Consider the following 57,671-nt stretch of genomic DNA (forward strand, 5'->3'; position numbering starts at 1 on the left):
TCCGCTCCGCCAACACACGAAACCCGATGCGAAAGCGTCGGGTTTTTTGTATCTGGCGTTTGATGAAAAGTGCTGCGCACTTTGGTCGCGGGCCGGATTGCCGGACTATCGAGTTTTGCCCGCCCGGCGAACATAGGATGCTTCAGCCGAATTTCTGGAGCTTTTTGCTGAGACAGAGAATGATATCTGCCCTCCGGCTGGAAAATTCGCGGCTGTGTTCTGTAGACAAATAAAAAAGCCCCGGCTTGCTGGCCGGGGCTTTTTTGTCAGAGAGCACGTGATCATCTGCTCACGTGCTGCAAGCTGTATCTAGAGGCATTAAAGTTTGAATCGTCTTACCAGCTTATCCATCTGATCAGAGAGTTCTTGTAACTGATCACTGGAAACATTGAGCTGGTTCGCGATATCAGCCGTTTCAGCAGTTAAATGGTTGATATCTTCAATATTGCGGTTGATTTCCTGCACGACAGATGACTGCTCTTCAGTCGCAGTAGCGACCTGAATGTTCTGAGAGCTGATCTGGTCAATATACGACACAATCTGAATCAGAGACTCGGTTGCAAGGTTGGCTTTGTCAGCGACGGTCGCACCCTGTTCACGTCCCTGAGAGATGGCGTCAACTGCTTTGGTTGATTCGCTTTGCAGGCGGTTGATAACATCCTGAATTTCTTCTGTCGAGTTTGCTGAACGAGATGCCAGATTTCTGACCTCATCGGCAACAACAGCAAAACCACGACCCTGTTCACCGGCACGAGCCGCTTCAATGGCAGCATTCAGAGCCAGCAGGTTGGTTTGTTCTGAGATGCTGCGGATGGTATCCAGAATGACACTGATATCTGTCACCTGTCTTGCCAGCGCTTCAATCACACCGGTTGTGTCACCCAAGTCATTGCTGAGCTCATGCATTTTTTCTCTGGCATGCTCGACAACATTGGTACCATCCTGAGCCTGTGTAGTGGCTTCTTTTGCAATATGTGCAGCTTGCGCAGCGTTATTCGCAATTTCATTCACAGTTGCGCCAAGTTCGTTGATGGCGGTTGCAACCTGAATGGTTCTGTCACGTTGTGTCACGCAGTTGTTCTGAGTGGTTTGTGCCGTGGTGGCAACGGACTGAGCTGTCAGTGCCAGGTTTCGGGAGCTCTGCGCGACTTCTTCAACAGAATGATGAATCTTGGCAAAGAAGTTATTCAGTGTATCGCTGATCGCCGTTAATTCATCTTTGCCGCCGAGATCAATACGAGTATTGAGCGACATATTCTTTTCTGCCGTTTGAATCGTCTTCTGCAAAGTCGATACTCGGGTTCTCAGATTCTGAATGATGATGAAAGAAATGAAAAATGAGATCGTGAGCGCAATAATAATTAATAAAACCAGATTGCGTTGCCCATCTTCAAAACTTTGCTGTGCTTCTTCATTTAAGTTTTGAGCCTGAACAAGCAGCGTATCCAGAATTTCATGTGCCTGTTTGCGCATCACGCCGTAAGAAACGGCATATTTACGGTAATAGCGATAAGCTTCTGATGTATTTCCAACTTCGAGCGCATTCAGCATCGGGTTTAATTCCGTCTGAATCATGGTTTCGAAGTTTCGTTGCAGCGATTCGGCTGCTTTTTTCAGTTCTGGCTTCACCTGTGCAGCAACAGACTGTTCCATCGCGGCACGCATCTCCGGGATATCTTCATCACGGGTTTCTTTAATGCGCTTGAGAACACCTTTCTGATCCTTTAAACCGTCAATTTCCTGGAACAGCATCATGTCGATGCCTACCCGCATGCGAGGGATTCGTGAGGCGGCTTCTGCCATGGCTCGCATAGGCGTGGCAGTGTTCAAATATAGGCGTTCTGAACGTTCACCAATCTGAGACATACTCAGGTGACTTAAAATACCTACAAGCAATAAAATGATGCAGGGGAGTAATACCGACAGAATTAATTTGGTTCTTAATGTTAATGTGTTGATAAACATAACTTTCTCTTTTTAATATTTATGGGGCCGCTGCAATCATCAGTATTGAATGTTCAATGAATAAGCATACCTTTTGAGCTGGTTGTTATACCCTCATCCTTCCCAGCCCGGCGAAGTAAAACATTTTCCTGTTTAGATGATGCGTCTGCTTTGTCCTGTATGAGTAAATCTGATGATAGTATTTATCATTTTTTATATTTTAATTATCTGGAATTGTTTTAAAAGATCAGTTGATTGTTACAAATAAGTAAAACATGCCGTGTTGCCAATGAATGATTTAATATTTTTATCATTTCTTCATTTCACTTGATATGCTCCAAATGTTTTATTACTCGGGGATAGATTATTTTTTATTTAAAAATAATGAAAAGTTGGCTGAAGATAACAAATTAAGATGTGTGCCGGTTTGGCTTGTCCCAGAGATGACTTGTACTCAGATTCGCGACTGCGTCTGTCAGGGATGAAAAAGTTGAGCCCGACAGGAATGTTTGTATCGACTGTTTACTTACCAATGAATGCCTGTTTTTCACTGGTGTATCCGAGACGCCAAACACGGTGTGTGCATACAACTTTCCCTTGTGGTTGCTTCCAACCTGAGAGACGCATTCGCGTTGAATGTCTGAGAATTCAACAGACATTGGACGACAGGGCCCACCTTGCGGCAGCATTCAACATTCCGATACAAAAAAGCCGTCCTTCTCAGGACGGCAAAGAACGTGCTGACAACAATTGCGATGTCGGGGTCTCCAGCAGAGTGGACAGCTGGGGGCTAGGTTATCCCGGCAAAGCCTGGAATCGGACAACAGCCGCATCCTAATGCGATGACGACTCGGCAAAACCTCATCAACACTAAAGTTTAAATTCTGTTTGCGCTGCCGCAGACTCGAATTTTGTCTTCTACGATGGCCCGCATTGCATCCATACCCGGGACGAGATACTGTCGCGGATCGTTAGCATCCGGATGCTGGTTCAGGTATTGCTTCATCGCGTCAGAGAAGGCAATTTTCAGTTCTGTCGCCACATTAACTTTACAAACCCCTAATTCGATACATTTCCGGACATCGGAATCGGGGATGCCGGATGCGCCATGCAACACCAGCGGAATATCGACACATTCCCGGATGGCAGCCAGACGAGCAAAATCCAGTTTTGGCTCAGATTTGTATAAGCCGTGGGCCGTACCAATCGCGACGGCCAGAGAGTCAATCCCTGTGCGTATTGCAAATTCTCTTGCAGAGGCAGGATCGGTGAGTTGAGCGTCGGCTTCATCAATAATCAAGTCGTCTTCCTGGCCGCCCAAGAGTCCCAGTTCTGCTTCTACACTCACGCCAAGTTTGTGGCAGAAATCCACCACAGATTTCACTCGTGCAATATTTTCTTCGAACGGGTAGTGTGAGGCATCAATCATGGCAGAGCGGATTCCTGCCTCAACTTTGGTGCGGATATCTGCGTTATCTTCGTGATGATCCAGATGCATCACCAAGGGCAGCAGATGCTTTTTCGCAGCAGACTTGCAGATAGAGATCAGGTACTCCACTCCGGCATGTTTATATGTACCGGGGGTTCCTGCCAGAATGACAGGCGAGCGAAATTGGGCTGCGGTTTCGACGACCACCTGAACGGTTTCCAGGTTATGGATATTAAATGCGGGCACAGCGTAGCCATGGCGTTGGGCATCTTGCAGCATTTCATGAGAAGAAATCAGGTACATAAAGCAAGCTCCTTGCGGCAGGGCTGACTACCGCGTGATTTGAAAAAGAAAGACCAGTTGAAATTCATTTATTGAGTGCGCGGTGATTGCGGCGATGCCGTCCAGACCTGACGGCCATTGACCCAGGTTGACATCACCTGATAGTTACTGCTGAGGGCGACAAAACTGGCAGATTTGCCGGTTGCGATACTGCCGAGACGTTTGTCGATGCCCAGCAGACGGGCCGGAATCAGGGAAGCCATTTCGATGGCTTTTTCCAGAGGTTGCCCCACTTCATTCACCATGGTTTTGATGGCCCCGATAAGAGATAAAGTACTGCCGGCCAGACCACCAGCGGCAGTCCGGACCACCCCGTTCTCCATGGTGACTTGCATCTCGCCCAGTTGATATTTTCCGTCCGGCATGCCCGCGGCTCGCATGGCGTCACTGATTAACACCAGGCGATCCGGGGCGCATCGGCAGCAAATGTTCATCACGGCCGGGTGTACATGGTGGCCGTCGGCGATCAGTTCGATGGCTGCTGTGTCATGGCTCAGCCCGGCTCCGGCAGTTCCGGGTTCGCGGTGATGTACTCCTTTCATACCGTTGAAGCAGTGCACCAGACCATCGGCACCGGCATCGAGTGCCGCGCGGGTGGTGTCGTAATCTGCATTTGTATGGCCAAGCATCACGTTGATACCTCTGGCTTTCAGGTAACGAATCGCTGACAGTGCACCAGGATTTTCCGGAGCCAGTGCAACCACTCTTAAACTGCCTTTGCTCAGGGTAATCAGGTGATCTAATTCATCCGGCGTTGGATCACGGAACAGTGATTCCGGATGTGCCCCTTTGTTTTCGGGGGTGAAATATGGCCCTTCCAGATAACTGCCCAGTAATTCGGCACCACCGACACCTTGTGCCTGAGACCGTACAACCTGACGAAGTGCTGCTTCAATGTCTGTCATGGGGGCTGTGATTGTCGTTGCCAGAAAAGCGCCGATCCCCTGACTGGCCAGATACTGTGAAAGCGTGTCCAGTGCCTCGTGGCTGGCATCCATCACATCCACGCCGGCACCACCATGAACGTGAGTGTCGATCAGGGCGGGGATCAGGATTTCCGCATCCCATTCAATAGAATCTTCCGCTGAAGCGATTGGCTCGATCGCTGTAATTCGGCCTTGTGCAACATAAACCGCGGTATGTTCCAGCCAGCCTGATTCAGTCAGCAGGCGGCGTGCGCGGATTGGCTGTGCGGTTATCATCTTAAATGCCCTCATTGGCACATTCGGCGCGAGACCTGTTCGCCAGCTCATCTGCCAGACTGGTCATGCCGCGATGGCCGCATTCCAGTGCCTGAACTCTGAATTCTGCCGGAGTAAGTTCATCCCGTTCCAACATCATTTCGAGGATCATCTGTAGGTTCGCGCCTGTAACGACTTCAGCATCGTTTCGCGCCATGACCAGTGTGGATGCGATCCGAAAAGGACTGCCACCCAGCAGATCAGTGATAAACACAATGCCGTCACCGGTATCCACCTGCTCCAGTGCCGCTTTAAATTGTTGTTCCAGTAATTGGGTGGTGGACTCTGGCGGAAAATCGATAGCGATCACTTGCTCCTGTTCGCCTAAAACCTGCAGCATGGCGGCTTCCATACCGCTGGCAAATGCCCCGTGGCCACTCATAATCACACCTAACATAACGACTTCTCTCCGTTGCAAAGGGATGGGCCGCTCAGGCGGCCCTGTTTTTACTCGGGTTTACAGAAATCCGGCAAATTTTCCGGTAATACCCAGGACGACAGTGATGATGATCAGACGGATCGGACTCCAGCCGCGTTTCACCAGTGCGTACATTGCCAGGGTGTACATCAGTGGCAGGAATGCTGGCATCAGCTTGTCAATCACGCCTTCCTGAACCTTAACCACCGCATCACCGGCAGTAATTTCAAGCGTGGTGCCCAGACGGACATAAGTTGCGACCAGCGCACCAATTACGGTCATCCCCACGATGGATGCGGCGTGGCTGACTTTTTTGGTGTTGGCTTTAATCAGCGGAATTGCAGCAACCCCCATGCGATAGGCATAATGCGCCAAGCCGAATCTCAGGCCGAAGTGGACGATGTTAAACAGCAGGAAGAAGACCACTGCGCCCAATATTGATCCTTGCAGGGCGAGGTCGGCACCAATCCCACCGCAGATAGGCAGCAGAGTGAGCCAGAACATGGCATCTCCGATCCCGCCCAGCGGTGCACCAACGGCAATTTTGGTGTTCTGGATACTGCTGACGTTCTGCTTGGAACGCTCCATCGCCAGCACAATTCCCATGACAAAAGTCACCAGAAATGGGTGAGTATTGAAAAATCCCATGTGACCTTTCATCGATTTGGCCAGATCGGCTTTATTGGTGTGGATCTTTTTCAGTCCCGGAAGCAAACCGTAGAGCCAGCCGGAGGCTTGCATGCGTTCAAAGTTAAAAGATGCCTGCAAGAGCAGTGAACGCCATGCCATTTTGTTAATGTCAGATTTCGTCAGTTCAGCACCGATGGTTTTGTCCTGATATTCATCTGCCACGGCTTCCTGTATTTGGTTCAGGTCAATATTTTTGTTAGATCCCATCTTCCAGTTCCTCTTGTTGTCCCTGTGCAGGCTCGCTTTTACGCATAAAATCAATCAGTGCCATCGCCAGTGCCGCAGCGGCAATCGCCAGAACCGGCAGTTCAAGCCAGGCTGCGCCGACAAATCCAAGAATGAAGTAAGGAATGTAGGCATTTTTCATCATGATTTTCATCAGAACCGCAAAACCGATGGCTGGCATGATGCCCCCAGCAACCCCTAAGCCATCAATCAGAGTTTTCGGCAGGGCTTCAACAGCAACCTTTGCGTGTTCTGCGCCTAAATAGATAGGCAGAAATGCCCACAGGAAGTAAAAGGTTCCCAGCACGGCCAGTGCAAAGTAGTTCACCCTTTCGATGCCCTGCGTATCTGCGTTCTCGGCCATTTGGTCGCATTTGGACATCACTGGTGACATGGCTGAGAACAGGAAGGTGATTCCCATTTGCACCGCAACCGCAAATGGCACTGCGACTCCGACAGCCACTTCGGCTTCCACACCAGAGGAGATGGCAAATGCCGCACCAACAATGGTGCCGATGATGACGTTTGGTGGCTGAGCACCAGCCAGCGGAGCCAGTCCCATCCAGACCAGTTCAAGGGTACCGCCCACCAGAATACCGGTTTGCAGATCTCCGAGAATCAGGCCTACCAGCGGCCCCAGGACCACAGGCCGGTGAAAATGGGTTAACCCATTGAAGAGATCCAGTCCGGCGAAAAATGCCAGGATCCCCAGCATCAACGCTTGTATCAATCCTATTTCCATCTTTCAGTTCCTTTTTATTTCTGCAGGGTCTTGCTAAAGCAGGGTGAAAATGTCAGTGGCTGGCTCTGTCGGAACCCCCTGTACTGTGCAGGTCACCCCGAGGTTTTTCAGTGCGTAAAAGCTTTGAATGTCTTTGTCATCGACAGAGACCGTTTTGTGGATCTGATTCTTTCCCTCGATGAAGTGCATATTGCCAACATTCAATTGGCTGATAGGTACGCCGCCTTCGACCAATGTGAGAAAGTCGGTTGGATTTTTCGCCACAATCAGAATCTTTTGCCGGTCAGCTGCTTTGTGAATGGTGTCGATCACTTTTTGCAGCGTCCAAAAGCGGATGCCGATTCCGTCTGCAATGACCATCTCCATGAGACTTTGCTGGAGTTCATTCCCGGCAACATCATCATTCGCAACAATGATCAGGTTGGCGTCGGTAAATCCGGCCCATTGCACACCGACCTGACCGTGTACCAGGCGCTCATCAATTCGGCTCAACACAATATTTGGCATCTTTAGTTCCTTCTAAATGAGTTTTGATATGGATAGATAGTGACTCCCTGAACCACACGGTTCACTTCACCGCTCGGACACGGGTTGTCCGGGCTGATCGTCATGTTGACCGCGCGGCTGAATGCATAGATTTGAGCCACCAGCAGATAGGGAAAGCACAGGGCTGCATCATTCGCATGGAGTGTGGCGGGGAGAAACAGGTGTTCACCCTGGCTGATCACGGGGTCGGGCTGGTCGGCGATGGCGATGACCCGACGCGCCTGTCCGTCGTTACGCAATTCTGTGAGCAAATCTAAATCGTAGCGGCGGGTGTACGGGTCATTGGAGATGAACACCATCACCAGACTGGAATCGTCGATGACCGATTTTGGCCCGTGGCGAAAACCGACTGGGGAATCGAAACTGACCAGAAGCTTTCCTGCCGTCAGTTCCAGCAATTTCAAAGCAGATTCCTGAGCGATACCCTGTAAACTCCCGCTGCCCAGATAAATCACACGCTGGCAAGGGTCATCGGCCAGCCCGCAGATAAAGTCCAATTGCTCCGTCAGCATGCGATCGCAAACATCAGCCACAGGCGCAAAGGATTCGGGAGTGAACTGATCCGGATGAAACACCGCCAGTGAAGCCAGCATCATGTTGGTCAGGCTGCTGGTCATCGCAAAACTGCGGTCATTGGTTTCCTCTGGCATCAGCAGTGCCAGCGTGTGGTCATCGGTCAGGCTGCGCTGATACAGAGCGCCTTCCTGATTACAGGTAATTACCAAGTGAAAGCAGTGGGGGAGTAACTGACTGGCGAGCTCGACTGCCGCCACGCTCTCCGGGCTGCAACCCGAGCGAGCAAAAGATACCAGCAGAGTCGGACAAGGCTCTGCAAAATACTCATTGGGATCCGTTACGATGTCGGTAGTTGCAATGGCTTCAAAACGGCGGCGGGTCTGACCTGACAGATAAGGGGCCAGAGCGCGACCGGCAAAAGCAGAGGTACCGGCCCCTGTCATGACGATACGCAGATCGGGCTGTCTCAGCAAAGGGGTCAGAAACGCGTTGATCTGCTCCCGCTGCCCGCTGACACTGGCCAGCGTTTTTTGCCAGCTTTGAGGCTGTTGGCTGATTTCGCGCGCGGTTGCTTCACCGCCAGCGGCTTGTAGTGCTTGTATTGAATGACCTAGATACATCGTTCTCTTCTCTTTAAGCAGCATACTGTTGGGGAGAACAGGCTGCGGCGTAGACCTCAGTGACCTGCATAATTTTGTCGAGGATCAGCTCGCGCGCCTGATTTGTCAGATGTCCTTCACGAATGCGTTGATACTGGACCGGGAAATACTGACTCAGCAGGGGCAGCGGTATCGGCATTTCGTTGAGATTGCTGAGTAATTTGTCCAAACCTTCGCCGACTTTTTCATCCGGCCAGTAATAACGGATCCGATCGGAATAGCTGTAGCTGCGCGCCAGGCGCTGAATGGCGGCATCACCCTGGTAGTAACCCTGCCAGTATTCCGGTTGAGCATGCATTGCCTGTTCCAGAACCTGACGCAAGCCAGAGCAATGGCGTGCCGCAACCAGCTCTTCTTCAACACAGGCCAGAGCAAACAAGGCTTCACGCAGAGCGAAGGTCAGTGCCGGACCGACTTTGAGAATGGCGAAGTGATCACGCACTAACTGGCGGTAAGCGTGTTCAGTCTGGTAATCCGTTGAATGTGCTTCAAAAATTAAATGGTCGTATTGTTCAACCATGTGACTGAGGGGCGCTGCTTTCTCTGGCTGATAGTCGATCACGCCTACGTGGTCGAATTCGACGCCGGGCTGTACGACCAGACCAATCACCCTGGACTGAACATGAGATAATCCGACGTTGGCAAAAGCTTCCCAATGTGCCTGAATGGTCCGCCGGGCAGCTTCGGGGGTTGTGACTGCCAGCTCATCCAGTGTTTCATGAGCTCCGCCGGGCACAGGAACTTCGGTGCCAATGACGTAAACGAGGTCGCTGTGGCCGAAGGTAGCGATACAGGTTTGTTCTGCGATGACTGCCAGCCGGGCGGCTCTGGCAGCAACCGTCTCATCAGTGAGTGGCACCGGATCATCTGCGCAGGACATACTGCAATCAAGGTGGATTTTTTTAAATCCTGCTGCGACGTATGCTGCTATCTGCGCTTCTGCTTTGATCATGGCGCTGCTGCTATCTTCTTTCTGCCAGCGGTTTGGTCCGAGATGATCCCCCCCTAAGATCAGTTGGTGCCTGGGGAAATTGAGCCTTTGGGCGATCGAAAAAACAAACTCTTGAAAGTCTTCAGGTGTCATGCCGGTATAGCCGCCCGTTTGATCGACCTGGTTGGACGTTGCTTCAATCAGCAATACGGAGTTGTCTTTCAGGGCCTGACGAATAGCCGCTTCGATGACAAACGGGTGCGCCGAACAAACGGAATAGATACCGACGGCTTCACCACGCTTATGCTTTTTAATCAGATCCAGCAAAATATCCATGAGCCCGCTCCATCACGAGATTGATTGAAATTGATGTATCAATGAACCTTTCGATTCGTTTCGCAATAACCTACCCCTAAACAAAACGAAAGGAAATAAAAAGAAAATGAAATTATGATCTCACGCAAATTCAACATGAAACAGAATGAGAAAGGAATGGAAATAGCTTTTCTTTACTTTTGTTTCGATTGTTCGTGCGTTTTAACTTTGCATGCTGCATACCTGATAGACTTAATGAAAAGGAAACGAAAGAAAACAAAAGGTGCAATGCTTTCTTTTTAACCACTGAAGCCGTATACTCAAGCGCAATACTTGAACTAGTCGAGAAGACCATCACCATGAAAAGCACGAGCGAAAGGCGTGAACAGACTTTGGGTATGCTCAGGAAGCAAGGAAGTGTCCAGGTTGCTGAGCTTGCTGAACAGTTCAATGTGTCAACCGTTACGATTCGCAATGATCTTGCCTTTCTGGAAAAACAGGGAATGGCAACCCGCTCTTACGGCGGCGCTTTCCTGAATGAAAGTGAAGCTCCGTTACCAGAACATTCAATTGAAGACAAAAGGCAGCTCTATCGCAGTGTCAAAGATCTGATTGGTCAGGCAGCCGCTGCGATGGTGAATGATGGGGATACGATTATTCTCGATTCCGGAACTACAACGAACTGTATCGCTGCCCATCTGATACATCATGACAAAGTTATCGCCCTGACTAATGGCCTGAATGTTGCGAATACACTGGTGGATGCAGAGGGCGTGGAAGTGATTGTGCTGGGCGGGCATTTACGCCGTAAATCTATGTCTTTTTATGGCAGCCAGGCTGAGCATGCGCTGGATAACTACCATTTCAACAAGTTGTTTCTCGCGGTGGATGGGTTTGACCTGAATAAAGGCATTACAACTCACAATGAAAACGAAGCCCGGCTGAATCGCCGGATGTGCGAAGTTGCCGATGAAATTATTGTTGTGACGGATGCCAGTAAATTTGGTTGTATCAGCCTGCACAAAATTCTTGAACCCGGAAAAGTACACAAAGTCATCACCGATAAAGCGATTCCAGAGCGTTACCTCGACGGGTTGCGTAAAGCCGGAATCGAGGTGGTTCTGGTGGATGCCTGAAAACTGCTGACTGCAAGTCATTGAAATTGGTTTTCAATGCTGAATAACCCGGTGAAATGCAGAGCCGGAGACACTGCATTCAGAACGATGATATATATTTATCCTGTCCCCCTGAGCTACGGAAGTTACGGGGGATTGTTTTGATTGTCTCATTCGCGGTAACAATCCTTTTGATTTTTCAGGACTAATCATGCGGTTTGTTCTGTCATACCTTATTTCTCACAGGTTTTGATTGATAAACACGGAGAAGCAAATGAAAAACATCAAGGGTCTTACAGTATTCACGACACTGGTTCTTTTCGGTGGCGGAGCCGCAATTTCACCCCAAGCGGTCGCTGCTGAAACTTCAGTACGGATTCAGGCAACCAAAGGCAGCATTGCCCGTTATCAGGTTGGTGACGCACAAGTGATTGCGCTCAGCGATGGCAGTCTGCCATTGGATGTGCACCAATTGCTGAATGGTGCTTCTGAAGCGGAAATCAACTCCCGGCTGGCATATGCATTTCGCACAAACCCGCATGAAACTTCAATCAATGCCTATTTGGTCCTGACAGATGACCGGGTTGTGCTGATTGACACCGGTGCCGGTGAGCTGATGGGTGAATTTGGCGGCCGGTTGACCGACAGCCTTGCCCTTGCCGGATATACCCCGGATCAGGTGACGGATATTTTGATTACGCATCTTCATCTTGATCATGCGGGCGGCTTATCTGCCAAGGGGCACAGAGTATTTCAGAATGCTACAGTGCATGTCAGTCAGTCGGATATGGATCGGTTTCTGAACCCGGCCAATCTCAGCAAAGGTCTGGATAAAATTGATCTTGAGCGAAGCCAGAAGACTGTCGGGCTGTATGATTCGCAGGGCAAAGTCCGGCCTTTCTTGGGAGATTCCGTATTGTTTAACGGTATGGAAGCGGTGTCGACGGCCGGTCATACGCCTGGTCACAGCTTGTATCGATTTACCAGCGGTGGTGAAAGCATCGTGTTTATTGGCGATATGATTCACGTCGGGGCTGTACAGCTTCCCAAACCGGCAGTCACGATTCATTTCGATGTTGATCAGAATCAGGCCAGAGCACAACGACAAAAGCACTTTGTGCAACTGGCGAAAACACGTCAGCTGATTGCTGCCTCGCACTTAAATTTCCCGGGGGTAGGCTACTTAAGAACTGCATCTGAAGGGTATGAGTGGGTACCCGCCGCTTATAAAAACCGGGACTAAACCGATCAACTGTGAGCAAGTGATACTTGGGTATCCTTGCTCATCGCATTCGGAAGCCGGGTGATCAGGAAATCCAAAAATAGTCTGACTTTTGGCGGCAGCATGCGGGTATGGGGCAGCAAAGCATACAGAGAAAAGTCCGGGCCGGTCCAGTCGGGCAATACACGCTGAATCTGCCCGCTTTGGATGAATGGTTGCATGCGCATCGCAGAAAACAGACCGATTCCCTGACCGGACGTCAAATGATGGACGAGTAACTCCGGATCAGACGCAACCAGGTGCGGCTGAATAGGCGCCGCATACGTGGTGTCACCATTGGTCAGTGGCCATGCAAAGCCATCAGCGGATTTCATCAGGCTGGTTGCCAGCGCGCGATGCCGTATCAGATCTTCCGGATGTACCGGTTCACCAGCCTGCCCGAGATAACCGGGACTCGCATAAAGATGCATGGGTAAAGGGCAGCATTTTCTGGCAATCAACTGTGAATCCGGAAGTGGCCCACGCCAGATGCGAAAGGCGATATCCAGATCATCGGCCACCAGATCTTTGATGTCGTGGCTCATCACCACTTCCACCTGAATGTCCGGGTAGTGCTGCTGAAATTCACTGATAATCGGCGACAGCACATGGTGGCTGAGCCAGTAAGTCGCTGTCACCCGAAGCCACCCTTTGGGGGCCGATTGCATCAGTGTCACCGCTTCTTCAGCAGCCACCAGCCCTTTGGCGAGGTGTGCGCAGTGTTCAAAGTACAGCTTTCCGGCTTCTGTTAAGCCGAGCTTGCGCGTTGTGCGTTTCAGCAGTTGTGTACCGAGACGTTCTTCTAATTCTTTCACCTTCCGGCTGACCCGGGCTTTAGGGACATTCAGCGCCTTTGCCGCCGCAGTAAAACTGCCTTGTTGTACCACTTTGACAAATGCAAATGTATCGCTGAAATCCGGTAGCATCTTCTTTCCTTGTATAACGTCATGATTGGATTGAATTTATTGAATGTACTGATTATGAAGGAAAAACGATAGCTTTTACCTGCGATTGAACCGCAAAAGATGGATGTGAATACAGCTCTGGGAAAGCGGTGAATTGTTGTGATTGCCAATCCCGGTACATCACAGCTGATATTGCCACTAGGCAATAATGAAACCATCCAGCGTATCTTTGGCTGTGCTGCTCAATGAGCAAAAGCGGCGGACGCATCTGCGCTGATGGCTTCAGTAAGCCCTCACTTGGATGAGGGCTTTTTCTTTCCGGCATGATTCAGAGAACGGCGATGCACTGGTTCACGATAGGCTAAGCCTTGCCTTTCTGATTGTTTTCATTTTCAAGCGCTTTCCTGGTGATCTCCTGGTACAGGTGAATCATGCCCGCGGCCAGGGTTTGCCATTCGGGGTGGCGTTCCACAAGAGGCCTGATGCGCTGAGCATCATCCAGGACTTCTTTGAGAAACTGAATATCAAGCTCATTGAGGGTTTCGCCATCATCGACCCGCTTTTTCATGGCTAATGCTCTGGGTAAACGCTGGGATTCCATACGTTCAGCCAGTGCCTGTATAATCCCGGCCTCTTTCTCATTGTTATCCATAGAAGTACCTGTAAATCGACAGAACAGATGAGATGAGTGTAGTCACTGTTTTTGAGAAAGTGCATGCCGGACGAAGAAATGGCCGGTGGCAGATGGACGTTGAGATAATGACAGACGCTGAGTCGCTTTTATTTGGTAAGCTCTCTGTCAGTAAAGAAACGGGGATATATCATGAGTGAGCACGCTTTATCGCTGGTACTGGCATTGAATATTGAGTTGCCGGATCGTGATGCACAGATTAACGCGGCGGTGAAGGCGGCGGAGAAGCAGTTCCAGCCGTTGTTTTATGAACTGGCCTGGACAGATGATCCCCACATGACGATAGTGCCTGACTCGATGATGATCAAAGTCATTGCGATCGAGGGTGTAAAGGTCACTGTGACCGTGGACTTTCGCTGGTCTGTTTTTCAGGCTTGTTTGCTCACCGAGCATCTGACTGAAAACGAAGCGAAACTTCAGTTTGAACTGGTGGGGGATTCACTGGTGATGAATCAGGCTTTTCCACCGCGCTGGCGTTACGATATCTGATCGCAGACCCAATTTGCTCAGAACAGGCATCTTAAAAACAGACATCTTAAAAAACACGCCTCACAAGATGAATGACTTGCGGGGCGTGTTTGCTGTTGGGTGGGCCTTTATTCCATTACGGTTTCCGTTCCCGCTTTCTCGGTCTGCGGTTGTTTTTTCGGGGTGCGGAGCAGAAACACCAGCGGCACGGCAGCCAGAGTGACCCACATCATCAGCCGGAAATCCTGCAAGTAAGCCAGTAACGCTGCCTGCTTCGTCACTTCACCATTGATGGACATCAGTCCCTGTGGTGTCGACAGATTGTATATCCCGGCATCAACGGCCTGATTCAGGGCAAAGTTGAATGGTGTGATGTAATCGGCGAAGGCGGCATGATTGGCTTGTGTCTGCTGGGACAGGTAAGTGATCACCACCGAGATGCCAATACTACTGCCGATATTTCGCATCAGGCTGAAGAGGGCGGTCCCCTCACTACGGTATTTGGGCGCCAATGTTGCAAAAGTAATGGTCGAGAGAGGCACGAAAATAAAGCCCAGCCCCAGCCCCTGAATCACACCTGTGCGGACAATGTCCCAGCCACTGATATTGAGATCAAACAGCGTGGTTTCCCACAGCGACAGGGTGGTCAGCATCAGGCCAAGGAAAATTTTGTACCTGGGATCAACCCTGCCGGCAAGCTTGCCGACCGTGATCATCGCAATCATGGTGCCGACACCGCGCGGGGCCAGCAGATAGCCGACATCCAGGACCGGATAACCCAGTAAACTCTGCATGAAGGGCGGCAGCAGGGCCATGGTCGCAAGAAGAATGATGCCGATGATAAAGATAAACAGCAGTCCAATCCGGAAGTTACTGTCGCTGAATAATCCCGGTTCGATAAAGGGCGCTTTATGGGTGAACATATGCGCGATGAACAGGTAGAAACAGCTTCCGGTCAGAATGGCTTCGATGATCACTTCCGGACTGTCGAACCAGCCCTGTGATTCACCGCGGTCGAGCATCATCTGTAAGGCACCAATCGCCAGACTGAGAATGGCGAAGCCGAACAGGTCAAATTTCCGGGATTTGTCGATAGCCGTTTCTTTCACGTAAGCGGCAATCCCGAACCAGGCCAGCAGACCAAAGGGCAGATTGATGTAAAACACCCAGCGCCAGTTGTAGTATTCGGTCAGCCAGCCTCCCAGCGACGGACCGAGGATCGGCCCCACCATGACGCCAACGCCCCACATGGCCATTGCTGAACCATGCTGTTCGGTCGGATACGTATCCAGCAACACAGCTTGCGACAATGGGACCAGGCTGGCCCCGAACACGCCCTGGAGCAGACGGAACAGCACCAGTTGCTCCAGCGACTGTGCGGCACCGCAGAGCATTGAGCTGATGGTAAAACCGACGACCGACCACAGAAAAATACGCTTCTGACCCAGCTGGGCGCTCAGAAAACCGGTTAATGGCATACAGATGGCGGCAGCCACAATGTAGGAGGTCAGGACCCAGGAGATCTGATCCTGCGTTGCCCCCATTGCCCCCTGCATGTGCGGCAGGGCAACGTTGGCAATTGTGGTATCCAGCGCCTGCATAATGGTTGCCAGCATCACTGCAAGCGTGATGAACCCCCGGTTGGCAGGCTCAGCAGATGCTGTCTGGATGTGCTGACTCATAGAGACAGTCCGAGGAATTTACGGTGGTACTCGGTATCAATTTCAACCACTGTGCTCAGACCGGCACGCAGTGCAGGGGTGTCTGCATCCGGCGTGATGGAAATACGCACCGGAACGCGCTGGGCGATCTTGACCCAGTTCCCCGTCGCATTCTGTGCCGGGATCACCGAGAACTCTGCGCCAGTGGCTGGGCTGAGGCTGTCGACGGTACCGGTCCAGCGGGTGTCCGGGTAGGTATCTACATGGATGGTGACTTGCTGACCGGGTCTGACATGTGTCAGATCGGTTTCTGTAAAGTTGGCTTCAATCCAGGGAGAAGTACTGGCAACCAGCGACATGACGGTAACGCCAGGGTTCAGGTATTGCCCCGGTTTCGGCGGCTGGCCGACAATTCCGTCAACTGAAGCTTTGACCGTTGTACGCGCCAGATCCAGTGTGGCACGGTTTAACTGGGCGAGGGCTGCCATGTATTTCGGATGAGACTCGATCGGCGTCTCGAGACTGCCGCCCATGGTCTCTGCAATGCGCTTCAGATCCAGTGACAGGGTATTGATTTCCTGATTCGCGAGGTCAACTGACTGTTGTGCCAGATCGAAGTTGGACGTCGAAACATAGTTTTTCACCGCCAGATTTTTCTGCCGCTTCAGTTCTTTTTCAGCAAAAGCCAGCTTGGTTCGGGCCAGAGCAATTTCTGCCTGCTTTTCTTTGTAGCTGGCTTTCAGAGCAGCCAGATCCGTTCGGACCTGTGCCAGATCCGCCTTAGCTTTTGCGACCGACACTTCAAATGAAGCCGGATCAATGCGAAAAAGCGGCTGACCGGCAGTAACCGACTGGTTTTCTCTGACCAGGACCTGCAGCACCGGACCGGACACTTCAGCGCTCACCGGCACTTTGTCGGCTTTGACATACGCATTATCGGTCTCGACATACCGGCCACCTTTCAGATAGAGGACACTGCCGCCGAGCAGGGCAATGGCAGGTACGACAACAAGCAGCAGAAAGCGTTTTTTGGAACGTTTGGGTGGCGGGCTGAGTTGCTCTGTTTGGGAAATGTTGCTCATGGAAGTCTCCAACTTTCGGTCAATAGCGGGCTGGTTACAGCGAGGTCATGTTATCGCGCATTTTCTGCAGGGCGGTCGCTACGGTGGTTATCTCACTCTCGGATAGCCCGGCCAGCGCATCCTTCTGAATGCTCTGAATCACGCGGAGGATTTCATCAAGAATTGGTTGTGCCGTCGGTGACGGATACAGCTGGTAGGCCCGACGATCTTTGGGATCCTGACGGCGCTCCACCAGCGAGGCATCGACCAGCAGATCAATCAGCCGGACCAGTGAGATGGGTTTGATCTCCAACATGTCTGCCAGCTCAACCTGCCGAATGCCCTGAAACCGGGCGATATAGTAAAGTGCCCGGGCCTGAACCATTGTTAATGCTTGATCTTTAAAACGCTTTTTAAAGAGTTTCCTCATCAGACGGGTCAGATCGGTCATGACAAAACCAAGGGTATTCGGGTTCATCCGCTCAGCCTCAAATAGTAAGTATTGCGTATTATGTGTAAATATTACTAAATGTTTCAATCCGTGAGCAGAAAATTGATCCGTCAGGGGATGGCTCTGGGGAAGTCTGTCCCGGTTATAACAGGGCTGAAAATGCACGCAGTGATTCTGCATGCCAATCACAGGTATGACCTTGATTCGTGTGGTTAAGATGTCGTGATCAGCGGTGACGAAGAATCAGACTGCCGGTCGGAGCATGCGGCGCCAGAAACCAGGGGTGGGGGGTAACATCCATGCCGATCCGGCTCTCGTACTGAGCCTCCGCGTCCAGCAACGGGGTGTAGTCCCTCATGGCTTTTGAACTGGTATAAACCAGCAGATAGCGGACGGGCGTGCTGTAGCGCGATAACGGAATTTCCAGTTCCAGCCTGTCAGGTTCCTCTACGCTGAAAGGCTGATAGCGGTATGCGGTCAGACTGTCAATCAGCAGAAAATCTTCAGAATAAAGCTGTACCTGAGGTGGAAAGACCGTCTGGCTGACCAGGCTGGTCAGAAGAAGGTCCTGTCGGCTGATGGCCGGACTCAATCTGATAAGCTTGGTAAAGCTGCGGCCGGAAGAAAGCTCAATAATGACATCTTCATGAGTCAGCCGGAAAAGAACGGGCAGCTCATCGCAACAGGGCAGGGACGGCAGATTTCGGACTTCCGTGAAATAACGTTTTGCTGTGGCTAGTTGGTCTCTGTCCTGGCGTGCCTGGGAAACGCTGATGTTAGTGACGCCGTTTACGGTGTCCGGAGAAAAGCTGTCTGTCAGCGAACAAGCTGACAAAGTCATTACCAGAAAGAGGTAAGAAAGGATTCGCATACCGCCTCAGGCTGATCTGGATTTATGTTTAAACATAGCAGTTGGCCTGAGGCTGAGCATAATTTGAGCGTTGAAGCTTAACGGGGAACGCCATCATTTCAGATGGCATTCCTGAGGCTTTTGCAAGCTGTCGCCGGAGCCTGAGGTTAAATCCTGAACGTTTGTTGACAGTTCCTGCATTTGTAGAGGGCACGGCAGGTGAGCTTTCTCCAAAGCGTTCGTTTTATCCGGTAAATTTGAGGATTGTCGCAGCACATGATTGGCTCTCATTTTTCTTTATTTTGATAATCAGCAGATTACAGCCAGACCTGTCGTGGATTTGTGACTTCGGTCACTATCAAAAAAGGGGTGACATAAAGCTGACTTTATCGTGACATCATCTTGACGGATGGGTGCGGAATATTGCTTTTATTGTCAGTGGTTGTCTGAAAGTTGAGCGACCAACGGGAGTTGATACTCCCTTGGGCTACACATAGACAGGTTGGAAAGAAAGGAAAAATAGAAATTCAGAACCGTTTCAGACTTTGGTTTTCTTATGGCAGCTTTTGCATAAGTAGACCGCTTTGCAGGTAATCCGTTGCCAGATCCCACGCTTTACCCTCATTAAATTCGGCTTATCGCAACACATGATTTAGTCCTTATTGTCGTGTTTTTTTGACGATATACGAATTGTAATGCAATTTGTTTACTAAATTAAAGTGATATCCCTCGCAAAAGTCAGGGTAATGGCAAAAAAATGTCACCAAAATCGTCGAAAATTAGCATTTTTATTCAGATGCTTACAATGAGTGGTCAAAATATTGACTTAGTGATTGCATAAATAATCCGGGCTTTCTTCTGGCATTTTATCCTGGCGGTAGTTTTTTATTATCCCAAAGCGAGCCAAAGCCCCACACCCATCATGAGTGTGCCGGCAATTCGGTTCATGAAGCGAAGATTGTCTCCCCGGCTCAGGAACAGCCGTAAACTCCGACCGCCATTCGCATAGACCATCAGCGCGATGAACTCGGTCAGCAGGATGATACTCAGCAGACCAGCCATCTGAGGTGCAACAGGGAGTTCAATATTGATAAAAGGTGGCAGCAGAGAAATCATAAATGCCCAGCCTTTAGGATTTGCAATTGCAGTGATAAATCCCTGAGAGATGAGTTGTCCGCGCTGGGTTTCGGTTGGAGCATCCAGATTCATTGACATTTTTCCGCGATTCCGCCACATGCTGACACCCAGCCAGATCAGATAAGCGCCGCCAATCCACTTCAGCAGATGGAAAAGCTGCGGATAATTCAGCATCACTGTGGCGACACCCATAACGGCGGCAATGGCGACCAGTGCCACGCCCACCAGTTCGCCCAGCATCATCCAGAGTGTCCGTTTGACACCAATACTCATGCCCAGTGTCATTGCTAATGTCATACACATGCCGGGCGTAATGGAGACAAAGAAAAAAGTCGGTATAAATGCGCTGAGTAAGGTGAAATCTAACATATCGTCAAGTGGCCTCAAGATGCAGGGTTCAGAGCCCCGTTCGGGAAGAAACAGCGGTCTCCAACAAAGAAGATGATGTTGAAGTGGGTGATTCTTTTTCGTGAGCTGGTGATGAAGCGAGCATATTGAGGTTATCCGGCTTTATCAATCAATTTGTAAACGATTCATTCGCTCATGCTATGAGAAGGCTGACTGGCAAGTCTTTGTAAAAGAGGCTCACTGGCGCTGACAGGATTGATTCCAGATATACCGGGACATCGTGCCCCGGTCCGCTGTGTGATGGAAATATTCAGATCTTTCAGAAACAACGTTCCAGGTGAGCGTCAAAACGTGTCAGGTCGTTTTCAATGTCCGGATTCTTCAGGACGTCGTAACAGACAAAGGTTTCCAGTGGCGTCATACCAAAGAAACGAAAACTCATATGAATCGGGAAAAACAGGTCATCGACACTTTTGCCCTGAAACAGATATTCATCCGGGTTGCCGAATGCTTCTGCAGGTGCATTGAAGGTCAGTGACAACATGTATTTTTTCCCCTGAACCGTGCCGCCAGTGCCGTAATTTTTCTTCGGATCCGCCGAGGAACGGCCGTCGCCGGTACAGAGTGAGCCGTCCATTCCGGCGGTATAGACTTCATCCATGTACTTTTTAAAGATCCACGGAACGCCCATCCAGAAGACTGGTGTTTGCAGAATGATGATGTCAGCCCATTTGTGGTTCTCAACTTCCTGTTGTACATCGTAATCATTTTCCATGGTCACGACGCGGGTCTGGTGGCCTTTTGCGGTGAGTAAAGTGGCAGCACGGTCCATCAGCGTCCGGTTCAGTCTTCCTTCTGAAAATGGATAGGCCTGATGGGCATTGATAATCAAAATATTGCTCATGTCACGTCTCCTGGCTTGTTCTCTGTAATCAGTGTGATTTGTGGTTTATTATGGTAACCATAAAACTTTAATCAACCAGTATACTTTTAGTAACCTTGTTGTTTCGGAGGCGTTTTCTATGGGAAGTTCAGTAAAAACAGATACTAAAGGCAGAAAAATTGTGCTCAACGAATGTAAGGAGCCCTGTTCTGTCGAGAAAGGGATGCGGCTGATCGGGGGGAAGTGGAAAGGCACAATTCTTTATCATCTGAAAGATGGCCCTGTCCGGTTTAATGATCTGGCCCGGATGCTGGGCGGGGCGAGTAAGAAAATGATCGATCAGCGGTTAAAAGAACTCGAAAGTGAAGACATGGTGGTCCGCAAAGTGATCAGTGACCGGCCAATTGCTGTCAGTTACGAGCTGACCGAGTTTGGTCGTTCGGCTCTGGTTATTCTTGAGCAGATCCGGCTTTGGTCTGAGAAATACAATGTCGGAGAGAAGGTAAAGGCGGTTGCGGTGAGTGCCTGACGGGACTTGCTGAGCAGCAGGGTAGGTCTTATGAGGCCTGGCGAAAGACTTTGATAAATACTTATGGCGGCATAGATATTCAATAGATTGAATGGTTCGTGTGATTTTTAGACATTTACCGCAGGGGATGGTGAAAAAATTCATACTTTGATGACAAAGTGTTCACAATTTATATCACTGTTATTATATTGGTCTGACCGAGATGTAAACGGACTTATCACTGATGAAACTTTCCATAGCAAGGAAGCTTCGGGTCAGCTTCTTATTTTTGACTGCCTTGTTTCTTGCGGCAGCCATCCTGCTTTACCTTCAGATCACCAAAGTTGAAAACCATGCCAGCTCGCTGCTGAGTGTGGATTTACCGACGGTCGATGCCAGCCGCTCATTACAGCAAAATGCCGAATTTTCGTTATCCAGTTTGCGGGCGTATATGCTGGCAGCGGATGAAACAAGGCAGGCTAAATACCGGCAGCAGCTTGATGACGCTTTTGCCAAAGTCGATGAAGAACTGATTCGATTGCAGAGCCATGTGTCACAGGCGCAGTTTGCTCAGGTGAAAGCTGACTGGGATGCGCTCAAAACCAGCGAACTTGCCGTTGCTGAGCTCAGTCATCAGCCTGAAAACTTACCTGCGCACCATCAGTTGCAATTTGAGGCTGCCCCTTTGGCTGAAGTGGCGCTGGATCAACTTCAGGGGATGATCAACGAAGAAGAAAGCATCCCTGAAGGTGAAGCACGCAAGCGTCTGATGAAGCTGTTTACCGATGCTTATACTTCTCTGTCGAATGGCTTGGGTGAGTTGCGGGCATTCCTCATCAATGCAAATCAGGACAATCTGGACAAGTTCGAAGAATATATGCGTTCGCACAATCGCGCAGTTTCTGAAATTGAACGCAAAAAAGAAAGCCTGACAGAGAGTCAGCAAGGGCTGTGGTCGCTGTTTAAAGAAATGCAGGACTTATATTTGCCGATGGCGACAGATGTGGTGATGCAGCGGCAGGCGCAGGACTGGAATAAAGCCAATTATCTGATGGAAACTGAAACCCTGCTGGCGGTAGAACAGCTTGCACAGACAATTGAAGCTGTCGTGCGTGAGCAGCAGGCTGTTGCCGCACAAAGTGGAGAAGCCATCGGCAGCAGTGTCCAGAAAGTCGTAATGTTGCTGATCGCGATCAGTGTGATTGCCAGCTTGTGTTCTCTGGTGATCGGGACCTGGCTTGGCCGGGATATTGGGTCGCGGCTGGGCCGGGTGGTTGAGCGTGCAGAACAAATTTCCCACGGTGATTTTTCTTCCCGGGCCATGGAGAATAAGGGTTCGGATGAAATCGCAACCCTGATAGGTTCTGTGAACCGGATGTCTGTATCGCTGTCAGGGCTGGTGACCGGGGTCTCGGAGAAAGCGCAGGCTGTGAATGCCAGCATGGATAAGCTGCTGGTGACAAATACGGATACAGCGGGCGAAGTGACTGATCAGGCATCGCGGATCAGCTCGGTCGCAACTGCCATTGAAGAGATGACGGCGACGGCCCATGAAACCGCTCAGAATACTCAGTCAGCGTCGGATGATCTGGCACATTCTGCTTCGTTGCTGGCCAGCGGAGAAGCGGCATTGATGCGAAATCACCAGACAGTTTCTGAACTGAATACGCTGGTGGCGCAGGCTAGTGATATGGTGCTGCAGCTCAGCGCTGACAGTGACCGGATTGAGCATGTCACGGACGTGATCCAGAGCGTTGCGGAGCAGACAAACCTGCTGGCTCTGAATGCTGCCATTGAAGCTGCACGTGCCGGTGAACAGGGGCGCGGCTTTGCGGTGGTGGCAGACGAAGTGCGTTTGCTGGCACAGCGGACAACGGAGTCGACCACTGAAATCAATGCAATCGTGGATGCGATTCAGTCTTCAACTCAGCATGTTGTGAAAGTGATTGAGCAGAGTCAGTCTCTGGTCAAAGTCGGAACGGAACACACGGCAACCGCCAACGAGATGCTGAAAGATACGGTCCGGTATATGGAAGAGGTGTCGCAGAAGGTGAGCGATATCGCGGTCGCCACTGAGCAGCAGTCCAATGTGTCTCAGTCGGTGGCTGAGTTAGTCCACCAGCTGTCATCTTCTGCCGATGACGTGTCCGGCAACTGCAGTGTTGCAAATCAGACATCGCAGTCCATCAAATCTCAGGTTGAGGACCTGAATCAGGCCATGAAGAAATTCACGGTTTAAAAGATTGTGCTGCAGATGGACAAAGCCCGGCAAATGCCGGGTTTTGTGTGTTTGAGGGTGGCCGCTGCTCAGAGTTTTTTCATCAGTGAGACTTCGGTCGGCGCTGCCAGCCATTGTGTAAATTTTTGAGCGACAGCTTGTGTATGTGCTTCCTGATGATGGTTTTCCAGCGCGTTTTTACTGATCCATTCCTCGTAGAGATAAATATATTTTCCGCATTCAGACGTATGGATATCAAACCGGATACAGCCGGGTTCCTGACGTGTCGCATCCAGCATACCGAGGAGTGCTCGTTTGGCTGATTCAAAGAACGTTTCATGAGGGGTGATTTTTGCAAAGACAAATGTATTTTCTGTCGACATAGGCGCTCTGTTTTGGGTGATGAGAATGGGGGCAAGCGCTGAAAATATCATGATAAAACTGAGAGTTTCAACCTGATGCTTATGCTCTCGCAACGGATTGAAGCCCTCATGGTTCACAGGGGCTGATGGTGGCAAGTTGTGTTTCAGGCGGAATCTAAGACGAGCACACAAACCATGCGCTGGCGCTTGCTGTGATGTACGCTTCCTCGTGCCAATCCAGTGGCTCCAGGTAAGGCGCTGTACGGATATCGCCTTTGAATTTTTCTTTAATCAGCACTCTGACTTTTCCTTTGTCTGCCTTTTGTACGGTCCCCCGGTAGGTATAGCCCAGACTGTTTCTGTCTGGTTTTTCGTACAGACATACCCGTTCACCGATACTGGTATAAATATGTTCACTCTCTTCAGTCCAGGTCCCATTGGTGCCGGGTGCTTTGCGGGTATTGGTCAGGAGGACTGTTTCAGGAGGGAGATCAATCAGCTGACGATCGGTTGAAAAGGGCAGATAACCCAGTGCGATAGCAGACAGATACCATTCATTGTCAGGGGCGCCGTTATTTTCAATCACTTTCAGAGTAATGAAAGGGCCATCCAGACAGAGATCAGCCCATTGTTCCGTACTGCTGATGCTGGCGTAAAAGTAGGGGCGTTCATCTTTCGTGTTGGCATCGGCGACACACCAGGAGCCGGAGTCCAGATGAATCATCCGGCCGTGATTGGCGTTGCAGACCTGTTTGACCATGTTTTGATACTGGGCAATGTCTTCGTGGGCTTGTGCCGGTGTACTGCTGCAATAGCGATAGGTATATGAGTAGGCACTTTTCGGGTAATACATGCCTTTGTCGACCACTGCACCATTTTCACGGCTTTCACTCTCTGAGATAAAGTCCTGTGTGGTGCGATACATACTGTACTGGCTGCCAAAGCCCAGTGATGCAGGCAGGCTGCTGCAGCCTGAAAGGATAAGTGCGCAAGAGAATGTGCGGAGCACAAGAGAAAGATGCCTTTGCATGCCGTAACCCCTAATACACGAAACATATTCTTATTATGCTGTTTTCTAGTATAGGAAAGGTCAGGAATTTTTGAAGAATTACAGAGGGTAAGAAGTGGCACGGTCAGGGTCTGAGCCCGTGCCACATAGGCGGATTATTTTGTCAGTGCCTGATTCAGCCACTGGTCAAAGCGAGATTTCGGTAATGCGCCATTCAGGGTATCGACCAGTTGACCCTGTCTGAACACCATGATGGTCGGAATACTGCGGATACGGTACTGAACGGCCAGCTCTTGCTGCGCTTCCGTATCAATTCTGACGAAACGAACCTGATCTTTGCGTTCTGCGGCTACGTCTTCAAAGATTGGTGTGAATCCGACACATGGGTTACACCAGGGGGCCCAAAAATCAACGACTACAGGCTGCTCACTTTGCAGTAAAGCCTGGAAATTTTCTGAGGTTGCATCAACGGGTTTGCCGTCGAGCAGGGATTCTTTACAGTTTCCGCAGGTTGCTTTGTCATGAATGCGTTCAACCGGAAGACGGTTCAGTCCTTGGCAATGCGGGCATCGGGTCGTAATTGTTGACATTGTAAGTTTCCATTGTTTGCTGGGATAAACTCAATGTACTGATTTTAGGCGGTTCAGAAAAGAGGTATGCAACAATTTGTGCAATCGGGGAAATCAATGGATAAAGAAGGCGAACACAGGCTAATGCCTTTTCAGTACATTAGCCTTGATGAGTAAAGCTCAGGATAAATAACCTTTGTATATACCGGGCTTAGTGGAGCAGACCCAGCTCTTTTGCTTCTTCGATGGTTAGCCCGCATTCGCGGATGTCACGGAGCATTTCAATACGTCGGCGGGCAGCAGCTTGTTGTTGTTTGTTCCCTGTAGCTTTTGCCGGGGTCGCCGTTTCGTCTTGCTGATCCCACTTGGTAGTGGCATCAGCCATGTCAGAAAAATCAAGTGAGTTGATAGACACAATTACCTCCTAAAAGCACTATGCGTCGAGATCACGCATATCTTTATCAGAGCTTTCTCCTCGCTTCAAAGCAGATAAATCGTGCTTTGTGAGCAAAAGCGTATTTGCGAGATGAAGTCGCCTGCAGGATAAAATACTGCTTTGACAGATGATCATTTCGGAGTATCTTCCGCAATTCGGGCCTGTGATTATCGTGCTGAATAAATCGTCGGTCTGAATCAAAAGAAGCCAGTGATGAAACTGGCTCCTCGGTGCTCTGAACCCTGCAATATCAGCGCAATTGCGCCATGACCGACCGAATAGCGGCCAGAACGTCCTGACCGAAAGCCAAGCTGCGTTCCGGCGACCAGCCATAGAAGGCGTCCGGTTGAAGGTTGTGATCCTTAAACGGCATTTCCACCGTAAATGCCAGACAGTGAAACTGTTCCCCAACCCAGGCGGTTGCCATGCTCAGATTTGCCTGTCCCGGAGCATCCTTGTCATAACCATAGTCGTCCTGAAATTCCGGTGTAATGGTCAGCAGCGCTTGTTTGAAGTTGTTTTCCAGCCGGGCATGTCGTTCATCGTAAGACGGAATTCCTTCACAGCCTGCCACGAAGTTATACGGAATGGCTTCATCCCCGTGAATGTCCAGAAACAGATCAACCCCTGTCTGTAGCATCCGTTCGCGTACCAGGAAGACTTCCGGGCTTTTCTCCAGACTTGGCGACTGCCATTCCCGATTCAGGTTGATCCCAGCGGCATTGGTCCTCAGATGGCCGCGAATGCTGCCGTCCGGGTTCATGTTCGGCACGATGTAAAAGACGGCCTCATCAAGCAGGGCGCGCCCGACCGTATCAGTTTCGTCCAGCAGGCGTTGCAGCAGACCTTCCATGAACCATGACGCCATTGTCTCTCCCGGATGCTGGCGTCCAATGATCCAGATTTTCTTTTTTGAATCCGCAGGTTCGCCGATGGTCAGCAGGCTGATGTCGTTGCAGTCCAGAGTGCTGCCCAGAGTTTCCAGAGTGCAGTTGTAGTTCATCTGGGCCTGATGGAGCAGATCCTGGTGCCGATCACAGGAATATGGCGCAAAGTACGCGAAATACATGGAGCACTGTTCAGGCATCACTTGAAAGCGCAGGGTATCGCCATCAAATTGGGCTGGCACACGAAACCATTCTTCCCGATCATATGACGCAACGACATCGTAGTCTTTCCAGCCTTCCGGATAGGCCGATTTTGCTAAATCCAGTAATGCAAAATTGTGTTCGATTTGTGCCTGCGTTTCCAGACGGAAGTAAAACCACTGGTAAAACTCCGACTGGTTATCTTTGTTGATCTGAAGCCGGATGTCATCCGGTTGTTCGGCCTTTACGATACGGATATTGCCGCTTTCGAAGTTACTGAAAATTTTCATCACACTGAACCTTATCGGGCAAACGGATAGCACAACTATAGCAAGTCTGTAGTCAGTCTCTCGCCAAGCCGTTAAGCTGTGCACACAGAGAGCAAGATGACAGGTCGTGAGAAGGTGACATTACATTATTCTTCCCGTGCACTGATTCAGGTGCAGGATAAGATACTTTTGGTCAGACGGGTTGGAGACAGGATGAGTTTTCTGCCCGGCGGGCATGTTGAACTGGGGGAAGCTGCTGCGAAAGCGCTGGCCAGAGAAATTGAAGAAGAGACCGGGATGAAAGCCAGAGTTGGCTCTTTGATTGGCATGGCTGAAAATGACTGGCTGGAAAGTGGTCAGCAGCAGGCAGAAATTGCACTTGTTTTTCAGGCTGAACTGGCTGGGGTTTGTGAGGCCATGCAGATTGATTCCAAAGAAGCGCATCTGGAGTTTTTCTGGGCGGAGATTCGCGCATTGGATGAACACCAGCTTTATCCGGTTGCCTTGCGTGACCTGATACGGGAAGGCATGAGCCACTATCAGGGTTTTGTAGCTTCCGATCTGGATAAGTAGCCTGTTTTCCTAGCAAAAAGGTTTGATTCACAGCAGTGAAAACAGGTTTTGATGGCTTATTGAGCACTTGAACTTTTTTTACTTTACAGCCGGGCCATCACCACGTATTATTCGCCGCACTTACGGAGAGATGGCTGAGTGGTTGAAAGCACCGGTCTTGAAAACCGGCATACGTTAATAGCGTATCTAGGGTTCAAATCCCTATCTCTCCGCCACATTCAAAGAAACCGCTGAACTATCAGCGGTTTTTTTTCGTCTGAATCTTCGTCAGAGCCATGATATCAACGCCATGGGTGATGCTTGTACCGTATCGTGAATGACTGCCTGAAGAGCAGTAGTCATGTTCTTGAAGTGAATACGTTAGTCTGACATTAAGTTCTGCTCCATTGCAGCTCTGGAAAGAAAATTCAGATTCATGGCGCTGTGAGGCTTTAATGCCAAGCGTTCGTTCGCGAGAGCTTGCGCAAGATTTCTCAAACCGCCTCGCAGAGCTGCCTCTGTCAACGTCAGATCGATGATATCGCGCTGAGCATGACTGCCACCGAAGCGATTCGAGATGTAACGCGTACTGTAGAGCTGCTCTGCAGCGGCTTGATAGTCCCCATTCCAAAACGCCTTAAATCCTTTCATCAGAGGCAATCCAATTTGATGAGCCCATATTGCGACCTCCTTCGACGAGCGACTCTGTGACTGGAAGAGGGTCAGGAGCCGTTCTACGTCTGCATCTCGTCCAGCCCCCAAATAGGCCATCACGGCATGCCAGTCATTGAATGGGTACAGTTTTCCATCCGCATGTTGATCCCACTGATTCGCCAGCTCCTGCCAGCGGTTACCCACCTTGCAACCCAATAATTCCAGTCGCCACAGCAGTGCTGAGGCGTCCACCATGTCCAGGGCAACACTGCTGCGATCCTCACGAACTGGTCCGTCATAGAGTGCAAGCGCTGTGTCGAACTGACCCAGATCCAGATAATAAAGTGCGAGGTGCCACCAATTATGGACTTTGAAAAAGTTATCTTCACCAGACCAGCAGGACTCTCTGGTCGTCATCCAACCGATGCCGTCCTGGACACGTCCCTGCATCTCCATGACATGGGCCACGGCATGGTGTGCCCAGCAATCAAGGGGTTCCATCTCAATCGCCTGACGTCCGGATTCTTCTGCTTGCGCATAATGACCACATTCCTCTAACCCAAAGGCGTGCATGCCAAGCAGGATGGCGTAACCCGGTATCTCAGGAGACCACTGACGTAATACACGCGCGATTCTGTCACGCAGGTTTCTGGAATTTGCCCGATAGAAATCGATCAAATGGCCAATCTGCAAGCCAATCAGGTCGCGTGGGTAGGTGATATTATGGTGATCTAACAGGGTAGCTGCCTTGCTCCAGTTGCCTTTAAGCAAATGATTCAATGCATTGATATGGGATTTTTCTCTTTCATTGACGGGTAGTGCCTGTGCTTTTTCAAGCATTCCCTGAGCGGCACTTATCGAGCTGGGCTCTGTCGCCATCGCGCACAGATACGCTTTGAGTATATAAGCCATTTCAAAACATGGCGCTTGCTCAATGGCACGGTCTAATAAATGAAAAGGATCACCGCGATAAAGGTTGAAAGTCGTCACAGCCCTGTCATAGAGCTGTACCGCTTCTACCGACGCGCCTGACAAGTTGTTACCTTGCTGATCGGATAACATAACTGACCCCCCTGGGTGGACTGCTGCTTGTAGTGCGAATCCCACCTAAGTGTAGCCAATTGCAAATCGATTCTTCCGTTGATGCCGGGGAAGATGCCGTCTGAAATCAGTGAACACTGACGTGCGGACTCTGATCCGCTCTTCTCTGAATCACTGTTCGCTTATCTGGTTTGGGCATAAGCTGTTGAGAGTCGAGCGCTTACCTTGACCGGATCTGCTGTTGATTCAATGATCGCGAATGAAAATGTCAGAGGCGGGATGTGTATAACAGCGAATGCTAAAGTATTGATATTTTGAGTGAACATTTTTGTGTTCTCTGTTTCAAATGAAAACTGTCGATTCAACAAAAAATCACACCTAATTTTTAAATTTTATTTCCATTCAATGAATTGCTTACTGTTGTCTTATATTCTCACAATTGAGATATCTGTATTTATTTGTCAGGTAGATAATTACAGGGATTGAGTGATATAGGAAAGCAGTCATGAGTCGTCATCCTCAGTTAGTGATGTTTTCAGATAAAAGCATTCATTGCGATGCACTCTGTAATGTATTGAGAAAAAGTGGTGGATTTGAGCTGTTACAAATCAGCGATGTTCAGCAATTGGAACCTCTTGTAAATCAAGGGAAGGTCATCCTGATTGTTGATACGCAAGCATCTGAAATAATGACAATTTATCATCTGATTCAAAGTCACTGGCTACGGCCAGATAAAATTGTTTTGTTTAATGTGGGCGACCATTATGATTTTCGCTACGTCTTAAAATGGCCTCAGTGCTGCGGCGTACTGACTCAGGATGTCAGCTATCATCATTGGCTGGAAGGATTAAGTACAGTTGCTTCCGGTGAATTTTGGTTTACGCGGAAGGTCATGGCAGACCTCATTGCCTCTTATCGTAACCAGGGAAACTTTGAGGCACAGAAACGAGAAAGGAAAGCGCTGAGTTTAACGAAGAGAGAAGAAGATATTTTGAAGTTAATCATTCAGGGAGAAAGTAATGCAAAAATTGCAGAATCTTTATTTGTGAGTGAAAGTACAGTGAAAACGCATTTGTATAATGCATTCAAGAAAATTGATGTGAAAAATAGAAGGCAAGCCCGGGATTGGGCACGAGAGCAATTATTGTTTGAATATTAGTTTTTTTGTTTTTTAATAAGGGAGCTTGTCTCCCTTTTTTTATGTCTGTAATTCTGTTTGTATCAAATGATTGATTTTTAATTTATTGATTTTAAAGTTTATTTTTAACGTGTAAATCACTTCGAACTTTATATTTGATGTGAATTGTTTATGAATCAGTTTGTTAGGTTTGGTCGTTATTTGTTCAGGTTTAAATCATACTTTTCTCATACTTTGTTTCGGGAACAACGATCTAAAATAAAAATAAGCGAACGGGAGATGGTGTGGGGAAGATGGCAAACATCAAAATTCATAAAAATAAGTTGGTTTTGTTGCTTTGCTTAATATCTTCAACAGCGATGTCCGGTGAAGCGGTAAAATTGAACTTGAAGGGTAAAATCAGTCAGAAATGCAGTATTTATAACATATCAGACCTGATTGATTTGTCTAAGAGTGAAACAAAAATTGTAGCTTTTAAGTTTTACTGTAACTCACCATTTGATATTTCAGTTTCATCACAGAATGGTGGGTTGAAAAACGGGAATTACTTGGTTCGATATCACTACGCTTTGGATATTCCAAAGGCCGGAGTAAGCATTTACGGTGATAGCGAGAAAAGTGTTATCAACTCAAAGATTGTGAATGTGGAAAAAATTCCTTTCGAAAGCAGAGGAGAGATAAAGGTCAGTTTGATTGATAAGCTTGAAATGTCTGGGCATTATCAGGAAACACTGAAAATAAATTTATATCCAAAAAGTTTTTTATGAATGCTGAATGTGCTGTATCCATTGAGTATTCATAATTTCAAAGCAGTAAAAAACAATAAAATATCCTTAATGTATGTAATTAGCAGTTATGGAGTATGTTATGAAAAAGTTCATGTTATCTGCAGCAGCTGTAATCGTTCTTTCTTCTCTGTCTATGTCTGTGAGTGCTGGTGAAAGTTCACACGGTCCTCGTGGACCACAGGATGGAAGAAGCTGTAATGGTGATGTGTGTGATTTGAAAATTATCGCAGAGGTTGAAGAAAAATGCTTCTGTTCATTCGAAGGCCATGACTATGTCAACCTGGGTAAATTGAATGCATGGCACTCAACGACATCTCAGCCTAAAAAACTGCGCATTTACTGTAACACACGTAAAGCAGATGTTCAGGTCAGAACAATGAACGACGGTCTGAAAGGTCTCCATGATCACTACGGTGATGAAGATGTCGATTACGTTATCAAATCTGGTGGCTACCAATTTGATACAAACGCTGATGGTCACAAAGGTTATCAGATGTTTGCGAACAACTTCATGGGCGATTACCTGAATATCGTGATTCAAAGCAAACCATATGACTTCAAGAAAGTAAAACCTGGTTATAAATTTGATACGGCTTACTTCAAAGTAACGCCAGTGAAATACTACTAATACCGTCATGGCTTGAAAATCAGTGGGAGCATTGCTCCCACTTTTTTCAAAAGGAGGATGTATGCGTTGGCTCGTTTTGTTGTTGCTCTCTTTTAAATGCTTTGCCTTCGGTATTATGCCGGTCACTGTGGAAATTGGCGCATCAGGCAGCAAAGCACAGCAGAAATTTGTTGTTTCGAATCAGTTTGAAACACCATTACAGGTCGAAGTTGTCCCGCTGCAGTTAGAGTGGAAGGACGGCGCCTATCATGCAGTCCCTGCAGACGAAGATATTCTGATTCTGCCAGACACAGCAATGATTCAACCAGGCAGCAGCCAGGCGGTGATGGTGAGATATCTTGGCGAGCCGGATTTATCGCGTTCTAAAGCTTATGTCATTCAGTTTAATCAGGTGATGACGGAAAACAGTCAAACTGAACAAACGGACGGAAGTCTGGTTTCTATGGCTGTCAGTTATGATGCTGTGGTCACTGTTGCTCCGAATAAGGCGATTTCTGACCTGCAACTTGCCAGTGCCAAATCGTTAGGCAATGGGAAGTGGGAAGTCCTGATTGAGAATGCCGGTAATAAACATGGCTGGGCAACCAAAGCGGATTGGGTGATTCAGACGGATAAGGGTCCTGTGACAATTCCGGGCAAGGAAATTGCGAATCACATCGATGCAACTTTTTTTCCACCACTGAGCTCAACCAAGACTACATTTAAGTTAAACAAAGACATAGTCATTAGTAAGCAATTATCGCTTGAAGTGAAAAACACGAATTAGCTTGCAGGGGAATGGGAATGAAATGGATTTTCATCGCGCTTTTGTTCGGTAGCGTCGCCGGTGTATGCCATGCGTTGGAAGTTGGCCCGCTGGTCCATGAAATCCAGTCCGATTCTCCGATGCGAAGCAGCAAGGTCACGGTCAGGAATAATTCTGCCAATACCCAGCTGGTTGATGCACAAGTGATGGCGTTAAATTTTGACAAGAGCGGCTTTGTGGCCGCTCCAGTCAATGGTGATGAAATTATCGTTACGCCACCAGCCTTCAAACTTGAACCCGGTCAGATTCAGTCATTTATGGTGGTTTGGGCTGGCGGCCAGTCACTGAAACAATCTCGCAGCTACAGCGTGCAACTGTCAGCGCTCAGCCAGAAAACTGGAGCACAGCAAAACAATATTTCGATTCTGATTAATTACAATGTGATTGTGCATGTATCCAGCACCAAACATGTTGCAAATATTTCAACCCAGCCAATTCACGTCAGCAAATCTGATAATCTTGTCAATTTTACGGTTGATAACCTCGGCACCAAATATACCAAATTAAGTAATTACAACCTCCGGTTCAAAAAGAATCAAAGCTCAAAACCTTATGTGTTGACCGGCGAACAGATTGCCGGCAGTGATTACGATGTTTTTATTCCGGCGAAGCAGGCAACTGAAATTCACTTGCCGAATATTCTCTTTTCTGGCCGGCAGTTTGAGCAGGTCACACTTGAGAAGAGGTTGCCATGAGGTTGAGACTCTGTGCATGCTTCATCGCGATCATGACACTGTTTTTCAGGGTGTCCGATGTCTGTGCAGCTACGGATCTGGTCACCCCCAGAGTCATCACTTTTACCAGCCTGCTGAACTTTTACGGCCAATCCGTAGGGGAAGTCATGGTAAAGGTCACCCCCAAAAAGGAGCTGTTTATCAAGTACGACACGCTTGAACCCTTTTTGAAGCAAAAGCTGAATGAAGAGGCATTTTCAAAAGTTCAAACTTCAGTCAAAGACGGGTATGTGAACAGTGCAGAGCTTGCAACGCATCAGATTAACGTTGATCTCAGCTCAACCACTTTAGAAACGACAATTTCAATCCCGAAAGAGTTACTGAAAGACAGCGGGCTTTATCTGTTTCAGAATGATGAAGCGGTTGGGAATGCTGCGCAGGCAGATGATATCAGTGGCTTTGTGAATTATTTCTTGTCGGGCAGTTATCTGACCGGCGGAACCAATGGAGATAACTGGTTCTCCAGCAATGTGATAGAAACAGGTCTGCGTTATCAGAAATTTAATCTGTTTAATGATTTCTCACTGGACTTCGATGACGGTGAAACGGATTTTTATCGTTTATTATCCCAGCTCACTTATGACTTTCCTGATGAAGGAACGCGGATTACCCTGGGGGATTTGTCATTCAGGGCTTTCGGATTTCAAAGTGGCGAGAGCATTCTGGGGCTGAATATCAGCCGTGACTTTGGGGTGATTCCAACGAAAAACGTCCGTCCGATAGCCAATCAGCAATTTGTCCTGGAGCGTACGTCATCTGTCGATGTGTATATTGACGGTATCTTAATGCGCAGTATTCGTCTGGCTCCCGGCGCTTACGATATCCGGGACTTACCTTTGACGACGGGGGTCAACAATATTCAATTGGTGATCACCGATCCTTCCGGACGGCAAGAAGTCATCAATTTTAGTATCGCGACCGGGATCAGCTTATTGGCTGCAGGGGAATATGAATATTCGGCCTCATTAGGGATCGACAGCGAGCTTGCAGACAATCAATTAGAATATGAAACCGATGATTATATCTTTTCTGTCGGGGGAGATTACGGGATTACAGAATCCTGGACGGCAGGATTAAATTTTCAGGCACGAAAGAACATTCTCCAGCTCGGTGCGACAACGGGGTTTGGGACAGACCTGGGGTTGTTTGGCGTGGAAGGGGCAGTCAGCCAGCATCAGGTGCTGGACACCGGATTTGCCTTACGTTTGAAATATGATGCTTTTTTTGATTCCGATGATCATACGCTGAATGCACAGTATGAATATTTTACATCGAAATTTACGACCATCAGTGACAGCAGCATTGATAATTTTGTAGAAAACCCGAACGGTGTCGAGCATCGTTTTGATGTGTTCTATAACTATCTGTTATCAGACCGGTTGTCTGTCGGCATGTCTGCAAATGCACGGTATTTGTACGGGAATAATTTTGACTATGCCCTGACGCCGTCGATGGCTGGTGTCTGGTTTGATACACCGGCTAGCTGGAATATTCGCGTCACCTATGAAGATGATGAAGATCCGGATACGGATGAGTGGCGATTTTTTGTCTCAACCTCGATACCGATTGGCTCATGGCTCAATCCCAATCATCAGATGAGCGCGAGCTATGACTCGGTCGATCAGCGTTCCCAGCTCAGGTATAGCTATAATCAGAACACCGGTACGGTGGGTGGTGTTGGTGTTTTTGCATTGGCTGAAAATAACCAGGATGAAGATTTTGTTGGCAGCCTATCGGCGAACTATACGGGGAATCGCTATCTGCTGACCCTCGATCACGACAGTCTGGTTGATATTGACGGTGAGTATTCAACCGTCAACCGTCTGGGCCTGCAAGGTGCGGTTGCATTCACCGGCAGCCATGTTGCGGTCGGCCGTCCGATCAGTGATGCCTTTGCCATTATCTCGGTCCATGATTCCCTGGGGGAAAGTCCGGTCATGGTCAATCCGGAAGTGGATGGCAGTTATGCGGTACATTCTGATTTCATGGGCCCGATGCTTTTACCGGATATCGTTTCCTACCGTCCTCAGCGGATCGACTATGACGTCGAGGACTTACCCGTGGGTTATGACCTTGGTGAAGGCGGATTCAACATTAATCCGGAGCATGGCAGCAGTTATAGTTTAACCATCGGTTCTGATGCAAATATCACAGCACTGGGTTATTTGTATGATGCAGAAGGGAAAGCTGTGCCGTTAACCGAAGGTAAAGCCGTCCACCAGAATGATGCTGATTTTTCTGCGGTAGACTTTTTCACGAACAGTAAAGGACGCTTCGCCATTTCAGGACTGAAACCAGGCCGCTATAAGGTCAGTGTCTACAGTAAACCTCCGCAGGAATTTAACCTTTCAATCCCTGATGATGCAGGCAACATCATTCGATTGGGTGATATAAGGGTCAAAAGATGAAATTAAAACCGTTTTTGATGTTGTGTGCCCTTGCTGTATTTTCCGGCAGTCCATGGGCTGCACCGAACTGTAATCTTTCTCTGCAGAACATTCGGCTGGAGAACACTGGCAAAAATGTGATTTATGACATTTTTGAAGCCGGTAGTTTTTCACTGATTCAGAATCATCTTATTGATATTAAAAATAATAGCAGTGATTTAACCTGCGATACCGTGGTGCTGATTCAGCCCAAGCAGAATTATTTTTCGGGCTCTCAGCGCGGACAACGGCTGGAATATCAGATTCTGGCGGCAAAAAATGCGGCTTCGATTTATGAAAATGGTTTAGCCATTGTGGTCAGAAACCTCAAGCCCAAAGAAAAAAGAACACTTTCCTATCAGCTCAGGTTTGCTTCGGGGCAGTATGTTTCCCATGGACAGTACCAGAACCTGTTTGACTATACGGCCGTTGAATACCCATTAAACAGAACCAATATTTTTGACGAGACGGAGCATGACTTCCAAGTCAGGGTCAATAAAACAGCAAAAATCAGCTTATGGGGAACCAATGACCGGCATCAGTACACCGTTGATTTTGGTGAACTGGAAACGGGAAAAACCCTTCAGATCGCCCCTCAGCTTCTGGTTCAAAGTACGGCGGATTATTCCATTGATTTTCAGTCTGAGAATTATGGTCATCTTCGCCACCGTTCCGGGGATACCAAGTGGGATGTGGACTACGACTTTTTTGTGAACAACCGTTCCGTACCCTTGGCAGCAGGCGGACACAGCGTGAGTTTCAGGCAACCGGCCAGCGCGGTTGGAGACCGGTATTCGATGATGTTCCGGATCGGAAATGTCAGATCAAAACCTGCCGGACAATATGAAGATGTCATTACGATTACCGTGACACCATCGCTTGTTCATTAGGCCCGCTTGCCGTCTGTTTAAGACAATCGTAAAGGATTCGGCCCTGTCGGGGCCGATCAACCTCAGTAACTTGCCTCCAGTCTCAATAAGGGACAGCACCAGCCCGGCGTTTGCGTTTTACTCATAAAAAGGTTGAGGAACAGGGGCCGGGTCTGGCTCCCGTAGGTGTGTCTGCGGCACCAGAATCAAGTGTTGAATCGTCGTTCGGGCGACCTATGTGAAGTCTGCGTCTGATGAAGATAATGACTTCAGATTGCTTTAGCTGATCAATTCCGAACAGCGTCACGGTGGATGCAGCGCGGGTAAAAACACAATTGGAGGCAGGTATGAGCCAGCTAGAGGCCGTATCCATTGAGAGCTTTAAAAAGCACTTTCAGGGAAAAATTGTTCTTCCCTCAGATGATGATTACGATGAGGTTCGTCAGATCTGGAATGCAATGATTGATCGAAAACCAGCCATCATTGCACGCTGTATTTCTGCGGAATGTGTTGTGCAGGCGGTCAATTTTGCGCGTGAGCATGATCTCCTGCTGTCTGTCCGTGGGGGAGGACACAACATTGCCGGGAACGCTGTCTGTGACGGCGGCTTAATGATTGACATGTCCCTGATGAATGCTGTGCATGTGAATCCGAATACACAAAGGGCGGTTGTGGAACCTGGTTGCACCCTTGGCGATGTGGATGCTGCGGTGCAAAAACATGCTCTTGCGACACCGCTTGGAATCAACTCGACTACCGGGATTGCCGGTCTGACGTTGGGCGGTGGTTTTGGATGGCTGAGTCGGCTTTACGGCATGACGATTGACAACTTACTTTCAGTCCATGTTGTTACCGCGAACGGTACCCAGCTGAAAGCCAGTGAAACTGAAAATGCCGATCTGTTCTGGGGTGTGCGGGGCGGCGGCGGTAATTTTGGTGTGGTCACTAGCTTTGAGTTTCAGCTTCATCCGGTCGGCCCTGATGTGCTGAGCGGGTTGATTGTCTTTCCGTTTGATCAGGCGAAGTCAGTGCTGACTCAGTTCGCTGAGTTTACGGAGTCTATGCCGGAGGCACTGAATGTCTGGATGGTCACTCGTAAGGCGCCACCACTGCCATTCCTGCCTGAAGCAGTTCACGGTAAAGAAATCGTCGCGCTGGCTTTGTGTTATTTCGGTGACCCGGCTGAAGGTGAAAAACTGATTGCGCCTTTACGCAGTTTCGGAAGGGCATACGGTGAGCATGTCGGTGTGCAGCCTTATAGTGCCTGGCAGCAGGCCTTTGATCCTCTGTTAACCCCGGGCGCCCGGAACTACTGGAAATCACATAACTTTACCCACTTATCTGAAGGCGCCTTAGATGTTCTGATTGAATACGCCGGAAAGCTGCCGTCACCCCATTGCGAGATATTTATCGGTACGATCGGTGGGCAGACAACTCAGGTGGCAGCGGATGCAATGGCCTATTCAAGTCGTGATGCACGGTATGTGATGAATGTTCATGGCCGTTGGGAAACACCTGAAGAAGATGAAGCCTGTATTTCCTGGGCGCGAGAGTTTTTCTCGAAATCAAAACCTTTCGCCAGTGGCGGTGCCTATATCAATTTCCTGACGCAGGATGAGAGCGATCGCGTTGAATTTGCTTATGGTGAAACCTACGCACGATTGGTCGAGCTCAAGAAAAAATATGATCCCAACAACCTTTTCAGAATGAATCAGAATATTAATCCGGACGGCTGAAGCGTCTTTAACGTGAAAGCCCGCCAAATCTGGCGGGCTTTCAGTGGTTGTTTTGACTGAGCAAGGTGTTGCGGCCATTGTTATGTCAGCATCAACACCGCATGCAGCAGGATAACGCCTGCAGTCAGTCGGCTTCGCATCGGCTGATATGCTTTGGGGTTCTCTTCCCCTTCCGTCTGCCGAATCAGTTTTTCTGCAAACCAGACAGCCAGATAACCCAGTGCCAGGAGTCCGGCTGCTGTCACGCTATGCTTATTGCCCTGCAAAATTGCGCCCCAGGCCAGCAGAACAAACAGATTGCTCAGAATCAGGGCATTCCGGCTGAGTTTGTGGGCCATATGATCAATGGCGTTGCCCCATAAAATTCCGGACAGAAAACTCAGAATCACGGCGCTGTAGGCGATGAACATCTGTTGGCCGGACAAGTTGAACAGCCTGATATCCGTCATAGCCAGCATCAGGGTGATCAGAAAAGGCAGCAGGCCGAGATAGCCAAGCTGTTTCATCAGAGAGTCAGGTGTTTGCATCATATGTCCTCAGGTGATGAATCACCGGCTGATCCGGGATAATTTTTCCTTCATAAATATAGCTTCAGTCAGTGTTTCATGCGCAGTTGCGACCGTTTCGGCATCATAAGAAACAGATACAGCCGGAAACCCGAAAGTATTTATTCTCCGAATACTGACTATTCAGTTTTTTCATGCATTGGCGGGGCCTTTGAAACGTATAGTGATGGGTTTCAAAGGCTGGTTGTGCTGTTGGTTCGGACGAAAGTCGCGTGATGCAGGATGCGCTGATGCTTCTCTTCGGGCATCGTTTTTTATGAAAATTGCTCCGGCCTAGCTTGGCCCGATTTCGTGACAGAAGCTTCCGCCAATCTATGAAGACTCAGCTACAGTTAGACCAGCAGAGAACGAGAATCACTGAGCAAAAGCGTATGTAACACACGGCAGGCATATCCGAACCGGTATTGCAGCTTGCCAGAGCAAGTATTTACTGACTGGAGAAATATGATGAAAGTTCTGTATTCCACAAAAGCAACATCTACTGGCGGGCGTGACGGTGCTTCGGAGACTGAAGACGGCAAACTGAAAGTGCAGTTGAGCACACCGAAAGAGCTGGGTGGAGCCGGCGGCAGCGGCACGAATCCGGAACAGCTCTTTGCGGCGGGTTATTCTGCCTGTTTCATCGGAGCAATGAAATTTGTAGCGGCACAGGATGGCATCAAATTACCGAATGAGCCCAGCGTGACAGCGCAGGTGGGGATTGGTGAAAATCCGAAAGGCGTTGGCTTTGCAATTGATGTCGAGTTACATATTTCGCTGCCGGATCTGGAGAAGGATGAAGCCAGGGCGTTGGCAGAAAAAGCGCATGAAGTTTGCCCTTACTCAAATGCGACACGTGGCAATGTTCGTGTTGAACTCGTGATCGTATAACGAACATTTCATAATTTTAATGGGCTCAATTGAGCCCTTTTTTTGTTTTCAACGTTTTGTTTTTAATTTTGGCTGGTGGCGGAGTCAGAGATGTTTTTTATTTAAATATCTGCAAGTAAATTATAATTAACTTTATTAAGTTTGAGCCATTCAGACATAAGGCGACGATGCGGAGGAAATATTAAATTCCAGTTTTTTTTGATATTAAAAAACTGCTGATATAAAAACGACTTAGCCTCGCCATTAATATTTGTGAGGAAGGTCAAATAAAGTTGTGAGTTTTCGTTCAGCCCTTTGCTGGCGTGGCTTGAGGGTGTGTTTCGTTATGAGCTTTCTTATAGTCAAAATGACTTTCTTTACCCTCAAAAAGTCGGAATTGAAATAGGCTATTGAAATGCTTTATAAGAGAATTCTAAACTCAGCGCATCGAATCATTTTATGGCTGGTATTTCCCTTTGTCTGAGTCTGATAATCAAAAAGTGTCTGCGATTGATAGTGTGATTCATCGTGCGCTGATTAAAAAAAAGAAACGTCAAAAGGAATTGGAGCTTGCAAGCAAACCTTCTCTTGAGGAAAGCCTGCGGGCTAGGTTCGATATTCTCGAAACAATGACCAAGCCCGGTCGCGGCACGGTTGTGTACAAGCTGGCCGATAAAGATGATCCCAATAAAGTCATTTGCTGTAAGTCCGTCATCGAGCGTGGAAACGAAGCAGCAGAGAATGCATTACTGAGTGAAGCAACAAAGCTTGAGGTCTGTCAGCACCCGAACGTTGTGAAATTCATTAAGGTTGGCCACGAATTTACCACCCCTTATTTTTTCATGGAGTGGGTCAGTGGCGAGAATCTGGCCCAGAAAGTCAGCCGTCACAATAACGGTGGCTTTCGTGCAGATCACATTGCCTGGCTGATTTATCAGCTGGCCGGTGCGCTGGATTATGCCCACACCCAGGGTGTGTGTCATCTGGATATCAAGCCTTCGAATGTGCTGATTGGCGCAGACGATGCTGTTCGTCTGGTTGATTTTGGTGCTGCGCAATATGTCGGTGAAAGTAACGAATATGTCGAGGCCAGTCTGAACTACGCCTCGCCTGATTATGTACGTACCGGAGTCGGACAACCTGAAGATGATGTTTATTCACTGGCTGTGATGGCCTATTGCCTGTTCCTCGGGGTAACTGCCAGTGCAGATATCGGCATGGTTATTCAGGGCCAGAAGCGGCCGGTGGTGATTCCGCCGCATGCATGGAAAGCTATTAAAACCGTGATCACCAAACCCCGTTATCACGGCTATTCGCCGATTCAGTTTGCGCAGGTGCTGGGTCAGATTGATACGGATACACCGCTGTCGAATGCACCGATTTTCAGCAACATGCGAAATGCCGATCTGGTTCTGAGTAAGAAAAAGGTCCATGCATTCAGTGCCATTGAGGGCTGGAAGTCGCTGGAAATTACCCTGATTGGCGCCACTTTGGTGTTGGTTGCTTTCCTGGTGCTTCGCAATGTTTTTTCTTTTGCGTTCGATATGAATTCAGGAACGCCGGTTCAGTCAGCCAGTTTCACCTACGACGGCCAGATCTTCCAGCCGGATGATACGTCCTGGTTTACCTACCAGTTTCTGAATGAGTTTACATCTGAGACACCAGAGCTTTCGAAAACGGCGGTCTCTGTGGTTGAAGCCTATGACCGGAAAAAGTCGGAACGTGAAAAGCAGCTGTATCAGCACCTGAGTCCGGTGTTTGAGGATGAGCGTCAGGCTGAGACGACACGCCGTGAAGAACTGAATGCGGTCAAAAATGAACTGATCACCATTCGGCGTTTGATGCAGGGCGGACAGCCGGGCGACAGTGTGCACATTGAAAAACAGCTCTCCAGTGCTCAGGCAAGGATCAATGCGCTCCTGCAAAACGAAAGTTTATACAGTGAAAATGCAGTCACGCCTGAGGAAGCCCTGAATTTGCTGGAGGTCGGCGATGCGGTGTTTGCCCGGAAAGCGTTTGAATCGGCCTGGCAGAAGGCCACGGCTCAGGCTTACTACTATTCGCACGAAGTCCGTTATGAGACGGTCGTGAAGGTACTGTCGCGCGTTTCTGTCCTGATGGATGAAAGCAAGTTCAAAGATGCCTCCAGCCTGATCGAAAGTGCACAGGAAGTATTCCCGGAAAGCAAGGATATCCGCCGGATGAGTGCCTTACTGTATGCGCGCCGCGGGGAATACATTCTCCAGCAGTCGCTCCACTCAGATTTAGTCGTGGATAAAAGCATTATTCAGCAGGCGTATCAGGACGTGAAGACGTTTGCGCCGGAACGATTGGAGCAGGTGAAAGCACAGCTGAAAGAAGAAATTGCGCAGGGGAGTGAATCCAGATTCAAAGCCGGTGCGCTGAGTATCAATGCCAAAAATGTAACGTCGATTGTTTTACCGGATTGGGAGTGGGAAGCATGAGTGATTTAAATACTCGGCTGGATGCACTGTTGTCTCCAATCAGCGCGGACCAGCCTGTGGGTGAGGATGCCCGCTATGAGCTCTGCTATGAGCTGATGGAAGCTGAAGTGAAGAAGTTCGGCTCATTGTTTGGTGAAACAGTTGACTGGATGGAAGTGGAGAAGCAGGCCGAGATTGTTCTGCTGCAGCACAGTAAAGATCTGAAAGCCATGGCGTACATCGCCCGTGCCTGGGCCGAGCATTATGACAGTGCTGGCCTGAAAGCCGGTCTGGTCTTGCTGAAATCCGCTCTGGAGCAATTCGGGTCTGCTCTTTATCCGTCTCGGGCCAGAGCCCGGGATGGCGCCATTGAATGGCTGGACAAGCAAATCGAGCTGGTCGCGCCAAAACTGAAGAACCCGGCTTACGAGGATCTGGATACGAGTTCGGCGCTGTGTCAGGACATCGGCTTCTCGATGGGCGAGGTATTCGAAGGGTCGGATGTCTCAATGGTGAGTGCCCGGGATGCTTTGGCAATCCAAAGCCGCAGTATGGGCGCTCCGGCAAAACCGGCAGTACAGTCTGCGCCTGCTGCGAAAGAAAAACCGGCAGAGCCTGTGAAGCAAGCTGAAGCGGCGCCGGAACCTGTTGCGCCGCCGCCAAAACCGGCTGCACAGGTATCCAGACCGACAGCGGCACCGAGTGTCTCGCTGAGTGGTGACACCGATAAAAAATCGCTGGAACAGATGGCTGAGCATCTGCTGCACCAGGACCCGGCAATGCCGCTGGCTTATCAGGTTGGCCGGTATCTGACCTGGATGGCCGTGGATGAGTTGCCGCCACATGACGGTGACGGAAAAACACCGCTGCGTCTGCCGGTGAGCCAGGACACCATCAGTGATTATGAGGCGGCGCTGTCAGCCAAAGCTGTGGATGAACATTATCGCCGCCTGGAGAAAAGTCTTCGCAATACGCCGTTCTGGCTGACCGGACACCGTCTGATTTCGGAGATGCTGAAGCAGATGGCGTTTGTTCAGGCAGCCGAGGCTGTCCGTGAAGAGACACGTCGTTTTATCTCCCGCCTGGAAGGCGTGGAATCCCTGTCATTTGATGACGCAACCCCATTTGCCGACGAGGCAACGAAACAATGGCTGGCTGCGGCACCTGCGGGTTCCGGCAGTGCAGTCAGTGAAGGGTTGTCTGAATTACTGGGCGATCTGGACGGCGACAATCTGGAAGGTGCTGAGCTGGGTCAGTTACTGGTTTCAGCCTCTTCTCAACTGGATGCCGCTCAGTCCGGGCGCGCCAGATTTCTCTTACATCTGCAACTGGCCAAATTACTGCACAACAATGGTCTTCACAGTCTGGCGCTGCCACATCTGGAAGTCATCTGGCCAGAAAGAGAACGGGTTCATTTGAGTTACTGGGAACCGCATCTGGATGCAGAACTGGAGCAGTTACTGTCTTCAACACTGACTCAAATTTATTCACGGGAAGAAGCCTTTCCCGGCAAGTACAGAGAATGGCTGAAAGCCGTTCATTAACATATAGCTGCTAAGTAAGGACAAGTTATGTCTAAAGATGGTTCAGTCGCTCCGAAAGAGCGAATTAATATCCGATACGTACCCGCTACCGGCGATGCCCAGGAAGAGGTAGAGCTGCCCCTGAGTATGATGGTCGTGGGTGATTTCACCGGCCGCGACAATGAAACACCGATTGAAGATCGTGATCCGATCAATATCGACAAAGACAACTTCAACGATGTGCTGAGTGCGCATGCACCGAACGTTAAAGTGAATGTAGCCAACCGTCTGAGCGATGAAGAAGGCGCACAACTGGGTGTTGATCTGACCTTCAAAAATATGAAGGACTTCTCTCCGGAAGCGATTGCCCGTCAGGTCCCGGAACTGGGCAGTCTGCTGGAACTTCGTGAAGCACTGGTGGCACTGAAAGGTCCGCTGGGGAACGTACCTGCTTTCCGTAAGCGCATTGCGCAGGTGCTGCAGGATGAAGATTCACGCAATAAACTGCTCAGCGAACTGAGCATCAATACGAACAACGAAGAATAAGCAGGTGCCGAATGACAACTGAAGCAATGACACCGGAACAGGATGCACAACTGGTTGAATCCGGTTCTCTGTTAGACAGTATTTTAAATGAAACCCGTCTGAAGCCATCAGAAGATGGTTTTGATGTGGCGAAACGTGGTGTGGAAGCGTTCATTTCTGAACTGCTGAGCAAAAACATCTCTGACAAAGTTGACCAGTCGCTGGTTGATCTGATGATTGCTGAAATCGATCAGAAACTGTCTGCACAGGTTGATGAAATTCTGCACGCAGAAGAATTGCAGGCGATTGAATCTTCATGGCGTGGCCTGAAGTATCTGGTTGATCAGACGGATTTCCGTGAAAACATCCAGATCGAAGTGATTTCTGCGAAGAAAAATGAAGTGCTTGATGACTTTGATGATGCACCGGAAGTGGTGAAATCGGGTCTGTATAAGCAAATTTATACCCGTGAATACGGTCAGTTCGGTGGTAAACCGGTTGGTGCTGTGATCTGTGATTTCAAGATGACGGCTGCATCACCGGACATCAAGCTGATGGAATACATGGCAAACGTGGGTGCGATGTCTCATGCGCCGTTCATCACGTCGGCGGGTCCTCAGTTCTTCGGTGTCGACAGCTATGAAGAGCTGCCAAACCTGAAAGATCTGAAGTCGGTCTTCGAAGGCCCGCAGTACACCAAGTGGCGTGGTCTGCGTGAACACGAAGATTCCCGTTACCTGGGTCTGTGTACCACGGGCTTCATGCTGCGTTCTCCGTACTCGGTTGCAGATAACCCAATCAAAGCATTTGATTACAACGAGAATGTGTCTGCGAGCCACGACCATTATCTGTGGGGTAACTCGGCGTACGCACTGGCTTCACGTATTTCCGACTCATTCGCGAAATTCCGCTGGTGTCCGAACATCATCGGTCCTCAGAGCGGTGGTACGGTGAACGATCTGCCGGTTCATAACTTTGAGTCCATGGGCCGCATTGAAACCAAGATCCCAACTGAAGTGCTGGTTTCTGACCGTCGTGAATTTGAACTGGCGGAAGAAGGCTTTATTGCCCTGACCATGCGTAAAGGTTCTGACAACGCGGCATTCTTCTCTGCTAACTCGGTTCAGAAGCCGAAGTTCTTCGGAAATTCTCCGGAAGGCAAAGATGCAGAAACCAACTACAAGCTGGGCACTCAGCTGCCGTATATGTTCATCATCAACCGCCTGGCGCACTACCTGAAAGTGCTGCAGCGCGAGCAGATTGGTTCGTGGAAAGAGCGTACCGACCTGGAAATTGAACTGAACAAGTGGATCCGTCAGTACGTGTCTGATCAGGAGAATCCACCAGCAGAAGTTCGTGGCCGCCGTCCGCTGCGTGCTGCAAGAGTTGAAGTTTCCGATGTTGAAGGCGATCCGGGCTGGTACCGTGTTTCTCTGGCGGTTCGTCCGCACTTCAAATACATGGGCGCAAGCTTTGAGCTGTCTCTGGTCGGCAAACTGGATCAGAACTAATTGAAGGCGAGCGGTCGCTGTCAGGTAAGCATCTCGCTTATCCGCCAGCAGGCCGCTCGATATGATTTATGGATAAAGGTTACCGGTTACTGGAACGGATCGAGCTGGGGGAACCCAAAAACAGTTACGATGCTGTGGGCTCGACGCAGCACCTGATTGAATCAATTCACAATCACCTTGCAGATTTGCTCAATACCCACACGGGTAATGCCATGATTGCCAACGATTACGGGCTGCCTGACTTTAACGATGTCCTGGCGGACAAATCGAATATTGTCAGAGAAATCAGAAACAGTGTGAAAAGCACGATTGAGAAATATGAACCCCGTTTATCCGCCGTTGTTGTCCGGTATATCCCCCATGTGGACAACCCACTGCAGCTGAATTTTGCTGTCAGCGGAGAAGTGCTGCATAACGATAAGAAAACCATGATGAATATCGACTTATCCGTGGGTGTCGACGGTAAGTTTTCTGTTTAGAGACGACGAACATGACCTATAGCAAGTATTTCCAGGACGAGCTCTCGTTTCTCAAAGAAGCGGGTTCCGAGTTTTCAAAAAGTCACCCGCAATTAACCAAATTTCTCTCAGAAAGCAGTAACGACCCGGATGTTGAACGTCTGCTGGAAGGTTTCGCTTTTCTGAATGGTAAGCTGCGTCAGAAGCTGGATGATGAACTTCCGGAACTGACTCAATCCCTGATCGCTCTGCTTTGGCCGCACTATTTGCGTTCAGTGCCTTCGATGTGTATTGCTCAGTTCAGCCACCATGCGGGGAGTCTGTCGCAAAAGACGACGATTACGCGCGGGCATGAAATGGCCAGCAGGCAAGTGGATGACACGCAATGTGTTTTCCGGACCTGTTACGATGTTGACCTGTTTCCGCTGGAAATTAACTCGGTCACACAGCAAAACACACGATCGAACAGCCACCTGAATGTGACACTGTCGACAGACAGCGGCTCAGAGCTATCACGGATTGGGTTAGACACCCTGCGTTTCCATATTCACGGGGAGCTGCACGTTTCCCGGATTTTGTATTTGTGGCTGTTCCGGTACCTGGACAGTGTTGATGTGCAGCTGGCGGGTGGCGGAAGTAAACGGCTGCCTGCATCCTGCATTAAGAAAGTGGGTTTTGCCGATGATGAAGCTCTGCTGCCATATGGTCCGAATTCATTTTCCGGTTACCGTCTGGTTCAGGAGTATTTCTCAATGCCTGATAAATTCATGTTCTTTGATGTTGAAGGACTGGAATGGCTCAAAGGGGTACCGAATCAGAACACCATGAGTCTGGTGTTTAATTTCTCCCGGTCTCTGCCTTCGGAAGTCACCATTCGCGAGAAGAACCTGCGGTTGTTCTGTACGCCCGTTGCCAACCTGTTCGAGATGGATGCGGACCCGATTCGTCTGGATCACAAGCGAACTGAATACCGGATCCGGCCTCAGTCCACGAGACAGCAAAATCATGAGGTTTATTCCGTGAATCAGGTACGGGGCTGGAGTCAGGAAAACCGCCGTCAGGTCGATTACCTGCCGTTTGAATCCTTTGAACACCAGCTGGGAATTGACAGCCAGCAGCATTACTACAATGTCAAAGTGGCGGAACATGTTTCCGGAAAAGGGTTGTCTCATTACATTTCCTTCTTTGATCATAACGCCGGAGTGGCGAATCTTGAGACGGAAACTGTGCTCATCAAGCTGACCTGTACCAATGGTAAATTGCCGCAGCGTCTGGCACCGGGTGATATTGCTTTTACCACGCACAAATCAACGAACTATGCGGACTTTAAAAACCTGACAAAACCGACGGTGTCTGTCAGCCCGCAGATTGACAGCAGCCTGCACTGGCAGCTGATTGCCAATATGTCGCTCAATTATTTGTCGTTGATTGATGCCGATGTGCTGAAAATGATGCTGAGTATTTACGATTTCCACTCGCGCAGTGACCGTCAGTCTCAGCGGGCCTCGGCCAACCGGTTAAACGGGATTAAAGCCATTAGTATGAAGCCGGTCGAGCGGATCTTCCGCGGGCTTCCTATTCGCGGGAATTTGATTGAGCTGCAAATGGATTCCTCCATGTTTGCCAATGAAGGGGACATGTATTTGCTGGTGTCGATTCTGAATGAGTTTTTCTCGCTGTATTCCAGTATCAATTCTTTTTCTGAGCTGGAAGTCGTGGATGTCAAAACCGGTGAAATCTACCGATGGAATGGCAATCAGGGTAAGCAGGCAGTGATATGATCGACAAGATACAACAAGCCAGCCATGAGTTTGCTTTTTTTCAGGCTGTTTATCTGCTTGAAGCGAATGCCAGGAAGCAGGAGCCGGCACAGTTTAAATCGGCCGGTCTGGCGAAAACGCAGTCTGAGGAGTTTCTTCGCTTTCGTATTTCTCCTGAACTCGGATTTCCGCGCGCTGATATCGCGCAGTTTGAAACTGTGCAATGGAGTCACCGTGAGGTGCCCAGCCTGACAGTGAACTTCGGCGGACTGCACGGGACCGGTTCGCCGCTGCCAACCGCATACACGGAGAAGCTGGCCGGCAGAGACGGCGAGGATAATCCGGTCAAAGATTTCTTCGACTTCTTTCATCACCGTTATTTATCGCACCTTTACCGGATATGGAAAAAGTACAGATACCATGTGCGTTACGAATCCGGTGCCGTCGATCCGTTGTCCCGCAATCTGTTTAACCTGGTTGGGATATCCTCTGAACTCAGTGACGAAAGTGACTTTCATTTCGACAGGGCAAAACTGCTGTCTTATATCGGCCAGCTGTCCTCCAGAACCCGGTCACCCAATCTGGTTTCCGGCGTGGTGGCGCACTGCTTTAATCTGAAAAAAGTCAGCATTGAGCAGTGGGTGCCGCGCAGAGTCAAAATTGCGCCCTCACAACTGAACAGTCTGGGGCATGTGAATTGCGTTCTCGGGCGCGATTATCACCTGGGTGACCATCTGATCGATATTACCGGGAAGTTTAACCTGGTGTTTCATGATCTGAGTTTTGAGGAATACTGCCACTTTTTACCCGGCGAGCAGGGGAATATTTTGCTGAAGGAACTGATGCGTTTCGTCTTGCGCGACCCGATGGCCTGGGATTTAAAAATGGAAGTGATGAACGACGATCTGCCTGCCAGCGTGTTGGGTGCGCAGGGGGCAAACCGGCTTGGTCAGGTCAGCTGGCTGGGCAATGTGCAGGGTGACAAGCAGACGGTTGTCGTCATTGGCGCTGTCTGAGTATGGATACAGCGACACCCGGCTGCCGGCGTTGAAGGGGCAGTCGGGTGTCGTGGTTTTTTTCGTCAAATCTCACCAAACGCGAACGTTTGCCGGGATGGCACTTACCGGCAGATCGGGCTGTGGAATACGACGGTTGTATGCAGCTCTTTGATACCCGGAATATTCTCGGCTTCATCACACAACTCATTCATGACATGTAATGAAGAAGCTTCCAGCAGCGTAATAATATCGAACCCGCCGCCAACGACACTGATGGTCTTGATTTCAGGGATCTCTCTCAGGCTGTCACACACTTTCTTTTTCCAGCCATTTTTACATTTAATCAGCAGGTAGCAGCTGGTCAGGTTGGCGCTTTTTTGTGTCCCGATTTTCGCCGTATACCCTTCAATGACACCGGATTTCTCCATACGGGAAATGCGTTCAGCCACTGCGGTTCGTGAAAGGCCCACACTGCGGGCCATATTCGCGATAGATTCTCGTCCGTTAATCAGCAGACTCGACAATATCTTCCTATCAATCCGGTCTACGGTGTTGCTATGTAAAGTACTCATTATCTTTATTCTCGACTTTGATTAACCTAGGCTACCAACTTACTGAATCTGTTCTGGGACAGAGAAGTTGTATAATTCTTGCAGCAGGAATGGGTTATTAGAATTTGACGGTTTGACTTTCACCGTCATATGACGCCCTGAGACAAGAATGTCAGCATTGAATCCACCATCGGATGTTGGCTCGAGTTGTGCTTCGTTCAACAGCCGGAAGATAGACCAAAATCCCTCTTTTGCGATTCTGTGTTGTTCTCCGCTTGATGTAATGTCCTGAATGTTTACGTTCACGAAAAACTCATTACTTGCCGGTGGCCAGGCAAACTGCTTACTTTTTGCCGGACCGTGGTAGTAATCCAGTGACTCACCCCCGAAATCCAGACTCGCACGAATGGCGCTGGAATCCAGATCGATGAAGCGCGAACTGAAATCAATGTTGAACTTGTTCGAGGTCGGATCAAACAAGACGTTTTTGATCATCGTATAGTTCTTCATCTGGGTGATCATTTCCTGCGACAGTCGCAGGGTTTCACCGTCGACACGCTTCGCCTGCCACAGGTTGGTGTCGTAAAACGGAGAAAGATTATCTTTAATAAAGCCGTCCATCGTGCCCTGTGCGGCAAAGAACTCTTCGAAATCGGTCAGTGAGATCTCTGTTTCTGCCTGCTTGCTGAACGGATACTTATTCTGTCCGACCAGGGCAAATTTGCTGTAAACGTTACTGGTCCACAGTTCCTGAATCCCCAGCTCTGACTCGGTCAGCAGTGTGGCCCAGGCCTGATGGGCAATTTCGTTCAGCCAGCTTTTCACCGGCTCCGGTGTTTTCTGTGCGATTTGTTTCAGGCGGACAATTGGATCCGCATCCGTTTCACGCATCCGGGCTTTCGCTGCCGCCAGAGCTGCCTGCTGCACATTCGGGGCATCCGTAATTTGCTTCAGGTAAGCCCGGAGGTTACTGAGCGAACTGATGACTTGATCCCAGGGGGCCTGAGAATTTTCTGTTTCACTGGTCTGCAGGTTATTGATGACGGCAAAGGTTTTTTCTACCCGGTTCATCAATTCGTAATCCGGCTCAATGGCTTTCTCTGCCGTAGCTTTCAATGCATCAACTGCCTGGTTGAGACGCTGATCTTTCGGCGCAAGCTGTGCCAGTGCAGACGTATCCGGCGAATATTTTGTATTGGTATACAGCAGATTCAGGATCGTACTCAGCGGTGATGCCGGGCCGGACATAATGTCGATGGCATTGGTCATATCGACGATATTGTCGAATTGCTTAAAGCGCAGATCACTGATGGCCGTCCGCCAGATGTTAATGTAGTCATCGGTATATTTACGGCGAACTTTCGCCTGAAATGCTTTCAGTTCTTCTTCCGACGGCTGGGTATTATTCGACAGCCCCAGCACCCAGTTATCGGCAATCAGGTCTTGCGACAGTGATTCAGACAGCGGGCGGTAGAAGGTTGTAAAACCGGTAGCGGTATAAATCTTGTTGATGTTCAGTTCATCCTGGTGATTTTTCTCCATGTCGAAAATTTCACCAAAGTTAAAACCGATTGCTCTTGGAATACTGAGCTGACCAAGGTCTGCGTCCCGGCCGCTGTTCAGAATCTGGCTGTAAGCAATATCAACTTTCGACTGAGACAGCAGCTCACGGCGTGTGGTCCGCACCAGATCCCAGTTAATGTTGTGCGACGGGAAATTGGTTTTGAAATAAACTGCCAGATAATCTTTGATGTTGGCGTAACTGCCGTCTGTACCAAAATCATCAGCAACAATTCTGGAGATCGATTTCAGCAAAAAGCTGTAATCGCGTTTATCACTTTCGCTCAGCATCAGATACGTCTTCAGCAGGTGCAGTTTCTCCTGATGAGACAGACGGCTCTGTGCCAGTTCCTGACTGATATGCTTTTCAATCAGGGGCATCAGTTGCAGATGAATACTGTCCAGCAGATGGCGATAAGCAATCTGAGTGGTTTTGTCGAGTTTATCGACATTGATATCAATGATTTTCTCATCCAGCAAACGGCTGGCATCGACCCAGGCCTGATACAACGGCTGAATCCCGCTGGATGTGAGCGCCAGCTGCCTTTTCAGGTTGGCCTGAGCGTCATCTTCTGTCGGATTTTCTGAAACATCGAGTAGCTGGTTAATGATCGAAATGTTCTGTTGGGTGGTTGTCAGGAAATAGTAACCACTTACACCCAGCAAAGTGACACAGGCAGCCATTGTCATCCGGCTTTTGCGGATCAGTTGCTTGAGATGTCGCTTGTTCTCACCGGCAAAGTTGGCCTCTGGCAGCACCTGTTCATCAATAATAAAACGGGTGAACAGCGGCGATTCCGAAAGCTGGTCATGCTCGGAAGCAATCATCGGGACATTGAAATGGTTGCTGCAGCCTTTGGCCAGCAGGTTGTATTTCCGGCCACCCTGATGACTGGAAGTGAAATAGAGGCCCCGGAGATCCACCATATGGAAGCCGTCTTTTTCCAGCCGCACTTTATTCAGCGTGTCCCGGACCAGACCATGGCAGAGCTCGAACTGTTTCGGAAAAGTGACCAGCGCACTGTTGTTGATCAGAGAACGTTCCATGGCGGCACAGTCCAGTGTGCTCTGCTCCATCTTGCTCAGAATGGCATAAAAACCATTGTCGAAGATGTCGTTGATTGTGCCCTTGGCATCTTTCAGAGAAATCGTCAGGTGTTCTAACTGGGCTTTCAGCGGGCTGAGTGAAACGAATTCCTTGAAGCCTTTCAGCTTATCAATTTTCGACAGGAACACATACGCAGGCAGGGCGCTGTAGGTTCTTTCTGTAATATCACTCAGGCGGGTATTGATGATATCCAGAATATATTCACGCTGTGTATCTTCCTGCGTGATCAGAAATTCCAGATCAACCACATACAGACAGCCAGCGAAAGGCTTTCTTGGCTTGATGCTGATGATTTTATCCAGAAATGCTTTCCAGAGCATCTGGTCGGTATTGGATGTGTCCTGATAGATCAAACGGGGAGCTGGCTTGATAAAAATCGCCTGATCAGATTCGTACCAGAGGAAATAATCCGTCTGGAGTGTGTTTTTCTGATCAATGGGTTTGATCGCATGCGAACTGGTCAGCAGAGACGTTTTCCCTGATTTTTTATTACCAAGCATCAGGTAGATTGGCTTATGACTGGACCCTTTCAGCAAAGAGGCAAGCAGACCTTTCAGCGTCTCTTCTTCGGTTTCAATATCGCTGTTTGAACGTGACTTACGTTTTTTGACCTCGTAACCGATCAAAACGATGATCGCCGCTGTACAGACCAGGGCAATCGGACCCCAAGTCAGATAATGACTGAAAGGTAAGTCCATCACGAAATAAGAGAATAAGCCGTACAATACAGAGAGCAGCACAGCAGAGAGTATAATAAATACCCTCGGTGTTTTGAGTGTTTTAATCAAGATATAACCTGCCAGTTTTTGTTATTGGTTTTGTTGTTCGAATTGGTTTGATATTTCCATCAGGCGGTATTGGTAAGCGCTGAGCGTTTTTTGCGCTTTGATAATATCCTCACGCTCAATGTGACCTTTCTCCAAATAATCAAGGCGACCAAGAAACGGAAAAAGAGTATTACTAAATTTATAGGCCGCGGTGATATTGTCGCTTTCGTCGACTAAAGCGGCGTTGGCAATAATCGTCCGTGCACGTTTGAACTGGTCGTTTATGGCCTGATAGTCACTGGCCAGTGCTGTTTTTCCTGCTTGGTACTGAGACACCGCAGTTTTAGCCGCAATGGAATCCGGATAAAGTGAATTCACATGATTCGCCAGTGCTTCCAGCACCTGATGGTTGTAAACACGTTCAGGATAGGCGGTCCAGTCCTGCATCAGTTCACTGGTACGGGTCAGTACTTCCTCCTTCAGGCGGTTTTTGAAGTATGGCTCCGCATGGATCAATTTTGAGGTGATCTTCTCCAGCTGCACTGCAGAAGCCGCCGGGATATCTCGCTGATACAGATACTGACGAACAGCAGCAATTGAAAACACAAGACATCCCAGGATAAATACAGTTGCAAGCCAGTAACACCAGGCGGGAAGTCTGGGTTTGGTTTCAGTTTCTTTCGCTGTGTCCTGCGCCGGTGTTGCCTCTTCGGCTGTTTCAGCTAGTGGCTGCGCAGTACCTTTACGCTGGCGGGATTCTTCTTTCTCAGCCAGTTCTTCGAGGTGATCTTTCCACTCGGTGAATTGTTTGCGTACAGGCCCCAGCGATGGTGCCTGCTTGCCCAGCTGGTGTTGCAGTTCCTGTTCCAGACTGAGTGCAAAGCGATGTCCGGCCTCAACCAGCGCCAGGTCTTTCAGGCTGACTTTGATTTTTTTCAGCGCAGTGGGAAGCTGTTCAGCAACCCAGTCAAAAGACTGAACCCGGGCATTGGGTTTGTCGGCACTTGGAAAAGCCGAATGCCAGTACACAATGCTTAGATCGTTCAGCACATTTAAGCCGACGACGGCACCTTTTAAGCCATCGATGCGGCAGGCAGCAACGCAATAGTAGCTCGCACACCGAAAGTCTTTGCTGTGTGAGGTTAACAGTGTTTCGGCCGTAGAATAGATCTCCTTCCATGGTGCAGGGGATACAAAACTACTCAGCCGGTTTACATTTCTTTTGAGATCAGAAAACAGATCCAGTGTACGTGGATCCTGGCCAACGGGCGACTGCGCCGATATTGGCCTGAGTGCAATATCAGTGAATTTCATGGTAAATAGCCAACTTCAAAAGTAATAGAAACTGAAAGTTTTACGTTTGGATAGTCCTTTTCCAATCGCTTACTTAAAGTTTAATTTATTAGTAGATACTAAATTATAAGGCGGAAAAATTTGTCTTTTTGTTAATACCTTTCGTATTTAAAATTGTTCCATCATTCTGCTACAGGCGTTTTGTCGCTTTATGCAGTCCATTTTAAAATATCGAGGTTCATTTTCACGGAAACCCCTTGAATTGAGAATATTTTAAGCATAACGGGCATACGAAACTAAGTGGATGATTTGTTTACTGGCTTAAGATCACAAAAGATATAATGATAATGGATTATCTGTTTGTTTTTATTGGTTTTATTTTGTGTTTTCTTTGTTTTTGACATTCCTCTGACAAAGTGAAAAGGCATTTTGTGTCTTAATTAAATCCTTGTTTTTGAAGAGGTAAAATATTATTGTGACTTTTGTTCCATATGTGAGAGCTTATATTTAATGTTAACAACTTGAGTGTTTTGGGAATAATTTCACATTAATTAAAAACCATAATTTCTTTATCAGTTTTGAATGAGCTCATTTCCGGATGCGAAGTGGGTGTTAAATCGACAACAATCTCAGTCAAAATGAAAATATCCATAGTTAAATTAACTGAATTTCATGACGGCCCAATTGAGCCCTTGAATTCATTATTTCATGCGTTTATCTTTCAGATGTTTTTAATTTAGTGAACGCGAACATTATGAATCGTCTTCAACATTCAGTCTGTTTATTCATCGGTTTGATACTTTCTGCTCCGGCTTTATCCAAAGGCGAGCGTTTTGGTGTCACGGCTGCTTATTATGATTTCACTTCAAGTGCCGAAGAGGGCGAGTCAGGTGAAAACCAAAGTATGCGATGGGGGCTTGTGCATACCCGGCCCATTGATGATAACAGCGCACGCTGGCGCTGGTGGTTTGGCCTGAATTATCTCTCCGACAATATTCCTGCACCCCAGAATGGTATCTATCAGGAAGTGGACAATTATGAATTCAGGGTATTGCCTCAGTATGCGTTTCCCGTCACCAGCTGGTTAACGCCTTATATCGGGGCGGGTATCTCACTGGCATACAGTGAGTATTCAGAGCGCTGGTATGTCGATTCCGATGAGTTCAAATATGGCACCCAGCTGCAGGACAATAATGCCTTTGAGGCTGGGTTGTTGCTCAATGCAGGGACCGTCCTGAAAATTGGCAGTAATCCTGATGCACATTTGCAGTTGGTACCTCAGGCAACGCTGATCATTCCCGTCAATAATGGCTTGGGCGGCGTTGAATTTTCCTTATCGTTTCTTTTTTGATTTTTGCTTATGACGCATAAAACGCTCATTCTCACCGTGAACAGCGCCCCTGACGAGTATACAGGGGTCAAAAAAATGGAATTTGACAGTCTTGGGGGCAGCATCGGCCGCAGCGCTCAGTGCTTTTTCCATCTGGAAGATCATAACAAGTATCTGTCTGGTACTCATGCGCTCATTACCAGCTATAACGGTGAGTTCTACCTGAATGACATCAGTACCAACGGGACTTTCATTAATGACAAGCGAGCCCTGAAAAATCAGCCTTCTGCGTTGCAGGAAGGGGACACGGTGTCATTGGGGCGTTATGAGCTGACGGTCAGCTTCGAGAATGAAATCCAGCATATCAATCTGGCAGAAGACATTATGCCGGAGATGAAAAGCAGCGACCCCGTTGAATCACTGAATGTCGTCTTGCCGCCCAAAGCCGAAGAGTTTGCTGAAGGGACCGTAGAAGAGCTCTTTTTTCCGCCGGATGAAAAGGCTGACACCACCGAGCCCTTGTACCATCTTCAGGAAGAAGAAGATGAAGCGGAAGCGCTGATTGAAGATGAGATCCCAAAACCTGAAGTGGATTACACACCACCGCACCGGCAGATGCTGGATGACAGTGAAAGTATTCATTCCGAAATGGACGTGCCGAACCTGATTCCGGAAGACTGGAATTTTGGTGGTGAACCGGTAGCGTCCGTGCCGAAACCGGTTCAGAGACCGGTACAGCGACCAGCACCACTTCAGCCTGAAATGCGTGCCGAGCGCATCCCGTCCCATCCGCCGAAACCTGAAAAACCAGCCCCGATTGCTGAGCCGGCTGCCCTGGGTTTACTGGCTCACACTGAAATGTCGCCCCTCTCTGGCAGGCAGGCTGAATCTGCTTTTCTGGACGGGTTGGGGATGTCGACGGAGCAAAGACAGCTTTGCGATGAAAACTGGTACCGGCAGATGGGATTATGTTTGCGGGGCTGTCTGGATGCGATGACATCCGAGCTGCGCCAGTCACTGGCACTGGCTGGTGAGGCCGATGAGTCTCAGGCCCATTTGCTGGACAGCATGCTGTCGCTTTATCAGCAGTCCATTCTTGAACCGGTTGAACTTGTTGAGCATATCCATGAAGAGCTGGCCACGCATCGGGCTCGTCTGAACCAAGCCAGAAAATCGCTGTTCATGCAGCAACTGACGTCACTCTCCCCTGCAGCTTTCGAAGCAGAACAACAGGAAAAAGGCGGCGGCTGGCTGAAGAAGCAGCGTCTCTGGAGTGCGTATCAGGACCATTTTGCACAGCAGCAGTCGGATATGCAGTCTGAAACGCAAGAAAGCGCTGATGCGAATCTGGCAACCAAGTACAGGGAATTATTACAGGGGCAAAATGCGTAATTTATTGTTGGGTTTAATGGTTGCACTGTCTTTGTCTGGTTGTGCAGTGTGGGAACAGTTTAAAGATACTGCCGGATTGATTCCGGAAACGGCTGAAATTGAAGTGCACATCACAACGGACAAGAGTCTGAATGTCCGGCCGAACGGATCATCGTCACCGGCAATCTTGCGGATTTATGAACTGTCTTCGCCAGTGCTGTTTCGCAGCCTGGATTTCTTTTCGCTGTTTGAGAATGACAAATCTGCGCTGGGTGATGAGTACATCAAACGCTACGAATACCAGTTAGAGCCGGGACAGGAACTGACCGAATTTCTGAAACTTCAGCCGGAAACGCGTGCGGTCGGATTTGCGGTCGCATTCCGGGATATCAACGGCA

The 57,671-nt window shown here is 49.0% G+C and carries 52 protein-coding genes and 1 tRNA gene (1 of these 53 running past the window's edge); 26 read left to right on the forward strand and 27 right to left on the reverse strand.

Going from position 1 to position 57,671, the window contains the following annotated elements; translation table 11 throughout:
* Positions 1-318 precede the first annotated feature (318 nt).
* The 9 genes from SPK40_RS15395 to kbaZ all read right to left on the reverse strand — a co-directional run bounded on the left by SPK40_RS15395 (position 319) and on the right by kbaZ (position 10,019).
* Positions 319-1,965, reverse strand: a complete 1,647-nt coding sequence (locus SPK40_RS15395) for a methyl-accepting chemotaxis protein (RefSeq protein ID WP_330961061.1) — start codon at positions 1,963-1,965, stop codon at positions 319-321.
* Between the two features lie 856 nt (positions 1,966-2,821).
* Positions 2,822-3,676: a tagatose bisphosphate family class II aldolase gene (locus SPK40_RS15400; RefSeq protein WP_330961062.1), complete on the reverse strand. Its 855-nt coding sequence runs from the start codon at positions 3,674-3,676 to the stop codon at positions 2,822-2,824.
* 68 nt (positions 3,677-3,744) lie between these two features.
* A complete protein-coding gene (nagA, locus tag SPK40_RS15405; RefSeq protein ID WP_330961063.1) occupies positions 3,745-4,917 on the reverse strand; it encodes an N-acetylglucosamine-6-phosphate deacetylase in 1,173 nt (390 codons plus the stop codon).
* Between the two features lies 1 nt (position 4,918).
* Positions 4,919-5,353, reverse strand: a complete 435-nt coding sequence (agaF, locus tag SPK40_RS15410; protein ID WP_330961064.1) for a PTS galactosamine/N-acetylgalactosamine transporter subunit IIA — start codon at positions 5,351-5,353, stop codon at positions 4,919-4,921.
* A 60-nt stretch (positions 5,354-5,413) separates the two neighbouring features.
* Positions 5,414-6,271, reverse strand: a complete 858-nt coding sequence (gene agaE, locus SPK40_RS15415) for a PTS N-acetylgalactosamine transporter subunit IID (protein WP_330961065.1) — start codon at positions 6,269-6,271, stop codon at positions 5,414-5,416.
* On the reverse strand, positions 6,261-7,031 hold the full coding sequence (gene agaW, locus SPK40_RS15420; protein ID WP_248142768.1) for a PTS N-acetylgalactosamine transporter subunit IIC: 771 nt from the start codon (positions 7,029-7,031) through the stop codon (positions 6,261-6,263). Before agaW ends, agaE begins: the two co-directional genes overlap by 11 nt.
* A gap of 33 nt (positions 7,032-7,064) precedes the next feature.
* Positions 7,065-7,538: a PTS N-acetylgalactosamine transporter subunit IIB gene (agaV, locus tag SPK40_RS15425; protein ID WP_248142767.1), complete on the reverse strand. Its 474-nt coding sequence runs from the start codon at positions 7,536-7,538 to the stop codon at positions 7,065-7,067.
* Positions 7,539-7,540: 2 nt separating this feature from the next.
* On the reverse strand, positions 7,541-8,713 hold the full coding sequence (locus tag SPK40_RS15430; RefSeq protein WP_330961066.1) for an SIS domain-containing protein: 1,173 nt from the start codon (positions 8,711-8,713) through the stop codon (positions 7,541-7,543).
* Positions 8,714-8,726: 13 nt separating this feature from the next.
* On the reverse strand, positions 8,727-10,019 hold the full coding sequence (gene kbaZ, locus SPK40_RS15435) for a tagatose-bisphosphate aldolase subunit KbaZ (protein ID WP_248142765.1): 1,293 nt from the start codon (positions 10,017-10,019) through the stop codon (positions 8,727-8,729).
* Positions 10,020-10,357: 338 nt separating this feature from the next.
* Here kbaZ and agaR point away from each other — a divergent pair, with 338 nt between their 5' ends.
* Positions 10,358-11,134, forward strand: a complete 777-nt coding sequence (gene agaR, locus SPK40_RS15440) for a transcriptional repressor AgaR (RefSeq protein ID WP_248142764.1) — start codon at positions 10,358-10,360, stop codon at positions 11,132-11,134.
* Positions 11,135-11,387: 253 nt separating this feature from the next.
* On the forward strand, positions 11,388-12,356 hold the full coding sequence (locus SPK40_RS15445; RefSeq protein WP_330961067.1) for an MBL fold metallo-hydrolase: 969 nt from the start codon (positions 11,388-11,390) through the stop codon (positions 12,354-12,356).
* Positions 12,357-12,361: 5 nt separating this feature from the next.
* Here SPK40_RS15445 and SPK40_RS15450 read toward each other — a convergent pair whose 3' ends face one another.
* Together SPK40_RS15450 and SPK40_RS15455 are read right to left on the reverse strand one after the other, a co-directional pair.
* Positions 12,362-13,300, reverse strand: coding sequence for a LysR family transcriptional regulator (locus SPK40_RS15450; RefSeq protein WP_330961068.1), 939 nt, complete (start codon positions 13,298-13,300; stop codon positions 12,362-12,364).
* A gap of 340 nt (positions 13,301-13,640) precedes the next feature.
* On the reverse strand, positions 13,641-13,931 hold the full coding sequence (locus tag SPK40_RS15455; protein WP_248142759.1) for a hypothetical protein: 291 nt from the start codon (positions 13,929-13,931) through the stop codon (positions 13,641-13,643).
* 171 nt (positions 13,932-14,102) lie between these two features.
* On the opposite strand from SPK40_RS15455, the gene SPK40_RS15460 reads away from it, so the two are divergent.
* Positions 14,103-14,459 (forward strand): hypothetical protein, encoded by a 357-nt coding sequence (locus tag SPK40_RS15460; RefSeq protein WP_330961069.1) that lies wholly within the window; start codon positions 14,103-14,105, stop codon positions 14,457-14,459.
* Between the two features lie 107 nt (positions 14,460-14,566).
* Here SPK40_RS15460 and SPK40_RS15465 read toward each other — a convergent pair whose 3' ends face one another.
* From SPK40_RS15465 to SPK40_RS15490, 6 genes are all read right to left on the reverse strand, one after another.
* Complete coding sequence (locus tag SPK40_RS15465) at positions 14,567-16,120, reverse strand: DHA2 family efflux MFS transporter permease subunit (protein WP_248142757.1); 1,554 nt, start codon at positions 16,118-16,120, stop codon at positions 14,567-14,569.
* Complete coding sequence (locus SPK40_RS15470; protein WP_248142756.1) at positions 16,117-17,181, reverse strand: HlyD family secretion protein; 1,065 nt, start codon at positions 17,179-17,181, stop codon at positions 16,117-16,119. Before SPK40_RS15470 ends, SPK40_RS15465 begins: the two co-directional genes overlap by 4 nt.
* 34 nt (positions 17,182-17,215) lie before the next feature.
* Positions 17,216-17,638: a MarR family winged helix-turn-helix transcriptional regulator gene (locus SPK40_RS15475; protein WP_248142755.1), complete on the reverse strand. Its 423-nt coding sequence runs from the start codon at positions 17,636-17,638 to the stop codon at positions 17,216-17,218.
* A gap of 199 nt (positions 17,639-17,837) precedes the next feature.
* Entirely contained in the window at positions 17,838-18,482 is a 645-nt protein-coding gene (locus SPK40_RS15480) for a MalM family protein (protein WP_330961070.1), read from the reverse strand.
* An 867-nt stretch (positions 18,483-19,349) separates the two neighbouring features.
* Complete coding sequence (locus tag SPK40_RS15485) at positions 19,350-19,967, reverse strand: LysE family translocator (RefSeq protein ID WP_248142752.1); 618 nt, start codon at positions 19,965-19,967, stop codon at positions 19,350-19,352.
* A 298-nt stretch (positions 19,968-20,265) separates the two neighbouring features.
* Entirely contained in the window at positions 20,266-20,850 is a 585-nt protein-coding gene (locus SPK40_RS15490) for an NAD(P)H-dependent oxidoreductase (protein ID WP_248142751.1), read from the reverse strand.
* 118 nt (positions 20,851-20,968) lie between these two features.
* Here SPK40_RS15490 and SPK40_RS15495 point away from each other — a divergent pair, with 118 nt between their 5' ends.
* Positions 20,969-21,358 carry a winged helix-turn-helix transcriptional regulator gene (locus SPK40_RS15495; RefSeq protein WP_330961071.1) on the forward strand — a complete coding sequence of 130 codons (390 nt, stop codon included), beginning with the start codon at positions 20,969-20,971 and terminating at the stop codon, positions 21,356-21,358.
* A 223-nt stretch (positions 21,359-21,581) separates the two neighbouring features.
* Entirely contained in the window at positions 21,582-23,576 is a 1,995-nt protein-coding gene (locus tag SPK40_RS15500; RefSeq protein WP_330961072.1) for a methyl-accepting chemotaxis protein, read from the forward strand.
* 68 nt (positions 23,577-23,644) lie between these two features.
* Here SPK40_RS15500 and SPK40_RS15505 read toward each other — a convergent pair whose 3' ends face one another.
* From SPK40_RS15505 to SPK40_RS15525, 5 genes are all read right to left on the reverse strand, one after another.
* Positions 23,645-23,938, reverse strand: a complete 294-nt coding sequence (locus SPK40_RS15505) for a putative quinol monooxygenase (RefSeq protein ID WP_330961073.1) — start codon at positions 23,936-23,938, stop codon at positions 23,645-23,647.
* Between the two features lie 154 nt (positions 23,939-24,092).
* Positions 24,093-24,947 (reverse strand): hypothetical protein, encoded by an 855-nt coding sequence (locus SPK40_RS15510; protein WP_330961074.1) that lies wholly within the window; start codon positions 24,945-24,947, stop codon positions 24,093-24,095.
* 134 nt (positions 24,948-25,081) lie between these two features.
* Positions 25,082-25,516 (reverse strand): thioredoxin TrxC, encoded by a 435-nt coding sequence (gene trxC, locus SPK40_RS15515; RefSeq protein WP_248142746.1) that lies wholly within the window; start codon positions 25,514-25,516, stop codon positions 25,082-25,084.
* 190 nt (positions 25,517-25,706) lie between these two features.
* Positions 25,707-25,910: a hypothetical protein gene (locus SPK40_RS15520; RefSeq protein ID WP_248142745.1), complete on the reverse strand. Its 204-nt coding sequence runs from the start codon at positions 25,908-25,910 to the stop codon at positions 25,707-25,709.
* A 271-nt stretch (positions 25,911-26,181) separates the two neighbouring features.
* Positions 26,182-27,309 (reverse strand): M14 family metallopeptidase, encoded by a 1,128-nt coding sequence (locus tag SPK40_RS15525; protein WP_330961075.1) that lies wholly within the window; start codon positions 27,307-27,309, stop codon positions 26,182-26,184.
* A gap of 96 nt (positions 27,310-27,405) precedes the next feature.
* Between SPK40_RS15525 and SPK40_RS15530 the strand changes: the two genes are divergently transcribed.
* Both SPK40_RS15530 and SPK40_RS15535 read left to right on the forward strand, forming a co-directional pair.
* Entirely contained in the window at positions 27,406-27,861 is a 456-nt protein-coding gene (locus SPK40_RS15530; RefSeq protein WP_330961076.1) for an NUDIX domain-containing protein, read from the forward strand.
* 124 nt (positions 27,862-27,985) lie between these two features.
* Positions 27,986-28,076: transfer RNA gene (locus tag SPK40_RS15535), tRNA-Ser, on the forward strand.
* 145 nt (positions 28,077-28,221) lie between these two features.
* Here SPK40_RS15535 and SPK40_RS15540 read toward each other — a convergent pair.
* Positions 28,222-29,529: a tetratricopeptide repeat protein gene (locus SPK40_RS15540; RefSeq protein ID WP_330961077.1), complete on the reverse strand. Its 1,308-nt coding sequence runs from the start codon at positions 29,527-29,529 to the stop codon at positions 28,222-28,224.
* 511 nt (positions 29,530-30,040) lie between these two features.
* Between SPK40_RS15540 and SPK40_RS15545 the strand changes: the two genes are divergently transcribed.
* From SPK40_RS15545 to SPK40_RS15580, 8 genes are all read left to right on the forward strand, one after another.
* Entirely contained in the window at positions 30,041-30,694 is a 654-nt protein-coding gene (locus SPK40_RS15545) for a LuxR C-terminal-related transcriptional regulator (RefSeq protein ID WP_248142741.1), read from the forward strand.
* Positions 30,695-30,966: 272 nt separating this feature from the next.
* Complete coding sequence (locus SPK40_RS15550; RefSeq protein WP_330961078.1) at positions 30,967-31,440, forward strand: hypothetical protein; 474 nt, start codon at positions 30,967-30,969, stop codon at positions 31,438-31,440.
* 100 nt (positions 31,441-31,540) lie between these two features.
* Positions 31,541-32,089, forward strand: a complete 549-nt coding sequence (locus SPK40_RS15555) for a hypothetical protein (RefSeq protein ID WP_248142739.1) — start codon at positions 31,541-31,543, stop codon at positions 32,087-32,089.
* A gap of 61 nt (positions 32,090-32,150) precedes the next feature.
* Positions 32,151-32,855, forward strand: coding sequence for a hypothetical protein (locus tag SPK40_RS15560; protein ID WP_248142738.1), 705 nt, complete (start codon positions 32,151-32,153; stop codon positions 32,853-32,855).
* A 17-nt stretch (positions 32,856-32,872) separates the two neighbouring features.
* Complete coding sequence (locus SPK40_RS15565) at positions 32,873-33,589, forward strand: fimbria/pilus periplasmic chaperone (protein WP_330961079.1); 717 nt, start codon at positions 32,873-32,875, stop codon at positions 33,587-33,589.
* Positions 33,586-36,036: a fimbria/pilus outer membrane usher protein gene (locus tag SPK40_RS15570; protein WP_330961080.1), complete on the forward strand. Its 2,451-nt coding sequence runs from the start codon at positions 33,586-33,588 to the stop codon at positions 36,034-36,036. The genes SPK40_RS15565 and SPK40_RS15570 overlap by 4 nt, the downstream gene beginning before the upstream one ends.
* Positions 36,033-36,944 (forward strand): hypothetical protein, encoded by a 912-nt coding sequence (locus SPK40_RS15575; RefSeq protein WP_330961081.1) that lies wholly within the window; start codon positions 36,033-36,035, stop codon positions 36,942-36,944. Before SPK40_RS15570 ends, SPK40_RS15575 begins: the two co-directional genes overlap by 4 nt.
* A gap of 326 nt (positions 36,945-37,270) precedes the next feature.
* Complete coding sequence (locus SPK40_RS15580; protein ID WP_248142734.1) at positions 37,271-38,659, forward strand: FAD-binding oxidoreductase; 1,389 nt, start codon at positions 37,271-37,273, stop codon at positions 38,657-38,659.
* Positions 38,660-38,739: 80 nt separating this feature from the next.
* Here SPK40_RS15580 and SPK40_RS15585 read toward each other — a convergent pair whose 3' ends face one another.
* Positions 38,740-39,186 carry a DUF3429 domain-containing protein gene (locus tag SPK40_RS15585; protein ID WP_330961190.1) on the reverse strand — a complete coding sequence of 149 codons (447 nt, stop codon included), beginning with the start codon at positions 39,184-39,186 and terminating at the stop codon, positions 38,740-38,742.
* Positions 39,187-39,672: 486 nt separating this feature from the next.
* Here SPK40_RS15585 and SPK40_RS15590 point away from each other — a divergent pair, with 486 nt between their 5' ends.
* From SPK40_RS15590 to tssG, 8 genes are all read left to right on the forward strand, one after another.
* A complete protein-coding gene (locus SPK40_RS15590; protein WP_248143344.1) occupies positions 39,673-40,095 on the forward strand; it encodes an organic hydroperoxide resistance protein in 423 nt (140 codons plus the stop codon).
* A 455-nt stretch (positions 40,096-40,550) separates the two neighbouring features.
* Complete coding sequence (locus SPK40_RS15595; RefSeq protein ID WP_330961082.1) at positions 40,551-42,539, forward strand: serine/threonine protein kinase; 1,989 nt, start codon at positions 40,551-40,553, stop codon at positions 42,537-42,539.
* A complete protein-coding gene (gene tssA / locus SPK40_RS15600) occupies positions 42,536-44,062 on the forward strand; it encodes a type VI secretion system protein TssA (RefSeq protein ID WP_330961083.1) in 1,527 nt (508 codons plus the stop codon). The genes SPK40_RS15595 and tssA overlap by 4 nt, the downstream gene beginning before the upstream one ends.
* Before the next feature lie 27 nt (positions 44,063-44,089).
* On the forward strand, positions 44,090-44,587 hold the full coding sequence (gene tssB / locus SPK40_RS15605) for a type VI secretion system contractile sheath small subunit (RefSeq protein WP_248142731.1): 498 nt from the start codon (positions 44,090-44,092) through the stop codon (positions 44,585-44,587).
* An 11-nt stretch (positions 44,588-44,598) separates the two neighbouring features.
* Positions 44,599-46,077 carry a type VI secretion system contractile sheath large subunit gene (gene tssC, locus SPK40_RS15610; RefSeq protein ID WP_248142730.1) on the forward strand — a complete coding sequence of 493 codons (1,479 nt, stop codon included), beginning with the start codon at positions 44,599-44,601 and terminating at the stop codon, positions 46,075-46,077.
* A gap of 68 nt (positions 46,078-46,145) precedes the next feature.
* Positions 46,146-46,556, forward strand: coding sequence for a type VI secretion system baseplate subunit TssE (tssE, locus tag SPK40_RS15615; protein WP_248142729.1), 411 nt, complete (start codon positions 46,146-46,148; stop codon positions 46,554-46,556).
* An 11-nt stretch (positions 46,557-46,567) separates the two neighbouring features.
* A complete protein-coding gene (tssF, locus tag SPK40_RS15620; protein WP_330961084.1) occupies positions 46,568-48,316 on the forward strand; it encodes a type VI secretion system baseplate subunit TssF in 1,749 nt (582 codons plus the stop codon).
* Positions 48,313-49,311, forward strand: coding sequence for a type VI secretion system baseplate subunit TssG (gene tssG, locus SPK40_RS15625; RefSeq protein ID WP_330961085.1), 999 nt, complete (start codon positions 48,313-48,315; stop codon positions 49,309-49,311). Before tssF ends, tssG begins: the two co-directional genes overlap by 4 nt.
* 104 nt (positions 49,312-49,415) lie before the next feature.
* On the opposite strand, the gene SPK40_RS15630 is transcribed toward tssG, so the two are convergent.
* Genes SPK40_RS15630 through SPK40_RS15640 form a run of 3 tightly spaced genes read right to left on the reverse strand, consistent with a single transcriptional unit; the run spans position 49,416 to position 54,593 of the window.
* Positions 49,416-49,868 (reverse strand): Lrp/AsnC family transcriptional regulator, encoded by a 453-nt coding sequence (locus tag SPK40_RS15630; RefSeq protein WP_371929434.1) that lies wholly within the window; start codon positions 49,866-49,868, stop codon positions 49,416-49,418.
* 36 nt (positions 49,869-49,904) lie between these two features.
* Positions 49,905-53,300, reverse strand: coding sequence for a type VI secretion system membrane subunit TssM (tssM, locus tag SPK40_RS15635; protein ID WP_330961086.1), 3,396 nt, complete (start codon positions 53,298-53,300; stop codon positions 49,905-49,907).
* Positions 53,301-53,321: 21 nt separating this feature from the next.
* Positions 53,322-54,593: a type VI secretion system ImpA family N-terminal domain-containing protein gene (locus tag SPK40_RS15640; protein ID WP_248142724.1), complete on the reverse strand. Its 1,272-nt coding sequence runs from the start codon at positions 54,591-54,593 to the stop codon at positions 53,322-53,324.
* A 733-nt stretch (positions 54,594-55,326) separates the two neighbouring features.
* Here SPK40_RS15640 and SPK40_RS15645 point away from each other — a divergent pair.
* The 3 genes in view from SPK40_RS15645 to tssJ are tightly spaced (at most 9 nt apart) and all read left to right on the forward strand, a layout consistent with a single transcriptional unit that may run on beyond the window.
* Complete coding sequence (locus tag SPK40_RS15645; protein ID WP_248142723.1) at positions 55,327-55,923, forward strand: porin family protein; 597 nt, start codon at positions 55,327-55,329, stop codon at positions 55,921-55,923.
* A gap of 9 nt (positions 55,924-55,932) precedes the next feature.
* Positions 55,933-57,294 carry a type VI secretion system-associated FHA domain protein TagH gene (gene tagH / locus SPK40_RS15650; protein WP_330961087.1) on the forward strand — a complete coding sequence of 454 codons (1,362 nt, stop codon included), beginning with the start codon at positions 55,933-55,935 and terminating at the stop codon, positions 57,292-57,294.
* Positions 57,287-57,671: the 5' portion of a type VI secretion system lipoprotein TssJ gene (gene tssJ, locus SPK40_RS15655; RefSeq protein WP_248142721.1), read on the forward strand. The gene runs 119 nt beyond the window's last position; the window shows 385 of its 504 coding nt (coding positions 1-385); it begins with the start codon at positions 57,287-57,289; the stop codon falls past the right edge of the window. The genes tagH and tssJ overlap by 8 nt, the downstream gene beginning before the upstream one ends.

The organism is Photobacterium sp. 53610 (assembly GCF_036409375.1).
Classification (GTDB): Bacteria; Pseudomonadota; Gammaproteobacteria; order Enterobacterales; family Vibrionaceae; genus Photobacterium.

Bases quoted from the DNA above. Each gene is read 5' to 3' on its own strand.
- nagA (WP_330961063.1), bottom strand. From the start codon at position 4,917: ATGATAACCGCACAGCCAATCCGCGCACGCCGCCTGCTGACTGAATCA.
- SPK40_RS15570 (WP_330961080.1), top strand. From the start codon at position 33,586: ATGAGGTTGAGACTCTGTGCATGCTTCATCGCGATCATGACACTGTTT.
- SPK40_RS15550 (WP_330961078.1), top strand. From the start codon at position 30,967: ATGGCAAACATCAAAATTCATAAAAATAAGTTGGTTTTGTTGCTTTGC.
- SPK40_RS15400 (WP_330961062.1), bottom strand. From the start codon at position 3,676: ATGTACCTGATTTCTTCTCATGAAATGCTGCAAGATGCCCAACGCCAT.
- kbaZ (WP_248142765.1), bottom strand. From the start codon at position 10,019: ATGGATATTTTGCTGGATCTGATTAAAAAGCATAAGCGTGGTGAAGCC.
- SPK40_RS15545 (WP_248142741.1), top strand. From the start codon at position 30,041: ATGAGTCGTCATCCTCAGTTAGTGATGTTTTCAGATAAAAGCATTCAT.
- SPK40_RS15450 (WP_330961068.1), bottom strand. From the start codon at position 13,300: ATGCTACCGGATTTCAGCGATACATTTGCATTTGTCAAAGTGGTACAA.
- SPK40_RS15395 (WP_330961061.1), bottom strand. From the start codon at position 1,965: ATGTTTATCAACACATTAACATTAAGAACCAAATTAATTCTGTCGGTA.
- SPK40_RS15460 (WP_330961069.1), top strand. From the start codon at position 14,103: ATGAGTGAGCACGCTTTATCGCTGGTACTGGCATTGAATATTGAGTTG.
- SPK40_RS15510 (WP_330961074.1), bottom strand. From the start codon at position 24,947: ATGCAAAGGCATCTTTCTCTTGTGCTCCGCACATTCTCTTGCGCACTT.
- agaV (WP_248142767.1), bottom strand. From the start codon at position 7,538: ATGCCAAATATTGTGTTGAGCCGAATTGATGAGCGCCTGGTACACGGT.
- SPK40_RS15560 (WP_248142738.1), top strand. From the start codon at position 32,151: ATGCGTTGGCTCGTTTTGTTGTTGCTCTCTTTTAAATGCTTTGCCTTC.
- tssE (WP_248142729.1), top strand. From the start codon at position 46,146: ATGGATAAAGGTTACCGGTTACTGGAACGGATCGAGCTGGGGGAACCC.
- tssF (WP_330961084.1), top strand. From the start codon at position 46,568: ATGACCTATAGCAAGTATTTCCAGGACGAGCTCTCGTTTCTCAAAGAA.
- SPK40_RS15500 (WP_330961072.1), top strand. From the start codon at position 21,582: ATGAAACTTTCCATAGCAAGGAAGCTTCGGGTCAGCTTCTTATTTTTG.
- tssG (WP_330961085.1), top strand. From the start codon at position 48,313: ATGATCGACAAGATACAACAAGCCAGCCATGAGTTTGCTTTTTTTCAG.
- SPK40_RS15565 (WP_330961079.1), top strand. From the start codon at position 32,873: ATGAAATGGATTTTCATCGCGCTTTTGTTCGGTAGCGTCGCCGGTGTA.
- SPK40_RS15640 (WP_248142724.1), bottom strand. From the start codon at position 54,593: ATGAAATTCACTGATATTGCACTCAGGCCAATATCGGCGCAGTCGCCC.
- SPK40_RS15465 (WP_248142757.1), bottom strand. From the start codon at position 16,120: ATGAGTCAGCACATCCAGACAGCATCTGCTGAGCCTGCCAACCGGGGG.
- SPK40_RS15485 (WP_248142752.1), bottom strand. From the start codon at position 19,967: ATGTTAGATTTCACCTTACTCAGCGCATTTATACCGACTTTTTTCTTT.
- SPK40_RS15590 (WP_248143344.1), top strand. From the start codon at position 39,673: ATGAAAGTTCTGTATTCCACAAAAGCAACATCTACTGGCGGGCGTGAC.
- SPK40_RS15455 (WP_248142759.1), bottom strand. From the start codon at position 13,931: ATGGATAACAATGAGAAAGAGGCCGGGATTATACAGGCACTGGCTGAA.
- tssB (WP_248142731.1), top strand. From the start codon at position 44,090: ATGTCTAAAGATGGTTCAGTCGCTCCGAAAGAGCGAATTAATATCCGA.
- agaE (WP_330961065.1), bottom strand. From the start codon at position 6,271: ATGGGATCTAACAAAAATATTGACCTGAACCAAATACAGGAAGCCGTG.
- SPK40_RS15475 (WP_248142755.1), bottom strand. From the start codon at position 17,638: ATGAACCCGAATACCCTTGGTTTTGTCATGACCGATCTGACCCGTCTG.
- SPK40_RS15585 (WP_330961190.1), bottom strand. From the start codon at position 39,186: ATGCAAACACCTGACTCTCTGATGAAACAGCTTGGCTATCTCGGCCTG.
- SPK40_RS15480 (WP_330961070.1), bottom strand. From the start codon at position 18,482: ATGCGAATCCTTTCTTACCTCTTTCTGGTAATGACTTTGTCAGCTTGT.
- SPK40_RS15555 (WP_248142739.1), top strand. From the start codon at position 31,541: ATGAAAAAGTTCATGTTATCTGCAGCAGCTGTAATCGTTCTTTCTTCT.
- tagH (WP_330961087.1), top strand. From the start codon at position 55,933: ATGACGCATAAAACGCTCATTCTCACCGTGAACAGCGCCCCTGACGAG.
- SPK40_RS15580 (WP_248142734.1), top strand. From the start codon at position 37,271: ATGAGCCAGCTAGAGGCCGTATCCATTGAGAGCTTTAAAAAGCACTTT.
- SPK40_RS15430 (WP_330961066.1), bottom strand. From the start codon at position 8,713: ATGTATCTAGGTCATTCAATACAAGCACTACAAGCCGCTGGCGGTGAA.
- SPK40_RS15525 (WP_330961075.1), bottom strand. From the start codon at position 27,309: ATGAAAATTTTCAGTAACTTCGAAAGCGGCAATATCCGTATCGTAAAG.
- agaW (WP_248142768.1), bottom strand. From the start codon at position 7,031: ATGGAAATAGGATTGATACAAGCGTTGATGCTGGGGATCCTGGCATTT.
- SPK40_RS15445 (WP_330961067.1), top strand. From the start codon at position 11,388: ATGAAAAACATCAAGGGTCTTACAGTATTCACGACACTGGTTCTTTTC.
- SPK40_RS15505 (WP_330961073.1), bottom strand. From the start codon at position 23,938: ATGTCGACAGAAAATACATTTGTCTTTGCAAAAATCACCCCTCATGAA.
- agaF (WP_330961064.1), bottom strand. From the start codon at position 5,353: ATGTTAGGTGTGATTATGAGTGGCCACGGGGCATTTGCCAGCGGTATG.
- SPK40_RS15495 (WP_330961071.1), top strand. From the start codon at position 20,969: ATGGGAAGTTCAGTAAAAACAGATACTAAAGGCAGAAAAATTGTGCTC.
- SPK40_RS15490 (WP_248142751.1), bottom strand. From the start codon at position 20,850: ATGAGCAATATTTTGATTATCAATGCCCATCAGGCCTATCCATTTTCA.
- SPK40_RS15530 (WP_330961076.1), top strand. From the start codon at position 27,406: ATGACAGGTCGTGAGAAGGTGACATTACATTATTCTTCCCGTGCACTG.
- SPK40_RS15575 (WP_330961081.1), top strand. From the start codon at position 36,033: ATGAAATTAAAACCGTTTTTGATGTTGTGTGCCCTTGCTGTATTTTCC.
- tssC (WP_248142730.1), top strand. From the start codon at position 44,599: ATGACAACTGAAGCAATGACACCGGAACAGGATGCACAACTGGTTGAA.
- agaR (WP_248142764.1), top strand. From the start codon at position 10,358: ATGAAAAGCACGAGCGAAAGGCGTGAACAGACTTTGGGTATGCTCAGG.
- SPK40_RS15470 (WP_248142756.1), bottom strand. From the start codon at position 17,181: ATGAGCAACATTTCCCAAACAGAGCAACTCAGCCCGCCACCCAAACGT.
- tssA (WP_330961083.1), top strand. From the start codon at position 42,536: ATGAGTGATTTAAATACTCGGCTGGATGCACTGTTGTCTCCAATCAGC.
- SPK40_RS15645 (WP_248142723.1), top strand. From the start codon at position 55,327: ATGAATCGTCTTCAACATTCAGTCTGTTTATTCATCGGTTTGATACTT.
- trxC (WP_248142746.1), bottom strand. From the start codon at position 25,516: ATGTCAACAATTACGACCCGATGCCCGCATTGCCAAGGACTGAACCGT.